The sequence below is a fragment of the Microbacterium neimengense genome (assembly GCF_054782995.1).
The window spans coordinates 56,772-111,521 of the sequence record NZ_BAAGRK010000015.1; the positions used below are offsets into that span (position 1 = coordinate 56,772).

Here is a 54,750-nt window from a genome sequence, read left to right on the forward strand (position 1 = left end):
CAGGGAGCTTCGCCGCCTCGTTCCTGGACGCTCTCGCGGGTCTCGACGCCGTCACGCTGCGCACGCGGGCGGTGATCGCGTGAACGCGGACCTCTCGCTCTATCTCGTGACGGATGCCGGCATCGCTGCGGCAGCGGGTCACGACATCGTCGAGGTCGTGCGACAGGCGACCGTGAACGGCGCGACCGCGGTGCAGCTGCGTGAGAAGGAGTCCTCCGCTCGCCAGTTCCTCGATACCGCGATGCGTGTCTCGGAGGTGCTCCCGGACGACGTCGTGCTGGTGGTCAACGATCGCGTCGACGTCTTCCTCGCGGCCCGCCAGGCGGGCGCTCGCGTGTCGGGGGTGCACGTCGGGCAGAGCGACCTGCCGCCGCGCGTCGTCCGGTCGCTGGTCGGCGACGACGCGATCCTCGGTCTCAGCGCATCGACGCCGGAGGAGCTGGCGGCGGCAGCCGAGAGCGGCGTCGTGGACTACGTCGGCATCGGCGCGCTCCACACGACCACGACGAAACGAGATGCCCCGCCGCCGCTGGGTCACGCGTTCTTCGCGCGGCTGGTCGCGGAGAGCGTGCTGCCCGCGGTCGCGATCGGCGGTGTGACCGCCGCCGATATCGGGCCGCTTCGGCGCGCCGGCGCCGCGGGTGCGGCCGTCGTCTCCGCCATCTGCGGTGCGAGCGATCCCGGCGGCGCCACTCGTATGCTGCGTGCGGAATGGGATGCGGCATGAGCGCCGGACGCGCCGTTCCGCGGGTGCTGAGCATCGCCGGCACTGACCCGACAGGAGGCGCGGGCATCCAGGCCGACCTCAAGAGCATCGCCGCGAACGGCGGCTATGGGATGGCCGTTGTCACCGCCCTCGTTGCGCAGAACACGCACGGCGTGCGCTCGGTGCACGTGCCGCCGGTCGCTTTCCTCTCCGAGCAGCTGGACGCGGTCTCCGACGACGTGAGCATCGATGCGGTGAAGATCGGCATGCTCGCCACCATGGAGGTGATCGAGACGGTAGCCGCCTGGCTCGGCCGGGTCCGACCGCCGATCGTGGTGCTGGACCCGGTGATGGTCGCGACGAGCGGCGATCGCTTGCTGGATGCGGATGCGGAAGAGGCGTTGCGACGGCTTCTGCCCGATGTCGACCTCGTGACCCCCAACATTCCCGAGCTCGCCATCCTCGCGGGCTCGCCCGCGGCCACGACCTGGGAGGAGGTGCTCGCCCAGGCCGCTCACGTCGCCCGCGCGCACGGCGTACGCGTGCTCGCCAAGGGCGGCCACCTGTCGGGTGAGCGACTTCCAGACGCTCTCGTGGAGATCGTCGACGACGCGGTTGTCGCCACCGAGTTCCCCGGCCTCCGTATCCCGACGCCCAACACGCACGGCACCGGGTGCTCACTATCCTCAGCCGTCGCGACCCGCGCCGCCGCGACGAACGAATGGGCACGCGCGACGGCGGAGTCCAAACGGTGGCTCAGCGAGAGCATCCGTCACGGCGCCGAGCTTCGCGTCGGGTCCGGCAACGGACCGATCAGCCACTTCGCGGGACTCTGGGAGCGTGGTGGTCTCGACACCCGGCCGACCGTGCCGGAGGTGGAGACCGCGTGGTGGGAGGACATCGCCGGCATCCGCGCAGAGATCGACGACCTGCCCTTCGTGCGCGGCCTCGGTGACGGCACGCTCGGCAGGGAGGCGTTCCTCGGCTATCTCGCCCAGGACGCGCTGTACCTGCGCGACTACGCCCGCGTGCTCGCTGACGCCGCCCGTCTCGCCCCGGATTCGGCGGAGCAGGCGTTCTGGGCCGGAAGCGCGCAGAGCGCGATCGTGGGCGAGCTGCAGCTGCACGAGCACTGGCTCGCTGGTGAGCCCGGGCTCGGTGAGCGCCCCGACGCGGTGACGACGGCCTACCTCGATCACCTGCTGGCGGCTGCGGCCCGCGGCGACTATCGCGTCCTCATCGCAGCCCTGCTGCCCTGTTACTGGATCTACCAGGATGTGGGGGAGCGGCTGCACGCGCGCTCGCACCAGGGGCACGCGTATCGCTCCTGGCTCGACACCTACGCAGACCCGGTCTTTGCCCAGTCCACGCGCCGCGCGATCGACATCGTGGCCCGGGCCGCGGCGACGGCGGATGCGGCGACCCGAGCCGCGATGCGCGACGCATTCCTGGCATCCGCTCGTCACGAGCTCGCCTTCTTCGCCGCTTCGCGGTGACGGGCCGCTGCTACTCGTATCTCAGAGACGTCACCGGGTCTGCTCGTGCGGCTCGCGCCGCCGGCAGGGTGCCCGCAAGGAAGGCGATGGCCATCACAACGAGGATGATGGTGACGATGGAGAGCGGATCGAAGGCGATGAGCTGGAGCCCGGCCAGATCGGCGAAGAGTCCCCTGGACAGTGCACCGCTGATCACCGTTCCCGCGATCATGCCGATGCCGGCGCCGATGGCGCTGCCGAGGAACCCGATGAACGCCGCCTCGATGCTGAACAGGGTGAACACGCGTCCGGAGCCCATGCCCATCGCCTTCATCAGCCCGATCTCTCGTGTACGTTCCTGAACGGACATCAGCAGGGTGTTGACGATCCCGAAGCTCGCGGCGAGCAGGGCGATGACCGCGAAGGCGTTCAGCACGAGCACGATGGCGTCGATCACGGTCTTGAAGGTTCCCAGCTGGTCCGCGACGGTCGTGCCGGTATACCCCGCGTCGGAGAGCGCCTGCTTCAGTTCGTCGATCTGCTCCGATGACGCGTGCGCGGCGAATCGCACGCTGGCGCTGGCATAGCGGTCCTGCTGATCGGCGGGCAGACCGGTGTTCTGCAGTGCGAACAGCTCGTCCGACAGAGCCGCGTTCGGCGTGATGCTCGATCCGGTGCCGACGAGGGTCTCCTCGGTCACGCCGGTGATCGTCGCCTCCACCGTGTACTGCCTGCGTGCGGAGTCGGCGACGGCGACGGTGACCGACTCGCCGATCGCGTCGGCCGCGTCCGAGAAGCCGAGGGCATCCACCAGCGAGTCCGGCACGGTGACCTCGTCGTCGGTCGCGGCGTCGTCGGGAGCACGGCCTTCAGCGAGCTGGAGGGCCTGCCCGGGGATCAGCGACCCTACGCTGACGACCCATTTCTTGCCATCGGCGTGCTGGATGTACTCCGCGTCGATCGACTTGTTCGCCGACACGTCCTCGACGCCGCTGATTCCGCGAAGCACGGTGATGTCCTCATCCGTCAGCGCGGTGACCGTCGCGCCGGGCCCTGCGGCGCTCGCGGCGATCGCGTCAGGATCGTACTCGGTCGGGCCCGTTGACAGCCCGCTCCCGCTCGTGGAGCTCTTCGTGACGCTCATCACGTCATTCGCGCCGATGGATGCCACGGTGTCGTCGATGTAGCGGTTGATGCCGGTGCCGAGCCCGCTCGTGACGGTGAGAGTGAAGGCGCCGACGAAGATCGCGAGGATCGTCAACACGGTCCGCGTCTTCGAGCGGAACGTGTTCGAGATCGCCGAGGTGATCAGATCCGCGGTTCTCATGCGGGCACCTCCTCGGCCACGATCTGGCCGTCCTTGATGTGGATGCGGCGGTCGCACCGTGCGGCGAGATCCTCGTCATGGGTGACCACGATCACGGTGATGCCGTGCTCGCGGTTGAGAGCGAACAGGATGTCCTCGACGACGGAGCCGGTCGTCGAATCGAGGTTGCCGGTCGGTTCGTCGGCGAAGATCACTCGGGGGTTGTTCACCAGCGCGCGCGCGATGACGACGCGCTGCTTCTGACCGCCGGACAGATTCGTCGCCTTGTTCTTCGCCTTGTCGGCCAGATCCAGCTGCGCAAGCGCCGCCATGCCGCGTCGCTTGCGCTCCGCGCGACCGATCCCGGCGATCTTCATCGGGAGGATGACGTTCTCGAGGACGGAGGCGTTCGGGGTGAGGAAGAACTGCTGGAAGACGAACCCGAACGTGCGATTGCGCGTTCTGTTCAACGCGCGTCCGTGCAGCCGACGGGTGTCCGCTCCCTCGAGCGTGATTCGGCCCGCCGTGGGCTCGTCCAGCAGTGCGAGCAGATGCATGAGGGTGGACTTGCCCGATCCGCTCTTGCCGACGATCGCGACGGACTCGCCGGCTCGGATGTCGAGAGTCACCCCTCGCAGCGCATCGAAGCGGTTCTGGTTGCGACCGTAGGTCTTCGTGACGTTGTCCACCGACAGCAGGGGCGCGCTCATCGTGCGCCCTCCGCGACCTCGTCCATCAGAGCGGCTGTCGCCGTCGTCACGGTGTCGTCGTGCTCGTCGCGCGACTCGTCGCGAGTAGCTCGGAAGGGCACTTCCTTGATGAACAGCAGCGCGATGAAGCCTGCACCGATCATCGGCAGGAGAAGAAGGAAGACGGGGGTCAGGGCGTCGTTGTAGGCGCCCACGATGATGTCGTGCAGCCCAACGGGCAGCGCATTGACCGCGGCGGGGGTGAGCGAGTTCGTGGAGCCGGCGATCGTGCCGGCATCCGCTCCCGCCAGCCGCTCGGTGAGCAGCTGGGTCAGCCGGCTCGCGAACACCGAGCCGACGATCGCGCTGCCCAGCGAGGCTCCGATCTCGCGGAAGAAGTTGTTGGATGCGGTCGCCGTGCCCACTTCGGAGTCGTGGAACGCGTTCTGCACGATCAGCACGAGGATCTGCATGCCCAGACCGATTCCCGCGCCCAGAGCGAAGAGGTAGGTCATCATGAGCCAGAGCGGGGTGTCGACGGTGAGGGTCGACATCAGCAACAGTGCGCCCGCGACGACGACCATGCTCGCGAGCGGCATCCACTTGTAGCGTCCGGTACGCGAGGCGATCTGCCCCGTGCTGATGGTCGTCAGCATCAGACCGACCACCATCGGGATCATCATGAACCCGGAGACCGTCGCGTTGACGCCGGTGACCATCTGGAGGTAGGTCGGGAGGTACGCGAGCGTACCGAACATCGCGACCCCGATGAACAAACCGGCGACGGTGGCCAGGACGAAGTTGCGGTTGCGGAAGAGCTTCAACGGGATCAGCGGGTCCGATGCCTTGTACTCGGCGAGCACGAACAGCGCCGCAGAGACGGTGGCCATCACGATCAGCCAGAAGATCTGGGGTGAGTCCCATGCGTAGGTGTTGCCGCCCCACGACGTGGTCAGGATGATCGAGGTCACAGCGATCGCCATCGTCACGGTGCCCCACAGATCGAATCGGAAGGAGCTGCGGCTGCGAGGGGTGCGCAGGAAGACCCAGGCGCAGGCGATGGCGACGAGACCGAGCGGGATGTTGATCCAGAACGCCCACCGCCAGCCGACGCTCTCCGTGAACCAGCCGCCCAGGAGCGGGCCGATGACGCTGGACAGACCGAAGACGGCACCCATGACGCCCATGTATTTGGCGCGCTCACGCACGGGGACGACATCCGCGATGATGGCCTGCGACAGGATCATGAGTCCTCCTCCGCCTAAGCCCTGCACAGCCCGGCCGACGATGAGCCCCGTCATGTCGGTGGCGAGTCCGCCGATCGTCGAACCGACGAGGAAGAGGGCGAGGCCGCCGATGAACAGCCACTTGCGTCCGATGAGGTCGCCGAGCTTGCCATAGATCGGCATCATGATGGTCGCCGCGACCATGTAGGCGGTCGTCACCCACAACATGTGGTCGACCCCGTCGAGCTCGCCGACGATCGTCGGAAGAGCCGTCGAGAAGATCGTCTGATCTAGCGACGCAAGCAGCATCGCAACGAGAAGTCCGGCGAACACGAGCAGGACGGATCGCCGCGCGGTCGGCGTCGTCGCTGCGACGGGGGCAGCGGATGCGGGAGAAGTCATGCTCTCAGCCTCGTCGGGGAGGCCCGACGGCGCGTCCCCCGGACGAGGACACCTGCCCTACCTCTCAGGGGGTACGCGACTCAGTTACCGGGAACGAGCAGTCCGCTCTCGTACGCCCAGATGACAAGCTGCGCACGATCGTGGGCGTGCAGTTTGGTCATGATGCGCTTCGCGTGGGTCTTCGCGGTGTGCGGGGAGATGAACAGATCCGCCGCGATCTCGTCGTTGGATCGTCCGCGCGCAATGAGCACGAGAACCTCGAGCTCACGGCCGGTCAGGTTCGCGAGGTCGCCGGAGACGACCGTGTTTGGTTCTCGGGGCAGGACGTAGCGCGTGATGAGGGTCCGTGTCGCCGTCGGCGAGAGGAGGGATTCTCCGGCATGGACCGCTTTGACGGCACGGACGATCTCCTCCGGCTCGGCGCCCTTGCCGATGAACCCGCTCGCCCCCGCGCGCAGTGCGCTGACGAGGTACTCGTCCTCTTCGAAGGTGGTGAGAATCAGGACCCGCGTGAGCATCATCGACGACTCCGCGCAGATCGCCGCTGTGGCCGCGATTCCATCCATCCCGGGCATCCGGATGTCCATGAGCACCACATCCGGGTGTCGCTCGCTCGCCAGCGCGACGGCTTCGTGTCCGTCTGCCGCCTCTCCGACCACGTCGATTCCGGGATCCGCATCCAGGAGATCCCGAACCGCGGCGCGGATCAGTGCCTGATCGTCCACGACGAGGACGGTCGTCACGACGCAGATCCGTAGGGCAGGGGGAGTGTGGCGGCGAGGCGGAAACCACCCGGTGTCCACCCGGAGGTGAGGGCGCCGCGCGCGGAGGTGACACGCTCATGGAGGCCGATCAAACCGAATCCTGCGCGCTGATTCGTGTCATCGGGAGAGATCGCAGGATTCGTCACGACCACGCGGAGCTCTTCGGCGCCGCCCTCGATGAGGACGTGCGCGCGACGCTGTGACCCGTGTTTCAACGCGTTGGTGAGACCTTCCTGCACCACACGATAGGCGACGCGCGAGACGGCTGAGGGAACAGGGGCAGGGACACTGTCGTCACGCACCCCGACCTCGAGGCCGTTCTTGACGAACGAGGCGACCAGGCGATCAAGGTCCGAGAGATCGGGCTGCGGGGCGAGTGCCTGGTGATCCTCATCGTCCGTGCGGAGCATCGCGAGCAGCCCGCCGATCTCGCTCAGCACTGTCCGAGACGCCGTCCGGATCGTCGCCAGCGCCTCACGCGTCTTGTCCGGCCGTGTCTCGAGGCTCGCCGAGGCGACCCCGGCGTTGAGGCTGATCACCGAGATCTGGTGAGCGACGGCATCGTGGAGGTCGCGCGCGATCCGCAGGCGTTCCTCGCTCACCCGTCGGCGCGCCTCCACCTCCCTTGTCTCCTCCGCCCGGATCGCTCGTTCCGTCATGGCCTGGAGATACTCGCGGCGGAACTTCGTCGCATCTCCCACCGCTCCGGCGAAGGCGATCACCAGGGCGACCTGCACGGTGCGAGGGTCGAATGTTGACCCGAGAGAGGCGATGATGCTCGAGCCGATGACGGCGAGCTCGGCCGCGAGCACGGCGATGAACGTGCTGCGGCGTGACGTTCGGTTCGCGGCGCCGAACATCGCGATTCCGACGCCCAGTGCCGCGCCTCCGGAGACCACGCCCAGAAGCAGCAGCGTGCAATAGATCAGCGTGCTGGCCGCGAGCGTGGGGAGCGGCCATCGGCGTCGCGCAGGAAGGAGTACCGCGGGGAGGAAGACGAGTACCCAGGTCAATGGCGTCGATGCGCGGAACTCTCCACCGGGGAACGGAGCGAGTGCGAACGCCGCGATGAGTGTGGCCGCCACGAGGTCTCGGACCCACGCGGGCGGCGGCGGGATCAGACGCGGGAGCGGCGGTTCGACGACGTGCACCATACGGCCAGTCTGACGCTCGGCCCTTCTCGGGGCATCCCCCGTCCGTGGTAGAAGACGTCGGGGGATTGAGGTGACGATCACCCCCTCGGTGTGCCGAGCCGCGCGCGGAGTGTTGTCTCGGCGCGGGCGCGGGCGCCGGCGCACGTCCGGTCCGCGGCGCGGGCCACCGCCTGCAGGGTGGCCACGAGTCTGGAGCGATCGCGTCCCGCGACCCACGCCGGCCCGTCCGGGCCGCGGTACTCGACGAGGGTGATCGCTTCGGCATCCGCTCCCGACGTGAGCGAGCTCTGGTGGAGCGAGAGGATCTCCAGCTCGATCCCGCACGCGCCCAGCGCGCGCACGGCCGCCTCGACGGGTCCGAGGCCGATGTGCGTGGAGCGGTGCGGGCGGTCGTCGAGGTGCAGGATGACCTCCGTCGTGCCGGTCGCTTCATCCATGTGCACCATCGACAGTGCGATGCTCGTGCGCAGGTCGTGCAGATAGACGTCGCTGAACAGCGACCAGATCTCGTCGGCCGTCACCTCTTCTCCCGTGCTGTCGGTGTGCTGCTGAACGTGCCGCGAGAAGTCGATCTGAAGGCGACGGGGGAGCACGACGCCGTACTCGGTCTCCACCAGATAGGCGATGCCGCCCTTGCCGGACTGCGAGTTGACGCGGATGACCGCGTCGTAGCTGCGTCCGATGTCGGCGGGATCGATGGGCAGGTAGGGCACCCGCCAGGCGATATCGCGCTCGTCGCGCCCCTCGGCCTGCGCGCGGGCTCGATGCTCGGCGAAGCCCTTCTTGATCGCATCCTGGTGCGTTCCGCTGAACGCGGTGTGCACGAGGTCGCCGACATACGGATGGCGCGGATGCACGTCGATGCGGTTGCAGTACTCGACCGTGCGGCGGATCTCATCGATGTCGGAGAAGTCGATCATGGGGTCGACGCCTTGCGCGTGGAGGTTCAGGGCGAGAGTCGCGATGTCGACGTTTCCCGTGCGCTCGCCGTTGCCGAAGATGCACCCCTCGACGCGCTGGGCACCGGCGAGGACGGCCAACTCGGCGCAGGCGATGCCGGTGCCGCGATCGTTGTGCGGGTGCACCGAGAGGATCACCCCGTCACGGCGGGCGAGGTGCGTGTGCATGTACTCGATCTGGTCGGCGTAGACGTTGGGGGTGGCGATCTCGACGGTGGCGGGCAGGTTCAGGATGACGGGGCGCTCCGGGCTCGCCTGCCACAGCTCGGTGATCGCGTCGCACACCTCGATGACGTAGTCGGGTTCCGTGAGGTTGAACACCTCGGGCGAGAACTCGAAACGGACATTCGGCAGGTGGCCCGCGAGCTCCCACACATCCCTGCCGCCGGCGAGGATCAGCTCGCGCAGCTCGGCACGGTCCTTGTCGAGCACGGTCGTACGCCAGACCGGCGCCGTCGCGGTGTACATGTGGATGACGACCTCGTTGCGGATGCCGCGGATCGATGCCACGGTCCGCTCGATCAGATCGCGTCGCGCCGGAGTGAACACGACGATCGTGACGTCGTCGGGCGCGATGTCGGAGTCGGCGATGAGGCGCACGAAGTCGTATTCGGTCTGGGACGCGGACGGGTAGCCGACTTCGATCTCCGTGTAGCCCATGCGCACCATGAGCTCGAAGAACTGGCGCTTGCGCGCGGGATCCATCGGCTCGGAGAGTGCCTGATTCCCGTCGCGCAGATCGACGGGGACCCACAGCGGGGCAGCGATGATCCGCCGGTTCGGCCAGCGGCGCTCCGCGTCGGTGAGAGGTACCTCGACGCCCGAGTAGGCGTCGCGGTAGCGGTGCGACGGCATGCCGGAAGGGCGCTGTCGGTTCCAGGCGGGAGTGGGGGTGGTGGTCATGATCGGGCATCCTCAGGTCTGGGGTGATGCAGACCGGCGCAGGTTCGGCTCCACGACGGGGAGCCGGTCTGGCTACGCCCCGCCGTGGCGGCGAAGAAGAAGGAATCCGAGGATGGACATGTCGAGGACGCTACCATAGTCCTCAGACAAGTGGAGGAGTTTAGATGGCTCAGGTCTTGCGCACGCCGCTGGCCGACCAGGCGGCGGATTTGCTTCTGACGCGCGTGCGTGCGGGGGAGTGGGCTCTCGGGGCCAAGCTCCCCGGCGAGACGACCCTCGCGGCCCAACTGGGCGTCGGCCGCTCCACCGTGCGCGAGGCCATCCGACGACTCGCCGGGAGCGGGATCCTCGACTCACGGCAGGGGTCGGGTGTCTACGTCATAGCCCTCGACGTTCCCGACGAGTGGAGTGACGTCCTCCGGCGTGCCGACATCGTGACCGTGATCGAGGCGCGTACGGCGATCGAGGTCGAGGCCGCGATGCTGGCAGCCCGGCGTCGCACGCCCGCAGACCTGCGCACCATCCGGCGTGCGCTCGACGCGCGGACGGCGCCCGGCCAGAGCATGGAGGAGCATGTGGATGCAGATATGGCCCTCCACCGGGCGATGGTCGTGGCATCGCACAACGAGGTGCTGGTCGAACTCTTCGACGGCTTCGTGCCTCGCGTCCGGCGCACCATGATCGAGATGCTCCGCATCCGGCCGACGGCCTCGGAGCGGGAGGATCAGGACGCGCACGTCGCCGTCGTCGGGGCGATCGCGGAGCGGAAGCCGGATGCGGCGGTGCGCGCGAGTCACGCGCACCTCGATGCGCTGAAGGCGGCTCTCTCCTGAGGGCAGGCCCTCAGGGTGCGTCTGCCACCCCGCATCGAGGGCGATGGCGAGGTGCTGCCGTTCGGCCGTCACGCTGCGCCGCCCCTAAGCTCGTCCGGTGGGCATCGGAGAGTGGGTCGCGCCGAGACGACTCGGGCAGGACTTCCGGTGGTTGCTCGCCTCGTCGTGGACGAGCAACGTCGGCGACGGCATTGCGCTGGCCGCGGCCCCGCTGCTCATCGCCTCGATGACCGATTCACCGGTGCTGGTCGCCTCCGGCGCCATCATGCAGTTCTTGCCCTGGCTCCTTTTCGGGCTGCACGCGGGCGCGATCGCCGATCGCGTCGATCGCCGGCTCCTCATCATGGTCGCCAACGGTGTGCGCGCCCTCGTGCTGATCGGACTCTGTGTCTTCCTCCTGACGGGCTTCGCGACCATCTGGATCGTGCTCGTCGTGGCTTTCGTCTACGGCTGCGCCGAGGTCTTCGTCGACACCACCAGCAGCACGCTCCTGCCGATGATGGTGGACAAGGCCGACCTCGGCGTCGGGAATGCCCGCTTGCAGGCGGGCTTCCTCGTCGCCAATCAGTTCGGCGGCCCGCCCTTGGGTGCGTTCCTGTTCGCGCTGGGGTCGTTCTGGCCCTTCGCCGTCCAGGCCATCTGTGTGGCGCTCGCCATCGTCCTGATCGCGCGGATCGCCGCTTCCCGTGCCGCCGGGACGACCGCGGAGCGTGCGCCCACGAAGGTCCACGCCGACATCGGCGAGGGGATGAGGTGGTTGTGGCGAAACCCGCCGGTGCGCACGCTCGTACTCATCATCCTGGTGTTCAACCTCACGTGGGCGGCGCCGTGGGGTGTTCTCGTGTTGTACGCGACCGAGCATCTCGGAATGGGGCCCGTCGGCTACGGGGCTCTCACGACGGCATCGGCGGTCGGGGGTCTGGTCGCGACCTTCTGCTTCGGCTTCCTCGAGCGTCGCTTCTCCTTCGCCGTGCTGATGCGCGTGTGCCTGAGCGCAGAGGTGCTCATGCACCTCGCCTTCGCGCTGACCACCTCGGCTCCCGTCGCGTTCGTGATCATATTCTGCTTCGGCGCCTACGCCTTCGTGTGGGGGACCATCTCGACGACCGTTCGCCAGCGTCTCGTCCCCCATGAGCTTCAGGGGCGAATCGCGTCGGTGAACATGGTCGGCGTCTTCGGCGGGCTCGTGATCGGGCAGGCGCTGGGCGGAGTCATCGCCCAGCTGTGGGGGCTGACGGCGCCGTGGTGGTTCGCGTTCGTCGGTTCGCTGGTGACACTGCTGGTGGTCTGGCGTCAAGTCGGGCATGTCGCTGCCGTCCGCGCCTCCGAGTGATCGTGGCGCCGGCGCTGGCCCCGCCGCGTACCCGGCCCTGAGCGATCACTCACCGGTGGGCGCCGGGTAGCGGTCGTGCGCTTAGGCGTCGCGCACGCGAAGCGTCGTCACGGCCGCCGCCGTCATCCAGACGGTGAACACCGCCATCACCGCCAGACCGAGAAGCGGCGGTACGCCGGAGCCGCTCACCGTGTAGGACGCCTGGCCCGCGGTCGTCGGCCAGAAGGTTCCGGCGAACTGACCCACGATCCCCGGAAGACCCGGTGCGAGCGCGGGTACCAGGAGGGCGACGGACACGACGATGGCCAGTGCACCCGACGAACTGCGGGTGAGAGTGCCGAACGCCAGGCCCAGCACGGCAGACAGCATCAGGTAAGCGGCGGCGCACACGATGGCGCGCACGGTTTCGCCATCGTCTGGACTCGCGGTCGGCAGGCCGGCGACGGCGAGCGCCGCCTGGCCGGCGGCGAAGCTCGCCGCGACGGTGACGACCGCGGCGACCGCGGCGACGGAGACGGTGACGAGCGCCTTCGCGGCGAAGAGCCGAGCGCGCCGAGGCGCGATGGCGAGGGTGCTGATGATCTGCCCCGAGGCGTACTCGCTGGTCACGGCTTGCGCTCCGAGCATCGCCATGAGCAGCTGTCCGACGAGGATCCCCTTGAAACTGACGCCGACCGGATCGAAGTCGCCCGGCAGCTCGGCCTGCCACTGCGCGCTCAGGCCGCTGATGCCCAGCAGACTGACCAGGGCGGTGACGACGACGGTGGATGCGGCGAGCAGCCACGTGCTCCGCACGCTCCGCGTCTTGATCCACTCCGATGCGAACAGGTTCATCTCAGGCCGCCTTGCGGTCGAGGGCGGTCATGCGCAGGAAGGCGTCTTCGAGGGAATCCCTCACGAGCGTGAGCTCCGACACCTCGACACCTTCCGCGGCGGCGAGGTGGCCGACCTGATCGGTGGACGCGTGCGGCACCTGGAGCGCGTCGGCGTGCACGGGATCCGGGGTCGTCGACAGCCCTGCGCCCGTCAGTATCCCGGCGAGGCCGGCGAGGCCGGCGGGGTCCGGTGTGCGGACGCGGACCGAGGACGTCGTCCGGGTGTCGATGAACGACGCCAGCGGTTCGTCGGCGAGCAGCGTCCCGCGATGGATGACGATCAGATGGTCCGCGGTCAGCTCCATCTCGCCCATGAGGTGGCTCGAGAAGAGCACGGTCCGTCCCTCGGCGGCGAGCTCGCGCATGAGCGCGCGTGCCCAGCGGATGCCCTCGGGATCGAGTCCGTTGAGCGGTTCGTCGAAGATCACGATTCCGGGGTCGCCGATCAGGGCGGTCGCGATTCCCAGGCGCTGTTTCATGCCGAGGGAGAAGGCTCCGGCCGGTCGGCCGCCGGCGTCGGCGAGCCCGACCATCTCGAGGGTCTCGTCGACGCGCGAGCGACGGATGCCGGCGGCGCGGGCCGTCGCCCAGAGGTGTTCGCCGGCGGAACGTCGCGGGTGGACGGAGCGCGCGTCGAGCATCGCGCCCACCACGCGCGCGGGGTGCGGCAGCTCGGCCGCGCGGAGGCCGCCGATGGTCGCTGCTCCCGATGATGGTCGGTCGAGACCGAGGAACATGCGCAGGGTGGTGGACTTGCCGGCGCCGTTCGGCCCGAGGAATCCGGTCACGACGCCGGGTCTGACCTCGAACGACAGGCCGTCGACGGCGGTCACGGCGCCGTAGCGCTTGACGAGGGCGTGTGCCTGGAGCGAGAGGGGGGAGCTGAGAGCCATGGCAGCACACTACACCGTGTGGTGTAGCTGCTACACCGGTCGGTGTAGAGTTGACGGCGCAGTCACAGGGAGGAGACGCGGATGCCCGATGCGCAGATCAAGCCGGTCCGAGAGGGCCAGGCCCACAAGCGCTCGGCGATCCTGGTCGCCGCACGCGAACTGTTCGTGGGCTACGGCGTGGAGCGCACGAGCATGGACGCGGTGGCGGCGCGTGCGGGCGTGTCCAAACGCACCGTGTACGACTATTACGGCGACAAGCGACGACTTCTGCTCGGCGTCGTGGAGCAGGCGGGGGAGGCGGCGCTCGTCACCCTGCGCCGGCTCATCGAGCGTCATCTTCCACCGGTGCTCGCCGACGCGGACCGCGCCGAGGTCGAGCGCGCGCTCATCGCCTTCGCGCTCGACCTCGGACGCTCCCAGCTCGCCGCCTCCGATTACGCGGCCGCCGTGCGGCTCATCACCGAGAACGAGACGCTGCTTCCGGAACTCGACGATCACCCGCTTGAGGCTGCGCACAACAGCGCGCTCGCCGAACGCCTCGACCTGCTGTCGCGAGCACGCCTCATCGACGCTCCGGACCCCGCGCTCGCCGCCGATCACTTCCACGCCCTGACGACCCTGCGAGTGCTGAACGAGCCCGGACGGCGACGCGCCGACCTCGATCGCGTGGACCGGATCATGACCGACGGTGCGAGCGCCTTCCTGCGCGCCTACGCGTCGAACGGGGACCGGACGTGACGGACGAGCGCGACGACGACGCTCAGACGCGCATCCGGCGCGCCTCGTCTCTCAAGGAACGGATCTACGTCGCCTTCACCGCCCTCGCGGTGATCATTGCGCTGCGCGCCCACGATGCGCATCCGGATGCGGGGCTCGCGCTCGGAACGCTCGCAATCACTGTTGCTGCGACGGTCTGCGCGGTCTATGTCGCCGACCTCCTCAGCCACATGGTGGTGCACTCGCGTGTCCCGGGGCGTGCTGAGCATCGGCACATGGTGGCCAGCACCCTGGGGGCGGCCACCGTCGCGCTCCCGCCTCTCGTGTGCATCGGACTCTCGGCGTTCGGGCTCTACGACGCCTCGACGGGTCTGCTGACTGCGATGCTCGTCACGACCGCGACCCTCGTCGCGATCGGTCTGCTCGCCGTGCGCCGACTCGCCGTCCCCCGGATGCAGCGCATCGTGATCCTCGCGGGGGAAGCCGTGCTCGCGATCGGGGTCATCGCGTTGGAGCTGCTTTCGCACGGCTAAAGGCGGCGCGGGCGAGGAGCGGGCGACCTCCCTCCTAGGATGGATCGGATGACCGGGTGGACGTGGCAGGCGTGGTTCGGCCTCGTCGGGGGCTCCCTGATCTTCTTCGCCGTCCTCGGCCCGATGCTGCTGATTCAGATCCGCCGCTACGGCCGGCTCTCGTTCCCCCGGCTCCTGGGCGCCGCGGCGACGAGCGTCTACGCGGTGGCACTCGTCGCCTACACGCTCCTACCGCTGCCCGACGTCGCGGCGAACTGCGGCGTGAGCAGCGCCGGCATCGAGCTCGTCCCCGGGCACTCCGTGGGCGACATCCTGCGAGAGACGCAGGGGCTTTCGGTCGTCTCGGCCTTGACGAGTCGTGCCACGCTTCAGGTCGCGTTGAACGTCGCCCTCTTCATTCCGTTCGGCATCATCGCGCGTCGCTACTGGAACCGCGGATCCCTGGTGTCGATCGTCCTCGGTGCCGCGCTGTCGCTGCTGATCGAGACGACGCAGTTGACCGGGATCTGGGGACTCTACGACTGCGCATATCGCGTCGCCGACGTCGATGACCTGATCGCGAACACTGCCGGCGCCGCCGTCGGCGTGCTCCTCGCCCCACTCCTGCTGTCCTGGATGCCGAGCTCCGGAGCCCTGCGCCGGGACCGTTCTCTGCCGCGGCCCGTCACCGTCTGGCGACGGTGGTTCGGGATGATCCTCGACGCTGTCGCGGTCAACGTGGTGAGCGGGCTGCTCTCGCTGATCCTCGTGGTGCCGCAGTTGGCGCTCAACGGCGGGCGTGAGCCGGAGGATGCGGTCGCGATCGCGAGCGTCGTCGTCGTCGGCGTCGGCACCGTCGCGCTGGTCGTGGTCCTGCCCGCGGTCCTGGGTGCGGGAGCCTCCATCGGACAGCGGCTCGTGTGGTTGACGCCGGCGTGGTCGCCGGATCGCTCCGGACGGTGGTGGCGACTGCATCGCGCATCGGTCGTGGCGCTGCCCTACACGATCGCCACCGTTCTGAATCAGCTGCCGCACGCCGACGCAGGAGCTCTACAGACCGTGGTGGGCGTCATCGGCATCGTCAGCGGACTCATCGTTCTCATCGACGTGGTGTCCGTCCCCGTCAGTCGGGGAAGACGGGGCCTGTCGTTCGTCCTTTCGGGCGCAGAGGTGCGTGACGCGCGAGCGTGATCGTCGCCGCGTGACGCGCTGTCTTGGGAGCGCTACCGGCGACTACGTTTGAACGGCCCATCGTCACCACGGGAGATACAACGATCCCGGACGGTGCCGCGCTGTGCCGTCGAGTGGACAACTCACCATCGGCCCACCCCGAGGAGAGCAGCACCGAATGACCGACTTCATCGTCGTGCTCGTCGCACGGTCGCTGGTGTGGGTGCAGGCACTGGTCCTGACGGGCGTCGTCGCCGTCGCCCTCGTCTACCACGTCGAGTACGGCGGGGTCGTTTCCCTCCCGGTGTGGATCACCGTCGCGGTCCTCGTCGTCATCGGTTGGGTCGCCGCCGTCGCGAGTCGGCGAGCTCCTCGCGCGGCTCTGGTCGGAGCGACCCTGTGCGTGGATGTCACCGTCTTCGCCGCACTCCGGTACGAGCTGCTGCCGGCGACATCCCTCACCGTCTTCGTCACCGCCGTGCCGGTGCTCGGGATCGCGTTGCTGCCTCGACTGTGGCCCGTTGTGTCGGGCCTGCTTCTGGTCACCTTCGTCTCCGTCCCCTGGGCGACGATGGATCTCTGGCCGCGGAGCATCGTGCAGTGGTTCGACGACCTCGGCACGCTGACCGCGCTGCTGATGGTCCTCATCGTCGCGGCCCTGGGCGCGCAAGCGCTGCGTCGCCACGCCGCCCGGCTCTCGGCCGCCCACCGGGCACGGGAGCAGGCGCTCGCCCGTGTCACAGACGGCAAGATGCTCGTCGACGCCGTCATCGGTGCCGTGCCGACCGCGATCGCCGTCTACGACCCAGAAGGGACGTTGCTGCTCGCCAACCCGCGCGCTCACGAAGTCGCCTGCCATGAGGGTTACGAGCTCGCAAGTCCGGGCGAGCCGATCAACTCCGGCGGCGTCTTCGCTGCCGATCGCACGACCCCCCTGCGACGCGGGGATCGGATGCTCCAGGCCGTGGTCGACGGCACCGAACTCGCACCGACGCTCGCCTGGGTCGGGCCCCCCGGGCATCAGCGCGCCTACATCCGCTCTTCGTCGAAGGTCGCGCGCTCCGACGGCTCTGCGCTGGGCACCCTCGTCGTCGCGGAGGACGTCACCGAGGTGCTGCATTCCGAGCAGATGCGGGACGACTTCCTGCACACCGTGTCGCACGAGTTGCGCACGCCCATGACACCGCTCATCGGTCACCTTGACTTGCTGAGCGAGCGGGTCGCGGCGACCGACCCCGGGGCCCAGGACCGGATCGACATCATCATGCGCAGCGTCGATCGGATCATGACCCGCGTGTCGGAACTGCTGACCGCCGCCGACATCCGCATGGAGCTGCAGCTCAAGCCGACGAATGTCGCCGGTCTCGTCGGCGAGTGCGTGCGCGTCGCGCGTCCCGCCGCGGCGAAGCGCGACCTGACGATCCGCGCCGACGTTGCCGACGCCGCGGTCGCCATGGCGGATGCGGGCCGCATCCGGCAGGTCGTCTCAGAACTGCTCGCGAACGCGGCGAAGTTCGCCGTCGAAGGCACCGAGGTGCTCGCGCAGTGCGATCGAGTCGGTGACGAGATCCGGATCCGCGTCAGCGACGAGGGCCCCGGCATGAGCGAGGCCGAACAGCACCGGGCGTTCGACCGCTTCTATCGGGCACCCATGGCGCATCGAGAGGCCGTGCAGGGATTCGGTCTGGGGCTATCCGTCGTGCACAACATCGTGACCGCGCACGCGGGGGTGGCCTCGCTCGCACGAAGCGCAGCCGGCGGAACGGAAGTCACGATCCGCATCCCGGCCGTCTGACCGGCATCGCGCCGTCGCGGACGCTAGCGTGAGAGGGCCGTGCGTGTCGCAGACGCCGGCTGCTCCTCCCGAAAGGCCCGACGCCGTGACACCGATGTCGCTCACTCCCGCGCAGCTCGCCGCCGTTCTCGTCCCGCTCGGCGAGATGGCGCACAGTACGCCGCTGACCGGCGGGATGTTCGCCACCACGTCGGCGGTGACGCTGACCGACGGCACCCGCGTCATCGTGAAGTCGACCCCGACGGACGCGCGGCGGCTGTGCCGCTACGAGTTCGGGATCGCCGCATCCGAGGCGCTCGTCTACGGGATGCTCGCCGGACGCGCGCCGGTGCCAGAGGTGCTGTTGACCGACTTCACCCGGTCGGTCGTCGACGCCGACATCGTCGTCACGCGTCATCTGCGCGGACGCGTCTGGAACGATCTCGAACTCGACGCTTCCCAGACCGCGCGCGTGCGGCGCGGTCTGGGCGCCCTCATGGCCGAGCTGCACCGCGTGCCCGCCCCGGTCTTCGGATACCCCGCGGCGGAGGCGGGTATGCGCCGCGATGACTGGCGCTCCGCGCTCACCGCGATGTTCGACGGAATCCTCCGCGACGCGGTCGAGTCGGGGACGACTCTGCCCGAGGCGAGGGTGCGCGCCGTTCTGAGTCGGCACGGGCACGTCCTGGATGCGGTCACGTCACCGGTCGTCGTGCACAACGACCTGTGGCCGGCGAACATCTTCCTCGACGACGACCTGCAGATCGTCGGACTGATCGACACCGAACGCACGGTGTGGGGTGACCCGCTCTTCGATCTGGTCGGGGCCAATCAGCTGGCCGAGGAGGGCGCCGAGGAGCCGATCATCGAGGGCAACACGGATGCCGGGGGAGTGCTCGCCGCGGAGCTCGCCTCGCCGAACGGGTCGATCCGCCTGGCTCTGTACCAGCTCTATTACCGCCTCATCCTTGCGACCGAGATCGACATTCGAGGGTTCGAGGGCGAGTGGCTGCCGGAGTACCGGGCTTCGGTTGCTCGTCTGCTCGATGCCGCCCTGCGCCGCCTGGAGGCCCACCCGCCGGCGGACGGGTGATGAATCGCTCATGCGTCCGCCGCCTCGGGAATCCACGGACGAGCGCGGCGCTTGGCACGTAGTGAGGATGTCGCGGACGAAGCCGCGGCATCGCCCAGGAAGTGCGGCCGAGGGCCGGCCCCGACGAAACGGAAGAGATCGATGTCAAGAATCACAGTTCTCGGTGGGAGCGGCTACGCGGGTGCGGCGGTCGTCGCCGAAGCGCAACGCCGCGGACACACGGTTACGTCGCTCAGTCGGACGTTGCCCACGGATCCCGTGAACGGCGTCGAATACGTGCAGGGCTCGATCCTCGATGAAGGCGTGCGCGAGGACGTCGTGACGGACCGCGACGTCGTGGTGGTGGCGCTGTCTCCTCGCGGCGACATGGCAGGAAAGGTCGAGGGCGTCGTGTCGTCGCTCATCGGACGTCTCGCCGGCACCTCCACCCGTCTCGGCTACATCGGCGGCGCGTCGTCGCTGCTCGTCGAGGAGAACGGTCCGCGCCTGTGGGACGTCACCCACGAGCACATGCCGGCCGAGGTGAAGCCGGAGGTGCAGACCGGGCTCAACGCGCTCGAGCTGCTCACCTCGAGCCCGGCGGGGCTCGATTGGTTCTATGTCAGCCCGCCCGAGGAGTTCGGTTCCTGGCTCGGGACGGCCTCGACGGGGCGGTACACGCTCGGCGGCGACGTGCTCCTGCGTGACGCGGACGGCACGTCCACCATCTCCGCCGCCGATCTCGCGCTGGCCATCCTCGACGAGATCGAGGACCCCGCCCACCGCCGGGCGCGTTTCACGGCGATCGGCTGAGACGGACGGTCGGTCTCATCCGCTGGCGGAGAGACCGACCTCCTCGAGTACGCGGCGGATCTCTGCGACGATGAGGCCCGGTTGATCGAAGAGCACGTTGTGCCCCGACCGGTGTGCCGACACGAGGCGTGCTCCGAGTCGTCGCGCCGTCGTGCCGTGCGCCCGGTTGATCTCCCGCCGTCGGGCACGTTCGCCAAATCCGGCCCGCGTACCGGAGATGACGCTCGTGCGGATGCCCTGGAGGGCATCGGCATGCGCCGCATCCTCCCGCAGGGCGGACAGCGAGGGCAGGAACTGCGCCAGTTCGGGCACCATCGTCCGCTGCAGGGCGGCGAGATCACGTCGCAGCAGCGTCCTGACCTCCATCGGCTGCGCATGCAACGCCCGCCGTCGAAGCAGCGCGATGCCCAGGCGTGCGCTGAGCGAGGAGAAGCGGGGCGGTCGGGACGCCATCCGTGCGGCGAGCGCGGGGTCGAAGTAGGAGTCGATGTGCTCGTCGGTCTGATCGACGAGCACGAGGGCTCGCACATCCAGGCTCTGCCGCGCCGCGAGGGTGCGCACGATCGGCCCGCCCCAGCTGTGTCCGACCAGAATGAGCGGTGTCGGTAGGGGCGTCAGCAAGGCCCCGAGGTCGTCGGCGAGCCGCTCGAGCGTGCGCGGAGCCGCATCCGCCTCGCTTGCGCCGATGCCGGCTCGGTCGTAGCAGATCGTCCTTGCCGCGCGGGAGACGGCGGGAAGCACGCGGCCCCACGCGGCGCTCGAGAAGCCCATCCCGGATTCGAAGACCACGGTCGATGGACCCGAGCCCGCGCGACGGAGGCTGAGCGACCGGCCATCGGGCAGGCGGAGCACATCCGGATCTCCGAGCGGATGCGTGCCGCTCATGCGTCGGGAGCGGGACGGCGGATGCGGGGAGCCGGGGGCGGCGGCACGGGCTTGGCGGCGACGATGTCGATGCGGCGGATGCGCACCACGCCGCGTTTGCCGTCGACGACGACCGTCTCCTCGTCGGCGCTGAGCAGTTCGCCCAGCGCATCCGTCGCCTGCCCGGTCGGGAGGAGATAACGCACGACGACGCGCCCGCCGGGCTCGGGGAGTGTCACCATGCGCCGGGGGCGTAGTCCTTAAGGAACACGCCGAAGAGGTCTTCGCCGGCTTCGCCGCGCACGATCGGGTCGTACACGCGCGCCGCTCCGTCGACGAGATCCAGCGGCGCGTGGAATCCCTCCTCGGCGAGGCGCACCTTGGTGGGGTGCGGCCGCTCGTCCGTGATCCACCCGGTATCGACGCTCGTCATGAGGATGCCGTCGCTCTCGAACATCTCCCGCGCGCTCGTGCGGGTCAGCATGTTGACGGCCGCCTTGGCCATGTTCGTGTGGGGGTGGCCGGGGCCCTTGTACCCGCGGTTGAAGACACCCTCCATGGCGCTCACGTTCACGATGTAGGTGCGACGCGCGCTGCTGGCCGCCAGTGACGGCCGGAGCTTCGAGATGAGCAGGAACGGAGCGGTGGTGTTCGCCAACTGCACCTCGAGCATCTCCAGCGGATCGACGTCCTCCACCCGCTGCGTCCAGGAGTTGACGTGGTCGAGGTCCGGGATGAGTCCTCCCGCATCGATCGCCGTGCCCGCCGCCAAGCGCTCGAGCGAGCTGGACCCGGCCGCCATCGCCTGCTCCGTCAGTTCCTCCGCGCGGGCCGCGGCGGCCGCGAGGATGGGATGTGCGCTCACCGAGCGTTCCAGAGCCTGCGGGTGCTGGTCGTTCGTGTGTCCGAAGGTGACCAGTTCCGGAAGTGGACCGTCGGGCAGCGGCGCGAGCTCCGCGTCGACGAGCGGCTGATAGGCGCCGGGGGAGCGCCGCACGGTCTGGGTCGCGTTGTTGATGAGGATGTCCAGCGTTCCTGCCGCCGCCACGTCGTCTGCGAGCCCGATCACCTGGGCGGGGTCGCGCAGGTCGATGCCCACGATCTTCAGCCGGTCGATCCAGTCCGCCGCATCCGGAAGGCTGCTGAAGCGGCGCACGGCGTCACGGGGGAAGCGTGTGGTGATCGTGGTGTGCGCGCCGTCTCGCAGCAGCCGCAGCGCGATGTACATCCCGATCTTCGCGCGCCCGCCGGTGAGGAGGGCGCGCTTGCCGGTGAGGTCGGTGCGCGCGTCGCGCTTCGCGTGGCTCATCGCGGCGCATTCGGGGCAGAGCTGGTGGTAGAACGCGTCGACCACCGTGTACGGCTTCTTGCAGATGTAGCAGCCGCGTGCCTTGAGCAGGGTTCCCGCGGTCGGGGTCGTGGTCGAGGTGCTGATCGGGATGCCACGCGTCTCGTCGTCGATGCGATCGGGTGCTCCTGTCGCCGTCGCGTGCACCACCGCGCGGTCCGCGGCGGCGATGGCATCGCGGATCTCGCGGCGCCGCACCTTCTTGGTGGCCTTGAACATCGCAGCCGTCGCGCGCCTCACCGTGACGTAGTCCGGGTGGGTCTGGTCCACCTGCGCGAGTTCCTCCAGCACACGCAGGGTGGTGGCGAGATCGTCGGGATCGATGCCGCTGGGCTGCGGATCGGTGTGGGCAGGAGTTGCGTCGGGCACACGAGATTCTACGTCGATCGCCTGCGCGGGGCTGTTAGCGTGCCAGGGTGACCCTCGCAGAGCCTCGCCGCATCCACGTGTCCGCCGCGGTGATCCGCGACGCCGACGGGAGGCTCCTGCTCGTGCGCAAGAGCGGGACGACCGCGTTCATGCAGCCCGGCGGCAAGCCGGAGGTCGGCGAGGATGCGGCCACGACGCTCGTCCGTGAGATCCGGGAAGAGCTGGGGCTCAGGCTGGATGCCGCGGACCTCGTGCCGCTGGGTTCGTTCGCGGCGTCCGCCGCCAACGAACCGGGGTTCGAGGTCGTCGCGGAGGTGTTCACCGCCGACATCCGCGACCAAACGCCGGTCGCGGCGGCCGAGATCGCCGAACTGCGCTGGGTCGGCTCCGACGAGATCGATCAGCTGGAGATCGCGCCCCTCGCGCGCGAGTACTTCCTGAGCTGAGCCTCGTCGGTCACCCGCCGCGAGCGGGCGACCGACGAGGAGCTCTCACGCCTGCGCGCTGTCGGCCTTCTGGCCGCCGGCCTCCAGCACGTCACCGGCGGGCAGCTCCTGGTGGCCGCCGAACTGCAGGCGCATCGCGGAGAGCACCTGGTTGGCGAAGTGGTCCTCGCCGCGCGAGGCGAAGCGTTCGAAGAGGGATGCGGCGAGCACCGGCGCGGGGACTCCGGTGTCGACGGCGGCCTTGACCGTCCAGCGACCCTCGCCCGAGTCGGACACGCGGCCGGCGAGGCCGTCGAGCGTCGGGTTCGCCTCGAGTGCCGCCGCCGTCAGGTCCAGCAGCCACGACGAGATCACCGATCCGCGACGCCAGAGCTCGGACACCTTCGCGGTGTCGATGTCGAACTGGTAGAACTCGGGCTCCTCCAGCGGGGCGACCTCGGCGGAGTGGCTGGCCTCGCGTGTTCCCGCATCCGCGTTGTGGAGGATGTTCAAACCTTCGGCGAGCGCGGCCATGATGCCGTACTCGATGCCGTTGTGCACCATCTTCACGAAGTGGCCGGCACCTGAGGGGCCGCAGTGGAGATACCCGCGCTCCTCGGGGGCCAGGTCGCCGGAGCGTCCGGGGGTGCGCTCGACGTCGCCGACGCCGGGCGCGATCGTCTTCAGGATCGGCTCGATGTGGGTGAACGCCTCATCGGGTCCGCCGACCATGAGGCAGTAGCCGCGCTCGAGGCCGAACACGCCGCCGCTCGTGCCCACGTCGACGTAGTGGATGCCGGTGTCCTTGAGGGCCGCGGCGCGGCGGACGTCGTCGCGGTAGTTCGAGTTGCCGCCGTCGATGATGATGTCCCCGGGCTCGAGCACCTCGGCGAGCTGGTCGACGACGCCGCCCGTGAGGCCCGCGGGGATCATGAGCCAGACCGTGCGCGGGGTCTGGAGCTGGGAGGCAAGTTCCGCGAGCGAACCCGCGCCCGTTGCGCCCTCGGATTCGAGGCCGGCGACCGCATCCTGGTTGACGTCGTAGACGACGCAGTCGTGGCCGTCCTTCATGAGTCGGCGCACGATGTTCGCGCCCATCCGACCCAGTCCGATCATCGCGAGCTGCATGGTGTTCCTCGTTCTCTTCCGGCGAGCGCGCCGGCGACGGCCGGCCCTATCGAGAGTCTAGGGACGCGGACGACGGCGGGCGCCGATCGAGCGTCGAATGCCCGTCAGTCGTTCGCCGAATCGAGTGCCGCGTCGATGTCGCGCAGGATCTCGGCGCAGCGCGCGACATCCTCGGGGGTTCCGGAGAGCTCGAACTCGAACAGGACGGGGCGCCCGCTGATCTCGGCGAGCTCCCGCGCCGCCGCCTGGTAGTAGGCGCCGAAGTTGCGGTTGCCCGACCCGATGATGCCGACGAGGCGACGTCGGTTGACCGCGGAGCGCAGGAAGGCGCGGACGGGGGCGGGCAGAGTGACTTCGTCAGCGTTGCCCGCCTTGTAGGAGGGGGTCAGCAGAACCCAACGCCCCGGAGCCTCGCTGCGTCGCACCTCCGGGTCGGCCAGATCTCTCACGTCGCGTCCGTCGCGAGCGGCCAGGTGCTCCGCGAAGCGCCGTGTGAGGTTGGACACCGAGGAGTAGTAGTAGACCGGGAGCTGGGCCATCTCTCCAGTGTCGCGCGCGACGCGGATGCGGCTTTCTCACGGCGCCGGGAATACTCCGTCGAGCACCCGGCTTGTGCACCATATGGTTGAGAATTCACACATCTCCGTGGCGCAGGTTCCCGCGGCGGAGATCAGGGTGCAGGTGCAGGTGCCGCTCCGATTCTCGGACGGCTACACGACCGGTGCCGACGTGCTCACGTTCGACGGCCTCGTCGACGGGAAGGAGCATCTGCTGCTGGGCCTCGGCGACTGGCGGGGTGCGCTCGAGCGCAGCGCGCTCGGCGGCGACGCACCGCTCGTGCGCCCGCACAGCGAGTGCCTAACGGGAGATGTCTTCGGCTCCGAGCGCTGCGACTGCGGCCCCCAGCTGCGTGAGGCGGTGGAGCGGATCGCCGCAGACGGCGGCTTCCTGCTCTACCTCCGCCAGGAGGGTCGTGGCATCGGCCTGTACGCGAAGCTCGACGCCTATGCACTGCAGGATGCGGGACTGGACACCTACGAGGCGAACCTGGCGTTGGGGCGGGGCGAGGACGAACGTGATTACACCGCCGCCGCACAGATGCTCCATGCCGTCGGCGTTGACCGCATCCGACTCCTCAGCAACAACCCCGACAAGGCTGCGCAGCTCGAGGATCTGGGGATCGGGGTGACCGAACGCGTGCGCACCGCTGTGCACCTGTCCGCGTCGAATGCGCGCTACCTGGCGGCCAAGCGCGATCACACCGCCCACGCCATCGACCTGCCCGCGGCGTGATGGATACGGCGGCCCACTCTGACGTGCCACGGCCGACGCGGTCGCTGACGGACGACGAGATGGCGACCTGGCTGCCGCTGATCCGTCTCGTGCAGTTGCTGCCGCAGGCCCTCGATCGCCGACTGCGGGATGAAGGGGGAATCAACCATGCGCACTACGCTATTCTCGTGACCCTCGCCGGGCGTGTCGCGCAGCCCGCGACCATGACCGACCTCGCCCGCATCGCCGGTCTCAGCCGCTCGCGGCTCAGTCACGCCATCGACGCCCTCGAACGCCGCGGCTGGGTCGAGCGCATCACGTGCGGCGGAGATGGCCGCACCCAGTCCGCCCGGCTGACCGATACCGGCTGGGATGTCCTGCGCCAGGCGGCCCCGGCTCACGTCGAGCAGATCCGCTCGCTCGTTCTCGACCGGCTCGACGATTCGGAGCGTATTGCTCTCGCCAGGATCGCCGCGAAGCTCGTGCCCGGCGTCGAGGACGCGCTCTAGCCCGGGCGGGCGGCCTCGACACCGCATCTCCACCCGGGCGCCGAGCCGTCGGGCGGTGGATGCTCGTCGATCCCGGCTCGCGTGAGCAGCCAGGCGATCAGGGAGTTCGAGTTCCACATGTCGCCGATCCCGAAGACATCCCGACCCCAGACATGGCGGGGCGCGTTCGCCGCATCCAGGATGATCGCGTCGGTCACGACCTCGCTCGTCTCGTGGATGCGGGGCGGTCTCGGGGCGAACGCGAGGTCCGGAACGGTGCCGTCGCGCCAGCAGCGGATCTCGTATCGGAACCACACGCTCAGCCCCAGCGCCGGTAGCCCGACCGGCCCCGTTCCGACGACCCCGCGTGCTATTCGCGGACCGCTCCACGCCGGTGCCATCTCGATGACGGTCCGCCCCCGACGATCGGTGATCTCGATGGCGGCGTGGAGAAGGGGGCGCGCCGCGCGGCCCTCACGGACCGCCGTCATCCGCTCCCACAACCCGCTCGCACGGCTCACCAGCCATCCGCCCGCGCCGACCGGTATCCACCAGACGGCGAGCGTGCTCACCGCGTGCTCCGGCATGCTCTCGCCACCGCGAGCGAGACCGGGATGTGGCCGAGCGCGAGGGCGCCGCTCGCGACGGCGAGCCAGGGTGCACGGAGCCACACGGCCGTCAGGGCGAAGACCAGTACGGGGACGACGGCCATCGGAACCGGAATCACACCCCACGGCGCGTACAGCTCGCGCTTATCGGCGCCGCGGGTGACGAGCACCACCCATCGTCCGACGTAGAGCGAGACCAGGAGAGCCACGAGGACTGCCCACGGCCAGCTTCGCGTGCCGGAGCCCGGAGCGAGGACTGCGGCCCCGAGGCAGCCGACCTGCCCGAGCCGCTCGAGGACGGTCGACACGCGGAGAGCGAGGCGACGCGGCGGATCCGGGAGTGTGCCGGGCAGTCGCAGTAGGAGGAGGTTCGGCAGCAGGACGAGCGCCGCGACGACGGTTCCGGCCACCGACACACTCATGGCCGCACCGTATCGGCGTTTCCGCACGCGGTGGGGCGCCGGCAGCCGGGAATTGTCACCGCCGCCCGGCGTAGCCTGGAAGGATGCGTGAGTGGATGCGGGAGGCGGGTGCCCGCTTCATGAAGGTGGCGCCGCACCAGGGCGAGCATCGTGTCGCCGCGCGGGTCGCCGTCTCCGTGGCGGTCCCGCTGCTGGTGCTCTGGTCGATCGGCCGGCTCGACCTGAGCGTCTATGCGAGCTTCGGCGCCTTCGCGTCGCTCTACGGCCGGCTCGACGGATACCGCGACCGCATCCTCATGCAGCTCGCTGCGGGCGCCGTCCAAGTGACGGCCATGGTTCTCGGAACGACGCTCTCCGTCATCGACGCACCGGATGCGGTGCGCGTGGTGGTCGTCGCGGCGCTCGCCGCCGGCGTCACGCTGATCGCGCACGCGTACCGGTGGCATCCGCCGGGCGCGTTGTTCGCGGTGTTCGCCGCCGGAGCGTGCGCGACGCTCCCGGCGAGCGGGCGGACGCTCGCCGAAGGCGCGGTGGTCGGTGCCGGCGGCGCCGCATTCGCGGTGGCGGTGACGGTACTGATCGCGTTCTTCCGCCGCGGCCTCCCGTGGGCGTCCGCGGCGAAGCCGGAGGCCCGGCGAAGTGTCGCCGCCGAGATGGCGGTGACGGTCGGTGTGGGTTCGCTCCTCGCCGGGATCGTCGGGCTCGCGCTGGTGGGAACCCACTGGTACTGGGCGATGGTCGCCGCCGTCGCCGCGCTCGGGGGAGCGAGCACGACCGCCCGGATCGTACGAGGCGCCCAGCGGTTGATCGGCACCTGTGTCGGCATCCTCCTGGCGGCGGCTCTTCTCATGCTGCCTCTGCCGCCGTTGGCGGTCCTCGCGATCGCCATCGCGCTCCAGGTGTGCGCGGAGCTCTTCGTGGGCCGCAACTACGGACTCGCGATGGTGTTCATCACCCCGCTCGCCTTGCTCATGATCGAGCTCGCCGTGCCGGTCGATCCGGGCCTGCTGCTGCGCGACCGACTGGTGGACACGCTGCTCGGCGTGGCCGTGGGGACGGCTGTCGCGGTCGTCTCGGCGGCGGTTCGTCGACGGCGGGCGCGGGCCTAGGCTGGAGCGCATGCAGCAGCGTCCGCTTGGCAACACCGGTAGGTCCGTCTCCGCTCTGGGGCTCGGGACGTGGCAACTGGGAGCGGACTGGGGCGAGGTCGACGAAGCCGACGCGCTGGCCGTGCTCACCACGGCGGCGGATGCCGGCGTCACCCTGTTCGACACCGCCGACGTCTACGGCGACGGACGTTCCGAGCAGCTGATCGGCCGGTTCCTCCGCGAGCGGGGCGAGCATGAGATCACGGTCGCGACAAAGATGGGGCGGCGGCTGCCGCAGGAGAAGGCGAACTACTCGCCCGAGAACTTCCGCGCGTGGACCGACCGCTCCCGCCGCAACCTCGGGGTCGACACGCTGGATCTGGTGCAGCTGCACTGCCCGCCCTCGAGCGTGATCGACGACGCGTCGACCTACGACGAGTTGGACCGGCTGGTCGTCGACGGTGCCATCGCCGCGTACGGCGTCTCCGTGGAGACGAGCGCCCAGGCACTCAGTGCCATCTCCCGCCCCGGGGTGACGAACGTGCAGATCATCCTCAACCCCTTCCGGCTGAAGCCGCTCGACGAGGTGCTGCCCGCGGCCGCGGATGCGGGCGTCGCGATCTTCGCGCGTGTGCCGCTGGCATCCGGTCTGCTCAGCGGTCGCTACACGAGCCAGACGCGATTCGCAGCCGACGATCACCGCAGTTACAACCGCCAGGGTGAGGCGTTCGACCGGGGCGAGACGTTCTCGGGCGTCGACTATGAGGAGGGGCTCGCTGCGGCGGACGAGCTCGCCCGGGCATTGGGGGAGGGTGTTTCTCTCCCTGCGGCCGTCCTCGCCTGGATCGCGGCGCTGCCGGGAGTCACGAGCGTGATCCCCGGCGCGCGCACGAGAGCGCAGGCGCAGGCCAACGCGGACGCCGCCGCGCTCCTCGACGGCGGGTTCGACCTCGACGAGTTCGACGCCGTCATCCGCGACGTGTACGACCGGCGCCTGCGGGCCGACATCCACCCTCACTGGTGAGCGCCGGCCGTCGCCGCATCATCGGGGGCATCGCCGCGGCGGCCACGGTCGCGGCCGGACTCGGTGTGCACCGCTTCGCACCGGACGCTGCGCCGAGCGACATCGCGGGCGACGCGCTGTACGCGCTGCTCGTGTATCTGCTCGCCGTCGTGGTGGTCCCGCGCGGCGCCGTCTGGATGCCTGCGCTCATCGCCTGGGTGTGGTGCACGACGATCGAGCTGTTCCAGCTCACCGGTCTGCCCCTCGCATGGGGCGAGGGGTTCCCGCCGATCATGCTCGTGCTCGGCACCGTGTTCGACGCCCGGGATCTGGTCGTCTACACGGTGACCGTGCTCGCCGCAGCCATGGCCGACCGACTCCTAGGCGCGGCGCTCGGTCGAGCGCGCGCCGGGCGCGGAGCATGAGGGGTATGGGGATGCGGATCGCTGTGGTCATCCCGTGCCGCGACGACGCCGAGATGCTCGCGGCGTGTCTGCGTGCCCTCGCCGTGCAGCAGCGCCCGGCCGACCGGATCATCGTCGTCGACAACGCGAGCAGCGACGACTCCGCGGCGGTGGCGCGCGCCGCGGGAGCCGAGGTCATCGTCGAGAGCCTCGTCGGCATCTGGCCGGCCGCCGCCGCCGGGTACGACGCCGCATCCGCGGATGCCGACGTGATCGCGAGGCTGGATGCGGACTCGCGCCCTCACCCGGACTGGCTTCTGCACATCGACCGCGCCTTCGCCGCCGAGCCCGGTCTCGGTGTGCTCACCGGCGGCGCCGAGTTCTACGGTTCCACCCGCCTCGTGCACTACCTCGGCGAGCACTGGTACATCGGAGGGGGACGCTTCTGGATCAACCTCTGGCTCGGTATCCCCCTGGTGTTCGGATCGAACTTCGCCATGCGCACCGGTGTCTGGGCGCGCGTGCGAGATCAGGTGCGTCGCGATGATGCGCGCGTGCACGACGACCTTGATCTCACCATCCACCTCCGCCGTGACGACGGCGTGCGGTGGGACCGACAGCTGCGCATGCCCGTCTCGTCGCGCCCCCTCGTGCACCCGCGGGGGCTGGCAGAGCGACTGGGCAAGGTCCTCACCACCTTCACCGCGAGCTGGCCGCGCGGTCGGTTCCGCGCCGCGGTCCGTCCGCCGGTGCGTTCGCGGCGCCTGGGGAAAGGCTCCGACGCGAAGGGCTCTGGTCCTACGCTGGCCTGATGCACTTCACGTTCCGGGCGCCGCTGTTCCGCTGGGAGGCACGCCGGGATGCCGATTGGTTCTTCGTCGCGCTGCCGCAGGACCAAAGCGAGATGATCCGAGAGGTGCCGCGTCCGCCGAGCGGGTTCGGGGCGGTGCGGGTGGCGGTGGAGGTCGCCGGCGTCTCCTGGCGCACGTCGATCTTCCCGGATGCAGGCAGCGGCACCTATCACCTCCCGGTCAAGCGCGCCGTGCGTGAGGCGGCCGCGGCCGGCGAGGGCGACGAGATCGCGGTCGAGTTGACGGTCCTGGACGCGTGAGATGGACCCGGCGGGTCTCGCGCTGCTCTTCGCCTACGGCGGCCTCGCCGTCCTGAGCGTCGTGCTCGCGTTCGTCGACCTTCGCCGTCATCGGCTCCCGAACGCCCTCGTTCTGCCCGCGTACCCCTTCCTGCTGGCGGCGCTCGCGCTCGCCTCCCTCGGCAGAGCAGACCCGGGCGCGCTCGTGCGCGCGATCGCGGGTGGTGCGATCGCCTTCGTCTTCTACCTGCTGCTGCGTCTCGCGCAGCCGCGGGGGATGGGTGGCGGCGACGTCAAGCTGGCAGGCCTGCTCGGGGTCGCGCTCGGCTACCTCGGGTGGGACGCGCTGCTCCTTGGCCTGTTCGCCGGCTTCCTGTTCGGCGGCATCTTCAGCGTCGGGCTGCTGCTGACGCGTCGCGCGCGCCGTCGGACCCGCATCCCGTTCGGTCCGTGGATGCTGCTCGGCGCCTGGATCGTCATCGGCCTCATCTCCCTGACCTAAGCATGCGCGCGACCCCTGTCAACCGAGCGGCACAGAGCTGCGCGGACGCTAGCCTGGCGCGATGAGCAGCCCCTCCGTCTCCCCGCAGCCGCTCGTCGCCCGCGTGATCGCATGGGCGCTGCGTCGAACCCTCGTGCGCGCTTTCCTGCGCTACAGCGAACGTCGCGGCCCTCAGCTCGCCGACAGCGTCACCTATCGCGCGTTGTTCAGCATCTTCGCCGCCGTCCTGCTCGGCTTCTCCATCGCGGCGATCTGGCTGGCGGGCAACCCGGCCGCGGTGAGCTCCCTCGCGGATGCGGTCAACTCCGCCGTTCCGGGGCTCGTCGGAACCGACGGCCGCGGACTCATCGATCTGTCGGAGATCAAGGCGCCCGCCGGCCTCACGATCGCGGGCGTCGTCTCCCTCGTCGGTCTCGTGGGAGCTGCGATCGGTTCCATCGGCTCGCTGCGCATGGCGGTGCGCACGATCGCCGACACCTCGGGCGAGGACGTGTTCTTCCTCTGGGTGCTGCTGCGCAATCTCGGCCTCGCCGTCGCGATCGCCGTCCTGCTCGTGCTCTCGGCCGCTGCGACCTTCGTCGGTTCGGTCTCTGTGACGACAGTGCTGTCGTGGCTCGGGGTCGCGGAGGATTCTGCCGCGGCGCAGATCGGTACCCGCGCCGTCGGGGTGTTGGTCGTCTTCGTCCTCGATGCGCTCGTGGTGTTGCTGATGTTCTGGACGATGTCGGGCGTCAAGGCGCCGCGTCGCGCGCTTCTGGCGGGGGCGGCCGTGGGCGGTGCCGGCCTGACCGTGCTGCAGGAGCTGTCGGGCCTGTTCGTCGGGGGAGCGAGCTCGAACCCCCTGCTGACGTCGTTCGCGTCGATCGTGGCGTTGCTGCTCTGGGTGAACCTGTCCGCGCAGGTGCTGCTGATCTCCGCCTCGGTCATCGTCACGATCGCGCGCGAGGCCGACGACCGGATGCGGGAGCGCTTCGGAGCATCCACTTTCGCCGAACGTCGGCGTCAGCGAGCCGAGGACGCGGCGCGCATCGCCGCCGACGAACTCCACCGCGCCCAGGCCTCCGTCCAAGCCGAGCAGGACAAGGCGCTCGAGAGGGCTCAGCGCGCGTAACGCTCGACGAACGTCCTCAGCATGCGCGCGGGGTGCGTGACAGGGGCTCGGCGCACGGCGGCGAGCGTGGCATCGAGCTCGCCGTCGGCGAAGTAGCCGTAACCCGCATAGGCGCGGATGCGGGTCGAGATGCCCGCCACATCGAGCTCGGGATGGAACTGTGTCGCGTAGACGTTGGCCCCGACGCGGAAGGCCTGCACGGGACACGTGGGCGAGCCGGCGAGCAGTGTCACATGCTCGGGCAACTGACGCACGGCCTCCATGTGGCCGACGAACGCCTCGAACGTGTCGGGCATCCCCGCGAAGAGCGGATCGTCGCGGCCTTCGGCGGTGAGGGAGACGGGGACGACGGAGATCGGCTCGGAGTACGTGCGATCGATCGTCGCGCCCTGGTGCACGCCGAGGGTCCCCACCCCGTAGCAGGCGCCGAGGAACGGCATGTCACGCGCGACGACATCGTCGAGCAGTGCCGACATCTCCCGTTCCACCCGCACCTGCACGGACGACTTCCGCGCCGCCGGATCCGAGGCATTGAAAGGGCCGCCGCCGACGATGATGCCCGAGAGCTCGTCCAGGTCCAGGCGGGGCATCGGTTCCGCCTCGAGCCGCACCCGCCGAAGCGCGGCGGGTGCCAGACCCGTGTGGCGGACCATGAGGGCGTACTCCTCATCGGCGGGGCCGTCCTCGGCCCGGGTCGCGAGCAGCACGAAGGGTTTCACGTCGGGATTCTAGGTCACCGTGCGCGCCGGGTGGGCGGCGTCGTCCCGAGGTCTAGGCTGGGCCGCATGGCTATCGCACGACTGACCGGAGGCCCCCTCGACGGGCAGGTCATCCCTTTGGAAAAAGGCGTCGACGACGCGCTCATCGTTCCCTACGGCGAGGGGCAGCTGGTCTACCAGCGCCAGGCGGCGGACGCCGACGCCGACGGGCCTCAGCAGGAGGTCTTCGCCTTCGTCGAGACGACCGAACCGGTCAATCCCGACGAAGAAGACCGCAACGAGTGAGCGCACCCCAGGAACCGACCCGCTCGATCGAGATCGAGCGCACCTACGATGCCGACGCCGACACGCCGCTACCCGACTGGTCGAGCCTGCCGGACGTCGTGAGCATCGACCCGGCGCAGCCGCGTGACCTCGACGCCCGGTATTTCGATACGCCGGGCCTCGACCTCGCGCGCGCGAAAGTGGCGATCCGCCGCCGCACGGGCGGTCACGACGCCGGTTGGCACGTGAAGTCGAGCGCCGCCGAAGGTCGTCACGAATGGGGATGGCCGATCGTCGACGACGAGCTGACGGTGCCGGATGCGGTCGCCGCAGCCGTCGGGAACTGGGCCTCCGGGCCCTTCGTGCAGATCGCGCGCATCCGCAACAGTCGCACGGCCTACCTGCTCCGTGACACCGATGGCGGTGTCGTCGCGGAGGTCGTAGACGATCGCGTGCGCGCGAGCGAGGCCGCGACGGGCGCCGAGAGGATGTGGCGGGAATGGGAGGTCGAGCTCGGCCCGGCCGCTCCCGCCGACCCGGCCTGGCGAGCGACGTTCTTCGCCGCAGCCGATGCGCTGGTCACCGCTGCCGGCGGCACGGTGTCCGCATCCGACTCCAAGCTGGGTCGCGCCCTCGGGCGCTGACCCCGACAACGCAGAAGGCGCCCTCCGCGAGGAGGGCGCCTTCTGCGTTCGATCCGACGATCAGAAGTTGATCATGTGACCCGCGAGACCGTGGAAGGCCTCCTGCAGGGCCTCGGACAGCGTCGGGTGCGTGTGCACGTTGCGCGCCAGCTCGAGGGCGGTGAGGTCCCACTTCTGGGCCAGCGTCAGCTCGGGCAGCAGCTCGGACACGTCCGGTCCGATCATGTGGCCGCCGAGCAGCTCGAGGTGCTCCGCGTCCGCGATCAGCTTCACGAAGCCGACGGGCTCGCCGAGTCCGTGGGCCTTGCCGTTGGCCATGAACGGGAAGGTCGCGACCTTGATCTCGCGACCGGTCTCGCGCGCCTGCGCCTCGGTGAGGCCGAACGAGGCGACCTGCGGCGAGCAGAACGTCGCGCGAGGCATCATCCGGTAGTCGCCCAGCGCCATGGTCTCCGCCTTGCCGATCGTCTCGGCCGCCACGACGCCCTGCGCCTCGGCGACGTGGGCGAGCTGCAGCTTGGCGGTGACGTCGCCGATCGCGTAGATGTGCGGCACGTTCGTGCGCATGTAGTCGTCGATCGCGATGGCGCCGCGGTCGGTGAGAGCGACGCCGGTCCTCTCCAGACCGAAGCCCTCGACGCGCGGCGCGAAGCCGATCGACATGAGCACCTTGTCGGCCTCGATCGAGCTCTGCGCACCGCTCTTGTTGTCGGTGTAGGTCACGGTGACCTTGTCGCCGGAGTCGACCACCGACTCGACCTTCGTCGAGGTCAGGATGTCGATGCCGTAGTTGCGGTACTGCTTCTGGATCTCCTTCGACACGTCGGCGTCCTCGTTGGGAAGCGCGCGGTCGAGGAACTCGATGATCGTGACCTTCACGCCGTAGTTCGACATGACGTACGCGAACTCCATGCCGATCGCGCCGGCACCGACGATGACGATCGAGGACGGGAGCTCGCGCGAGAGGATCTGCTCCTCGTACGTCACGACGTTCTCGCTCAGGGTCACACCCGGAAGCAGTCGCACGGTGGAGCCCGTGGCGATGATGACGTTGTCGAAGGTGACGCGCTCGGTCGAGCCATCGCTCTTCGCGACGTCGATGGAGTGGTCGTCGACGAAGGTTCCGCGGCCGTCGTACTCGGTGACCTTGTTCTTCTTCATCAGGTAGTGGATGCCCTTGACGCGGCCGTCCGCCACCTCACGGCTGCGGTCGAACGCCACGCCGTAGTCGAAGGTCACCTCGCCGGTGATGCCGAACAGCTTGGCCTTGTGGGCGAAGGTGTGGGCGAGCTCCGCGTTCTTGAGAAGCGCCTTGGAGGGGATGCAGCCGACGTTGAGGCACACACCGCCCCAGTACTTCTCTTCGATGATTGCGGTGGAGAGGCCGAGCTGTGCGCTGCGCACGGCCGCGACGTACCCGCCGGGGCCCGCGCCGAGGATGACGACGTCGTAATGAGGCATGCGTCCAGCCTATCGCTCGGTGGAGTTGGAACGGCCTGCTGTCCGCTCGCTCGCCGACTGCTTCTGCTGACGCGCCCGCGCCCCCAGAAGCCACACCACGAGGGCGATCGCGATGAGCACGACGACGGCGCCGACGATCCACGGCCAGACCGGCGCCGACTCCTCCGAAGCGGGCGCCTGTTCGGTGAAGGCGGTCATCTCCGGCTCCGGCGCGGCAGAGGCCGCGGGCGTCGCTTCGGGAGTCTCGGTCGGGGTCGGCGTGGCGATCGGGGCGGCGTTCGAGGTGAAGGCGAACTCGCCGGAGATCGGGTGCCCGTCGCTGGAGACCACACGCCACGCGACGGCGATCTGTCCGCTCGCAGAACCGGTCAGAGCCTGGGTGACGACGTTGCCGCTGACGCTGGGAGCGCCGTCGGCGAGCGATGCGCCGGCGGCGTCCGTGACCTGGATGACGGTCGTCGACGCGTCGGAGAGCAGATCGCCGCTGAAGGTGAGGGTGAGCGCCGCAGGCAAGGTCTCCACGGTGGAGCCGGATGCCGGGTCCGAGGAGACGAGCTCATCGTGGGCGAAGGCGGGCGCTGCGCCCAGCGCGACCCCGCCGGCGGCGAGCAGAAGCGTGGCGAGGGTGGCGACGAGCGCGCGCACGGGACGACGGCGAGAGGTCTGGGAAGTCACGGCGACGAGCCTAACGCCGCGTGCTTTCGGTCGGCTGTGCGTGGCGGCGCCGCGCGGCCGGGACGATGCATGCCGCACGCAGAATCCGCTCCCGAGAGCGATGTCGGGCAGCGGGTGCGATCGGTTAGGCTGGTTGAGAGGAGGACGACGTGGACGAGCAGTACAGGCCCCGGCCGGACAGCATCCGTCGCGAGAGCGACCGAGCCGTGCCGGCGCACGACACCACGCAGACCTTCGGGCACGACTCGGACCTGTCGTTCGTGCCGTTCGGCAGCGAGCTGAGCGAGCCCGAGCTCGAGGCGATCGAAGCGCTCCCCTCGGGAGCCGCGCTGTTCATCGTGCGATCGGGCCCGACCGCGGGAGCCCGTTATCTGCTGGACACCGACGTCACCACGGTGGGTCGGCACCCCGATGCCGACATCTTCTTCGACGACGTGACCGTGTCGCGTCGTCACGCCGAGATCACTCGTGTGGGGCGCGCGTTCGAGATCGTCGATCAGCGTTCGCTGAACGGGACGTACGTCAACGGTGAGCGCGTCGACCGCGACACGCTCAGCAACGGTGCCGAGGTGCGCATCGGCAAGTTCCGTCTCAACTTCTTCGTATCGCCCGCCGACCTCGCGGCAGCAGAAGGCTGATGGCAGCGGTCTCCGCCCGTGGCCGCAGTGAGGCCACGGGCCTGCTGAGCATCGGGCAGGTGCTCGCGCGACTGACCCCCGAGTTCCCGGCGCTGACCTCGAGCAAGCTGCGTTTTCTCGAGGTGCAGGGCATCGTCAGCCCCCGGCGCACCGAGACCGGCTATCGCAAGTTCACGCCGAAGGACCTCGAACGGCTGCGCCTGGCCCTCACGCTGCAAAGGGACCACTACCTCCCGCTCGTCGTCATCCGCGAGTACCTGGATGATCTGGATGCGGGCCGCGACCCCGCCGCCCCCGCGGGCGGCGTGCCGCGCTCCATCGTCCCCGCAGCCCGGCGCTATCGCCGCGATGAACTGCTGCGCACCGCCGGTGCGGGCACGCAGCTGCTCAACGACGCGCTCAGCACGGGCCTGATCGTGGGCGGCGAGACCTACGACGAGCAGGCGCTGACGATGCTGCGTGCACTCGTAGCCCTCGACCGTCACGGCATCGAACCGCGGCACCTGCGCGCCGTGAAGCAGAGCGCTGATCGCGACGTCTCCCTCGTGGAGTCCGCGCTCGCTCCGCTGCGCCGACGCACGGATGCGACCTCGCGCGGCCGCGCTGCGGAGACCGCGCCCGAGCTTGCTCGGCGCATCGCCGACGTCCGCGAGGCGCTCGTGCGCGCCTCGCTGGAACGGCTCGACGGATGATCGCGCGACACGCCGATTCTCCGACGCGGATGTCATTGCCGCGGGGGGTGGCCTCCTCTAGCGTGGAGGTAACCCGCGACACGAAGGAGGCGCCCGCATGATTGCCGGCGAACCGTTCGACGAGACCCCTCTCGCCGCCGACCTCCTCTTCACCGACGGCCTACCGCAGATGGACGACGAAGTCGGCTATCGCGGCGCGGTCGCCGCGCGCGCGGCGGGTATCACCTACCGCCAGCTCGACTACTGGGCCCGCACCGAGCTCGTCGAGCCCACGGTTCGCGGCGCGTCGGGGTCGGGTTCGCAGCGCCTGTACGGCTTCCGCGACATCCTGGTGCTCAAGCTCGTCAAACGACTTCTCGACACCGGCATCTCCCTCCAGCAGATCCGCACGGCTGTCGAGCAGCTGCGCGTCGCCGGCATCCGCGACCTCACCGGCACGACGCTCATGAGCGACGGCGCGTCGGTGTACCTGTGCACATCCAACGACGAGGTCATCGACCTCGTCAGCCGTGGCCAGGGCGTCTTCGGCATCGCGGTCGGCAAGGTCCTGCGCGAGGTCGAGTCCACGCTCGTCTCGTTCGATGCGCAGGCGCCCGATCCCACCGACGAGCTCGCCGCTCGCCGCACGCGCCGCACGGCCTGAGCGTTCCGCGCGCTTGCGCGGGGTTCGCTCGAGGCGGGCCGGCTGCGTGTACGCGCACGGCATCCGGATGCGTGAAGCGCCGCCGACCCTTCGGTCGACGGCGCTTCAGGCGGTGGTCACTGCGCCGGTGCGTCCTCGGGGGTCGCGATGCGACCCGTGCGCATGATCCGATCCAGCAGAGCATCGAAGTCGGCCGCGAGTTCCTGGGCCGAATCGCCGGGCCAGATGTGTAGGGGCTTCGCCGCGCCCTGCGCCTGCTGCAGCGAGGTGCGCTCGGGCAGTTGGGGAGAGAGCACGAGCGGACCGAACATGTCGCGCAGCTCCTTGATGCGGAACTGGTGCTCGATCGACTGGGGCCGGACGCGGTTGACGACGATGCCCAGAGGTTGGAGGCGCGGGGAGAGACCGCGGCGGATCTCCTCGATGGCGCGGAGGGCGCGGTCGGCGGCGGCGACGGAGAACAGCCCTGGCTCCGTGATCACGACGACGCGGTCGCTGGCGGCCCAGGCCGTGCGCGTGAGCGCGTTCAACGACGGCGCGCAGTCGATCAGCACGAGGTCGTAGTCCGCCTCGACGGTGGCGAGGGCTTCTTCGAGCTTCCACACGTCGCGCACGCTCGGATGCGGTCCGTCGAAGTTGATGGCGGACGGGCTGCCGATCATCACGTCGATCGTGCCCGGGTGCACCTTGGTCCAGCCGCTGGAGGTGATCGCCTGCTTGACGACCTTGTCCTTGGGATTGGCGAGGACATCGGCCACGTTCAGGCGGCCGGCGACCTGGATATCCATGCCGGTGGAAACGTCGGACTGTGGGTCGAGGTCCACCACGAGGGTCCGCACGCCGCGCGCGAAGGCCGCCGAGGCGAGACCGAGTGTCACGGTCGTCTTGCCGACGCCGCCTTTGAGGGAACTGACGGAAAGGACGTGCACGCTTCCCTACGTTACCGTCCCCTAGGCTGTGAGCACACTCAACGATGTGTGAGGCGGCGTACCCGGCCGCCGGACACCCCCGCCTCACGACGGATGCGAGGTCCCGATGTTCCGGAAGATCCTGGTCGCCAACCGCGGCGAGATCGCCATCCGCGCCTTCCGCGCGGCATTCGAGGTCGGGGCCCGCACGGTCGCCATCTATCCCTATGAGGACAGGTTCTCCCTTCACCGGCTGAAGGCCGACGAGGCCTACCAGATCGGCACCAAGGGTGCCCCGGTGCGGGCGTACCTCGACGTCGAGGAGATCATCCGCGTCGCCGTCGAGTCCGGCGCCGACGCCATCTACCCCGGCTACGGCTTCCTCTCCGAGAACCCGGAGCTCGCGGCTCGCGCGGACGAGGAGGGGATCGCCTTCATCGGTCCGCCGGCCCGCGTGCTCGCGATGGCAGGCAACAAGGTGACCGCCAAGCAGCACGCACGGGATGCCGGTGTTCCGGTGCTCCGCTCGACGGATGCCTCCGACGACGTCGATGCGCTCCTCGCTGCGGCGGAGGGGATCGGGTTCCCGCTGTTCGCGAAGGCCGTCGCCGGCGGCGGGGGACGCGGGATGCGACGCGTCGAGACCGCGGCGGAGCTCGGCCCGGCGTTGGCGGAGGCGATGCGCGAGGCGCAGAGCGCGTTCGGCGACCCCCGGATGTTCCTCGAGCAGGCGGTGCAGCGTCCGCGGCACATCGAGGTGCAGGTTCTCGCCGATGGGGCGGGGGAGACCGTCCACCTCTACGAGCGCGACTGCTCGGTCCAGCGGCGCCACCAGAAGGTCATCGAGATCGCCCCGGCTCCGAATCTCGACGACGCCGTGCGCGCCGACCTCCATCGCTACGCCGTCGCCTTCGCCCGCTCGATCGGCTACCAGAACGCCGGCACGGTCGAGTTCCTGCTGGAGACGGCAGGCCCTCGCGCCGGCGAGGTCGTCTTCATCGAGATGAACCCCCGCATCCAGGTCGAGCACACCGTCACCGAGGAAGTCACGGACGTCGACCTGGTACAGGCGCAGATGCGGATCGCCGCGGGGGCGACGCTGGCCGAGCTCGGGCTCACGCAGCCCGAGATCCCGCTCCGCGGCGCCGCGCTGCAGTGCCGGTTGACGACCGAGGACCCGACACAGGGCTTCCGCCCCGACACCGGCAAGATCACGACGTACCGCTCGCCGGGTGGTGCGGGCATCCGCCTCGACGGCGGAACGACGGCGGCGGGCTCGCAGATCAGTCCGCACTTCGACTCGATGCTCGCCAAGCTGACGTGCCGCGGCAGGGACTTTCCGGCGGCCGTGGCCAGGGCGCGCCGGGCGCTGGCGGAGTTCCGCATCCGCGGCGTCTCGACCAACATCCCGTTCCTGCAGGCGGTGCTGGACGACCCGGCCTTCGCGGCAGGGGACATCAGCACCTCCTTCATCGACGAGCGCCCCGAACTGCTGCGCGGACGGGAGTCGAAGGACCGCGGTTCGAAGATCCTGAACTGGCTGGTCGACGTGACGGTCAACCAACCGCACGGGACGAGGCCGGCGACGGCGTCACCGACGGCGAAGCTCCCGCACCTCGACCTGCGCGAGCCCGCGCCTGCCGGGTCGCGTCAGCGCCTCCAGGAGCTCGGCCCCGCCGGGTTCGCCGCGGAATTGCGCGCCCAGACGCGACTCGCGGTCACCGACACGACGTTCCGCGACGCCCACCAGTCGCTGCTCGCCACGCGGGTGCGCACGAAGGACCTCGTCACCGTCGCCCCCTACGTCGCCCGTCTGACCCCGCAGCTGCTTTCCGTGGAGGCCTGGGGCGGCGCCACATACGACGTCGCGCTGCGCTTCCTCGGAGAGGACCCGTGGGAACGCCTCGACGCGCTGCGCGGAGCTCTGCCCAACATCGCGATCCAGATGCTGCTGCGCGGGCGCAACACGGTCGGCTACACCCCGTACCCGACGGCGGTCACCGATGCCTTCGTCGCGGAGGCGGCCGCATCCGGCGTCGACATCTTCCGCATCTTCGATGCTCTCAACGACGTGACGCAGATGCGTCCGGCCATCGATGCCGTCCTCGCCACGGGCACGGCCGTCGCCGAAGCGGCGCTCTGCTACACCGGCGACATGCTCGATCCCGCCGAGGATCTGTACACGCTCGACTACTACCTGCGCCTCGCGGACGAGATGGTCTCCGCCGGAGCGCACGTCATCGGCATCAAGGACATGGCGGGTCTGCTGCGCCCGGCTGCCGGGGCGCGCCTGGTCAGCGCCCTGCGCGAGCGTTTCGACGTGCCGGTCCACGTACACACCCATGACACGGCCGGCGGCCAGCTGGCCACGCTGCTGGCCGTCAGCGCGGCAGGAGCCGATGCGGTGGATGCCGCCGCCGCCCCGATGTCGGGCACCACGAGCCAGCCGTCGCTCTCGGCGCTCGTCGCCGCCCTCGCGCACACCGAGCGAGACACCGGCATCCCGCTCGCCGCGGTCGCAGATCTCGAGCCCTACTGGGAGGCCGTGCGCCACCTGTACCGTCCCTTCGAGTCGGGTCTTCCAGGCCCCACGGGGCGTGTGTACCGGCACGAGATCCCCGGTGGGCAGTTGTCCAACCTGCGCCAGCAGGCGATCGCCCTCGGGCTGGCGGAGGACTTCGAGCTGATCGAGGACATGTACGCTGCGGCGAACGACATCCTCGGGCGCGTTCCGAAGGTGACTCCGTCGTCGAAGGTCGTCGGCGACCTCGCGCTGCACCTCGCCGCGGTCCGCGCCGACCCCGCCGATTTCGCCGAGAACCCGCAGAACTACGACATCCCGGACTCTGTCGTCTCGTTCATGGCGGGCCAGCTGGGCGATCTGCCGGGCGGATGGCCCGAGCCCTTCCGCAGCAAGGTGCTTGCCGGCCGCACGATCGCGGAAGACGCGGGGGCGCTCGACGAGGCGGATGCGGCGGCGCTGACCGAGCCGGGGACGAACCGGCGCGCGACTCTCAACCGGCTGCTGTTTCCCGGACCCACGCGCACCTTCCACGAGGCGCGGGACGCCTATGGCGATCTGGCCGTGCTCGACACGGCGGATTACCTGTACGGGTTGACGTCCGGGGGCGAGCACGTCGTCGAGATCGAGCGGGGCGTGCAGCTGTGGGTGGGTCTCGAGGCCATCGGCGAACCCGATGACAAGGGCATGCGTACCGTCATGACCACGCTCAACGGTCAGCTGCGGCCCGTCTTCGTGCGCGACCGGTCCATCGCCGTCGATGCGGCTCCGGCGGAGAAGGCCGACACCTCCAAGGCCGGTCAGATCGCCGCGCCGTTCTCCGGAGTGGTGACGCTGAAGGCGGTGCAAGGAGCGAGGGTGCGGGCGGGAGAGGCGGTCGCCTCGATCGAGGCCATGAAGATGGAGGCGGCCATCACGAGCCCCATCGACGGCGTCGTCGAGAGGGTCGCGATCGGGTCGACCCAGCAGGTCGAAGCGGGCGACCTTTTGGTCGTGGTCAAAGGCGCGCATTAGCCTGAGGTGGGCGCCGGAGATCCGGCGGCCCGTTGGGAGTACCTAAGCCATGCCTGATCGTGACGATCAGATGACCGGCCACGACGACGACATCCTGGACCAGCCGGTCCGCGTCGACGCGGCCGGCATCGACATTCTCGGAACCCAGACCGCGCAGGTCGCGGTGACATTGCCGGTCGCCGACGACGACGGGATCGACGACGATGTCGTCGCCGACGAGGCGGTCCCCGTGGCCGAGCCCGTGGTCATCGCGACCCTGGAAGACACGGGCGAGTTCACGCCCGTGCGCACGTCCGACCTCGACATCCAGGACGCGGAGATCGAGCCTCCCGCGGCCGGGGAGCCTCAGGCCCCTGCGGCGCGTGCGCCGGAGCCCGTTGCGCCTCCGACCACGCGGGTGCGCGTTCCGGTGACCGCCACCGACGGCGTGGCACCGCTCGCTCCCGCCGCGACAGCGGCACCTGCGGCCGCGACGCGATCCGAGTCGGCATCCATCGCACCCGTGGATGCTGCGCCGGCACCCGTCACGCTGGCTGCGCGACGCGTCGATCAGGAGGAGTCCCGGCGCGAGAGCGCGGATCTGCTGACGGCCGATCGGCTGCTGGAGACCGATCGTCTGCCCAAGCGCGAACCCGAGGGTGCGTGGCCGAGCCTGGTCTACACGCTCAGCGGAGGTCGGGTGCGCCTGGGTGACAGCCGCCGCTCCCGCCAGCGGCGCGAGCTCGACCAGCGCATCGCCGCGCCCCTCGATGGCGGCGCGCGCTTTGTGGCCGTCCTCTCGCGTAAGGGCGGCGTCGGCAAGACGACGGTCACCGCTCTGCTCGGAATGGCGCTGGCCGACGCGCGCGACGACCGGGTCATCGCGCTGGATGCGAACCCCGACCGCGGCACGCTCGCCGAGCGGGTGGGTCGCCCCAGCGGCAAGACCGTGCGCGATCTCGCCACCCACGCGGCACCGATCCACGGCTTCAACGAGATCTCGGCTGTCGTCGCCCGCGATGACACGCGCCTGGATGTGCTCGCCTCCGACACCGATCCGCACGTGTCCGAGGCGTTCGACGACGCTGACTATCGCGAGGTCGCCGCTCTCGCCGCGCATTACTACTCCATCGTTCTGACCGACACCGGCACCGGCATCGTGCACTCGGTGATGGATGCGACGCTGGAGGCCGCCGATGCGCTCGTCATCGTTTCCGGGCTCAGCGTCGACGAGGCGCGGCTGGCGTCCGAGACGCTCACGTGGCTCGAGACGAACGGCTACACGGATCTGGCGCGCTCGGCCGTCGTGGTTCTGAACGCGTCGCGCCCGGGGGCGCCGCTGGTGCGCCTGGACGAGCTGGAGCAGCACTTCCGCTCGCGCGTGCGGCAGGTCGTGCGCGTGCCCTACGACGCGCGCATCGCCACGGGCAGTGCGATCTCGTTCCGCGACCTCCAGCCCGCCACGCGTGCCGCGGCGCGCCAGCTCGCCGCCGTCGCCGTCGAGGGTCTGCGCGTGGCGGCCGCATCATGACGGTACGAGCCATCCGACTGTTCGGCGACCCTGTGCTCAAGAGCCGGGCGAGCGAGATCGTCGACATCGATGAGGGTGTGCACGCGCTCGTGCGCGACCTCGTCGAGACCGTCGAGCTGCCGGGCCGCGCCGGGGTCGCCGCGCCGCAGATCGGCGTCGGGCTGCGGGCGTTCAGCTACAACGTCGACGGCGAGATCGGGTACATCCTCAACCCGGTGCTCGTCGAGGTCTCCGGCGAGCCGGAGTTGACCGGCGAGGGATGCCTCTCGGTGCCCGGCCTCTGGCACGACGTGATGCGATACCCGCATGCGAAGGTCGCAGGCATCGACCTCGACGGCAACGAGCTCGTGCTGGAGGGCGACGGCCTCATGGCGCAAGCGCTGCAGCACGAGACCGATCACCTCGACGGGATGCTGTACCTCGACCGGCTCGACAAGGAGCGCCGGCGGGTCGCGTTGCGGGAGGTGCGCGAGAGCGACTGGTTCTGAGTCATGAAGAAGGCGGGCCCGCATCCGAGATCGGATGCGGGCCCGCCTTCTCGTTCGCTCAGGGGAGCGGGACGTTCTGCGTCGTCTCCTCGGGCGCCCGGTAGAGCTGCTCGACGTCGTCGGCGAAGTCCGCGAGGATCACGTTGCGCTTGATCGACAGCTTCGGGGTGAGGTGGCCGCTGGCCTCCGTCCACTCCGTGGGCAGGATCACGAACTTGCGGATCGACTCGGCGCGGGAGACGCCGGCGTTCGCCTTGTCGATGGCCTGCTGCACCTCGGAGCGGACCGCGGGGTCGTGCGCGGCCTGGGCGAGAGTGAGGTCCTTGGAGCGGCCGTTGTTCTCCAGCCACGTCGGCAGCATCTCGGGATCCAGCGTGACCAGCGCCGAGATGAAGGGCTTCTGATCGCCCACGACCACGACCTGTCCGATGATCGGGTTGGCGCGGATCGGGTCCTCGAGCGCGGCCGGTGCGACGTTCTTGCCGCCCGCGGTGACGATGATCTCCTTCTTGCGGCCGGTGATCGTCAGGTAGCCGTCTTCGTCGAGCGAACCGAGGTCTCCGGTCTTGAACCAGTCACCGTCGAACGCCGCCGCCGTCGCCTCCGGGTTCTGCCAGTACTCCTTGAACACGTTCACACCGCGCACCTGGATCTCGCCGTCCTCCGCGAGTCGGATGCCGACACCCGGGATCGCGGGCCCGACGGTGCCGATCTTGGACCGCGTGGCGAGATTCACCGTCGCGGGCGCGGTGGTCTCCGTCAGGCCGTAGCCCTCGAGGATGTGCACGCCGAGACTGTGGAAGAAGTGTCCGAGCCGCGGACCGAGGGGCGCGGAGCCGGAGACGGCGTAGCGCACCTGACCTCCCATGGCCTCACGCAGTTTGCTGTAGACGAGTCTGTCGAAGAGGGCGAACTTGATCTTCATCCCGAGGGGGATGCGCCGGCCGTCCTGCAGATAGGCGGAGTGATCGATCGCGACCTGCGCGGCCGCACGGAAGATCTTGCCCTTGCCGCCGGCTTCCGCCTTCTGCTCCGCCGAGTTGTAGACCTTCTCGAACACGCGCGGGACGGCCAGCAGGAAGGTCGGCTTGAAGGAGCCGAGAGCGGCCAGCAGCTGCTTCGTGTCGGGCTGGTGACCCGTCTTCACACCCGCGTGGATGTTGAGGATCGAGATGAAGCGCGCGAACACGTGTGCGGTCGTGATGAACAGGACGGTGGAGGCGCCGGGCGTGTTGACGACCTCCTTCAACGAGGTGGCGGAGTTGCGCGCGAGCTCCACGAAGTTGCCGTGCGTCAGCACGCATCCCTTCGGCCTCCCGGTCGACCCCGAGGTGTAGATGAGCGTGGCGATGTCGGAGGATTCGGCGAGCGCGCGTCGACGCTGGATCTCCTCGTCGGGTACGGCGGAGCCGGCGGTGATCATCGTGTCGAGGTCGCCGGCGAACATCTGCCACGAGGAGCGCACGAGGGGGAGCCTGTCGCGCACCTCGGCGAGCCGAGACGCGTGCTCGGCGGTCTCGACGAGGCAGGCGACGGCACCGGAGTCGGAGAGGATCCACTCGATCTGGCTGGGGGAGCTCGTCTCGTAGATCGGCACCATCACGGCGCCCGCGTAGAAGAGGGCGAAGTCGACCAGTGTCCAGTCGTAGGTCGTGCGGGCCAGGAAACCCACCTTGTCGCCGGGGGCGACACCCGCCGAGACGAAGCCCTTCGCGAGCGCGACGACCTGGCGCTCGAACTCCCGTGCGGTGATGTCGCGCCAGCCGTCACCGTCGGGGACGGCGAACAGGGCACGGTCGGGAGTCGCGCGCACGCGCTCCACGAGCAGGTCGCTCACGTTGGCGTGCGGGTCGGCGGGGACGATCGCGGGCACTTCGAACACTGTTGCGCTCATGTCGGCAGCTCCTTCGGTACCGGACGGGTTGCTATGAGACGCAAGTCTACGCATGCGTGGAACTCAGTCCCACCGCTTGCGGCAGTCGAGATGACTTGTTCCGGCCCTGCGGAAGGCGGTCTGTCCTGCGCCGACTAAGCTTCTGGAGGCCTTACCGGACGAAGGGACGACAGTGTTCGCAGTGGGAATCGACATCGGCGGAACGAAGATCGCCGGTGGCGTGGTCGACGAGCACGGCACGATCGTCCGCAGGGCCCGTGTCGCAACCCCCACGGATGTGGCGGGCATCGAGGTCGCCGTCGGCCAGATGATCACCGAGCTGTCTGCGGGCGAGCAGCTCGTGGCCGGCGTGGCCGCGGCGGGCTTCATCGACCGGGAGCGGTCGACCGTCTACTTCGCCCCGAATATCGCCTGGCGCGACGAACCGCTGCGAGAGCGCATCGAGCGGCGCACCGGCGTGCGTGTGCATATCGAGAACGACGCGAACGCGGCCGGCTGGGCGGAATACCGCTTCGGTGCCGGCGAGGATCTGCGCGACGTCGTCATGCTCACCCTGGGAACGGGTGTCGGCGGTGCCGTCGTCGTGGACGGCAATCTGCTCTCGGGCGGTCACGGCGTGGCCGCGGAGCTCGGCCACATGCGTCTGGTTCCCGAGGGGCGCACGTGCGGATGCGGCCAGCGCGGCTGCCTCGAGGTGTACGGATCGGGTCGTGCCCTCCAGCTCGAGGCGCGTGAGATCGCCGTGGACGCGGAGTTCGGCATCGGGGCGCGCCTGGCCGCGGCGTCCCGTGAGCAGGGCGGGCTGACCGGTGCCGCCATCTCGCGCCTCGTCCAGGACGGCGACCCCGGCGCGCTCGAGGCGCTGCGGCGCATCGCGGTGGCCGTCGGAACGGCCTGCGGCGGGCTCGCCGCCATCCTCGACCCGGAGCGTTTCGTCATCGGCGGGGGAGTGTCCCAGCTCGGCGACGTGCTGTTGGAGCCGATGCGGGAGGCTTTCGCCGCCGCGATGCCCGCGTATGGTTATCGTCCGGTCGCCGATTTCCAGGTGGCCCGTCTCACGAACGACGCCGGCGTCATCGGCGTCGCGGATCTGGCCCGACGTCGGGCGGTCGCAGGGGGCTGACAATGTTCTACTGGCTGATGAAGTACATCGTGATCGGACCGATCGTGAAGGCGATCTTCCGGCCGTGGATCGTGGGTCGGCGCAACATCCCCGCCGACGGCGCAGCCATCCTCGCCAGCAACCATCTCTCCTTCGCCGATTCCATCTTCCTGCCGCTCATGATCGATCGGCCGATGACCTTCCTCGCCAAGAGCGACTACTTCACCGGCCGCGGCCTCAAGGGCTGGGCGACGCGCGTGTTCTTCAAGGCGACCGGACAGATCCCGATCGACCGGTCGGGCGGCAAGGCATCGGAGGGCTCGCTCAACACCGGTTTGCAGGTGCTCGGGCGCGGTGATCTGCTGGGCATCTACCCGGAGGGCACGCGCAGCCCCGACGGGCGGCTGTACCGCGGTCGCACGGGAATCGCCCGCATGGCGCTCGAGGCGCGTGTTCCCGTCATCCCGGTCGTCATGGTGGACACCGATACGGTCATGCCGATCGGCCAGCGACTCCCGCGCATCGGACGCGTGGGCATCGTGATCGGCGAGCCGCTCGACTTCTCCCGGTTCGCGGGCATGGAGGGCGACCGTTACGTCCTGCGCTCGGTCACCGACGAGATCATGGTCGCGTTGCAGCGCCTCGGCGCGCAGCGTTACGACGACGTCTACGCCTCCACGGTCAAGGACCGGCTGGCGACGTCGTCGACGCACGGGATCGACACGCCCGCGGCGTCGCTAGACTGAGCGAATGCCCCACAGCTTGGACCCGCTCGATCACTGGCGCTCACTGCCGATCAAGCAGCAGCCCTCCTGGCCCGACGCGGACGCTGTCGCGGCCGTCTCGGCCGAACTCGCCACCCTCCCGCCTCTCGTGTTCGCGGGAGAGGTCGACCGCCTTCGCGACCGCCTCGCAACGGCGGCATCCGGGCGCGCCTTCCTTCTGCAGGGCGGCGACTGCGCCGAGACGTTCGCCGGTGCCACCGCCGAGCAGATCCGCAACCGCATCAAGACGCTGCTGCAGATGGCGGTGGTGCTGACGTACGGCGCGTCCATGCCGGTCGTGAAGATGGGACGCATGGCGGGGCAGTTCGCCAAGCCGCGCTCGAGCGACACCGAGACGCGCGGCGATGTCACGCTGCCGGCGTACCGCGGCGACATCGTGAACGGCTACGACTTCACGGAGGGCTCGCGCACCGCCGATCCTCGACGGCTCGAGAAGGCCTACCACACGGCGGCTTCGACGCTGAATCTCATCCGGGCGTTCACCCAGGGCGGGTTCGCGGATCTGCGCGAGGTTCACAGCTGGAACCGCGGCTTCGCCGAGAACCCGGCCAACCAGCGCTACGAGGGCCTGGCGGCGGAGATCGACCGCGCCATCAAGTTCATGGAGGCCGCCGGAGCCGACTTCGACGAGCTGCGACACGTCGAGTTCTACACGGGCCACGAAGGTCTGCTCATGGACTACGAGCGACCCTTGACCCGCATCGACTCCCGCACGGGCACGCCGTACAACACGTCGGCTCACTTCCTGTGGATCGGGGAGCGCACGCGCGATCTCGACGGCGCGCACGTCGACTACTTCTCGAAGATCCGCAACCCGATCGGTGTGAAGCTCGGTCCTTCGACGACGCCCGAGACCGCGCTGGCACTCATCGACAAGCTCGACCCCGAGCGGGAGCCCGGCCGCCTCACCTTCATCACGCGAATGGGCGCGGGAAAGATCCGCGACGCACTGCCGCCGCTGCTGGAGGCCGTGAAGGATGCCGGTGCGACGCCGCTGTGGGTCACCGACCCGATGCACGGCAACGGCATCACGACACCGACCGGTTACAAGACGCGTCGCTTCGACGACGTGGTCGACGAGGTGCGCGGGTTCTTCGAGGCGCACCGCGCCACGGGCACGCACCCGGGCGGCATCCACGTCGAGCTCACCGGCGATGACGTGACCGAGTGCCTGGGCGGCTCGGAGATGATCGACGAGGCCACGCTGGCGACCCGCTACGAGAGCCTGTGCGATCCTCGCCTGAACCACATGCAGAGCCTGGAGCTCGCCTTCCTGGTGGCGGAGGAGCTCGAGAAGCGCTGAGCCCACAACGCCGAGAGCCGCCCCGCATCCGTGCCGGGCGGCTCTCGGCGTTTCGTGCGAAGGCAGTCTGTGCGACTCAGCCGGTCAGGCTGAGGACGAGGCTCACGTTGGCGTTCTTGCGGATCTTCTCCTCGTCGGTCGGATCCTGCGACACGACCTTCGCCACGTTCGGGGCCGCATCCCAGTAACCCGCGTACTTCGCCTTGAATCCGGCCGCCTCGAGCGTCTTCTTCGCCTCGCTCAACGTCATCCCCACCACGTTGGGCACGGCGAACAGAGGCGGGCCCTCCGAGATGATCAGCTGCACCGTGTCATTCGGACGCCAGTCGCCGCCGCCGTCACGGCCGGAGATCCCGATCACGCGACCCTCGTCGATCGTCTCGCTCGTCTGAGACGCGCTGTCGCTGGACACGGACAGCCCGACGGCCGTGAGGGTCTTGGTCGCGTCCGACACGCTCATCCCCGCGACATCCGGAACGGGGCCGCGCGAGACCGTGAAGCTCGCCCCATCGCCCTCGTGCAGGGTGCAGCCGTTCGAGCAGTCGATCGCGTCGCCGCCGGCGGCGGGGGAGACGGACGCGGCGACGACGGTGCCGTCGGCGGCGTCGGTGAACACGTACTGCGGGTCGCCCACGGTGACGCGCACCTGCTGCATCGCGGCGGTCGCCGCATCCAACGTCATCCCGGCCAACGCGCCGACCTCGTGCGGTTGCGGGCCCTGCGACATCACTACTCGCACGAGCGAGTCCTTCTCGACGCGTTCCCCGCTTCCGGGCTCGGTGCGGATGACTGTGCCCGCCTCGACGTCGAAGCTGTACTCGTCCGCCCGTTCGACGCGCAGACCGCGGTCGACGATCTCTGCTTGGGCGGATTCGAACGTCTGCCCCTCCAGCGCGGGGACGGCTACGAGCGAGCCCGGCCCGGAGCCGAACCACCAACCGATCCCGCCGGCGAGCGCAGCCAGCAGCACGACCAGTGTCAACAGCCACGCGCCCTTCGCCGATCGTCGGCGTGCGCGCTGCCGCAGAAGTGTGGCGTTGTCGACGTCCTCCGCGACGGCTGTGGGACCGGTGCCGCCGAGCGGAAGCGCCTTCGTCAGCTCTCCGGAGTCCAGGCGGTCATCGATCACGGCCGTGCCGACCGCGAGCGTGCGTGCGACCTGCGGGGCGATGCCCAGCTCGCGCTCGATCTCGCGCAGGCGCTGCAGCATCTGATCCGCGTCGACGGGGCGAGCGTCGGGGGAGCGTTCCGTCGCCCACAGCACCAGTTCGTCGAGCTGCTCCGGGACGGCCGGGTTCTTCACGCTCGGGCGGGGGACCGAATCGGTGGCGTGCTGGTAGGCGATCTGCATGGGCTGCTCGCCCTTGTACGGCTGTTCGCCGGTGAGCATCTCATAGAGAAGGATGCCGAGCGCGTAGATGTCGCTGCGGGCATCGGCGCTGCCGCGGGTGACGAGCTCGGGCGCGAGATACGCGATCGTCCCGAGCAGCATCTGACCGCTCGCTGTGTTCGCCGTGGTGGCGCGGGCGAGACCGAAGTCGCCGATCTTGATGCGGCCGTCCTCGGCCAGAAGCACGTTCTCGGGCTTGACGTCGCGGTGCACGATGCCGGCGCGGTGCGCCGCGGCCAGACCCGAGAGCACCGCATCCATGATGGTGATGGTCTGCGGAACCGGGATGCGGCGCTGCTCCTTCATGAGCTCTCGCAGCGTGATGCCCGGCAGGTACTCCATGACGAGGTACGCCATGTCGCTGTCTTGACCCTGGTCGAACACATTGACCACGTGGGGGTCGGCGAGGCGTGCGGCCGCACGCGCCTCCTGGATGAACCGACTCTGGAACACGGTGTCGTCGCTGAGGTGCCCGTGCATGACCTTGAGAGCCACGCGCCGTTCCAGGCGCAGATCGGTTGCGACGTACACGGTGGCCATGCCGCCGCGGGCGATGCGCGAGCGCACGCGGTACCGGCCGTCGACGAGACGGCCGATCAGCGGGTCGGTGCGCTGGCTCGTGCTCACGGTGAGAGTCTACGGAGCGGTCGCTGTGAGCTCCGGCAGCGGCTCACCGCTGATCCCACCGTCGTGCGCTACCCGAGGGCGGCCAGCCAGGCGAGAGAAGGCTGCTCCCACCGGGCATAACGATCCGGATACGCCGAGATCTGCACCGCCTGTGCGGCGTCCGCGTAGGTCATCGACTCCCAGCCGGGGATGTCCAGGAGGCCACGGGTGCGGGTGCCGTTGGGGTCGGCGGGGCCGCCGAAGAACGCGCGGGCGGCACGCTCCGCATCCCGGACCTCCTCCACCGTGCCCCACCCGGTGGAGGGACGCTGCTGGAACAGACCCTGCGAGTCGCGGTCGCCCCAGTCGAGGTTGCGCAGCCACGACTCCTGCATGGCCGTGCCCAGCGCGATGGCGATCCCGCGCTCGGGAACACCCAGCTCGCGGCCGATACGGATGATGGTGCGCGCATTTTCGGACTGCTCGGCGTCCAGTTCCAGGCCGGGCCCTGCCGCGGCGGCCGGTGCCGGTGCAGGCGCGGCCGCGGATGCTGCGGGGGCCGGCACGGTGATCGTCTGGCCCGGGTAGATGATCGAGTCCCAGGTGAGGCCATTGGCGGCCAGGACTTCTCCTGCCGTGGAGCCGTGGCGCCCGGCGATCCCGCTGATCGTGTCGCCGGCGACGACCGTGTGAGACGCTCCCACGGCAGGTGCGGGCGCGGCAGCGGGGGCGGGTGCGGTCGGCGCGACGAGGGTCAGCACCTGACCGGGGCGGATCAGCGAGTTCTCCCACGACAGGCCGTTCCACGAGAGCACGTCGGCCGTGGCCAGTCCGTAGCGCGCGGCGATCGCCGCGACGGACTCTCCGGCCGCGACGGTGTGCGTGCTCGCCGGCGGCGTCTGGGCGGGGCGCGGCACGCCCAGACGCGCCGGCTCCGTCGTGGACGCGTGCGCGGGTGCGGCGATCAGGGTGAGCGCGACCGTGCTCACGAGGGCGGAGGCGCCGATGACGGCGCGCGGGTGGTGGGAGACGTCCACGAGCATGGTCGTCCTCTCTTTCACATCCGGGGTCCCGCCACCCTGACACGCGTGTGTACCGAGGTCAACGGAAGTGACGGGTGTGACAGATGAGATCTCTCCCATCTTTCGGCGCACGCCCCGCACGGCGCGCTGCGTGCGGATGAGAACATGGACGGGTGAGTTCTGAGACCCCTGTCCCCACCGAATGGCTTGCACTGCCCGAGCTGGTCGAACTGACCGGTGAATCGCTGAGCCGTGTCCGGCGTCTGCTCGACGACGGCTACCTCATCGGGTCGCGTCGTGAAGGCTCCTTCCGTGTGCCGAGCGTCTTCCTCATCGACGGTGCGCCGTTGTCGTCGCTGCGCGGCACGATCTTCGCGCTGCGGGACGCAGGACTGACCGACGACGAGGCCATCGACTGGCTCCTCGCGTACGAGGAGTCGATCGGGCAGGCCCCGATCACGTCGCTGCTGCAGGGGCGCAAGAGCGAAGTGCGACGCGTCGCGCGCGCCCTCGCCTGACGCGAGCCTCGCTCAGGAGCGACGCTCGGTGGCGGCTCGCGCGAGATCGCGCAGTTCGCCGACCGTCGCGTTCGCCAAGGGGGCGGCGGACAGGGCCCGGTCCGCCTCGCGCACATAGGCCGTAATGAGCTGCTCGACGCGGTCGACGGCGCCGCTGTCGATGATCGTGCGCTGCAACGCCGCGATCTGCTGCTCGTCGAGGTCGGGATCACCCAAGAGCTCGTCGAGGGTGCGTCGCGCGCCCGTCCCGAGCGAGTCGCGGGCGTAGGCGATGAGAACGGTGCGCTTGCCTTCGCGCAGGTCGTCGCCGGAGGGTTTCCCGGTCTCGGCGGCGTCGCCGAAGACTCCGAGCACGTCGTCGCGTAACTGGAACGCCATTCCGACCGGATGCCCGAACGCGCTCAACGCGTCGAGCTGCGTCCGATCGGCGCCGGCTAGTGAAGCTCCGATGCGCAGCGGCTGTTCCACGCTGTAGCGGGCGGACTTGAGCGAGGCCACGCGCAGCGCGCGGTCGGCGTGCGTCGCGTCGTCGGCGACCGCGAAGGCGGACTCTTCGGCGATGTCGAGGTACTGCCCGATGGTGACGTCGCGCCGCATCCGCGCGTACTCGGCACGGGCCGCGGCCGCATGGTCCGTGAGCGCCAGCCCCTCCTCGAGGAGGTCGTCGCTGAAGGCCACCAGCAGATCGCCGCCGAGGAGGGCAGCTGAACGACCGAAGGCGGCGGCGTCGCCCGCCCACAACCGGGCGATGTGCTGCGCCTGGAGGGCGCGATGCAGGGAGGGTCGTCCGCGGCGGGTGTCCGAGTTGTCGATCAGGTCGTCGTGCACGAGGGCGGCGGCCTGGAAGACCTCCAGCGCCGCAGCCGTCGCGACGACGGCTGCGGGCGGTGTGGCGCCGGGGTCGACGCGCTCCGCGACGGCGCGCCATCCCGTCACACAGAACCGCGCGCGCAGGCGCTTTCCACCGGTCACGGTGTCGCGCACGTCTTCGACGAAGGCGAGGGCGTCGGGGCCCATCGCCCGCGCGGCCTGCTCCTGCGATCCGAAGAACGTATCCAGTCGCTGGGAAACCGCTTCGATCGCGTCTGTGGTCCTCGACACGGGCCTAGCCTAGTTCGACAGGCGGCGCGTAGAATCCAAGCATCGCCGTGACCCTAGGGGGACGAATGCCTCTCTCCGAACAAGAGCAGCGCCTGCTCGACGAGATGGAACGCCATCTCATGAGCAATGACGCCGACGTCGTCAGCGCGCCGCAGGGCGGCCGTGCGCTCAGCTACCGCAACATCGTGTACGGCACGATCCTCGTGCTCGTCGGGCTGGGCGGACTGATCGTCGGACTCTCCACGCAACTGATCGTGGTGGGCGTCATCGGCTTCATCGTCATGCTCGGAGGCGTGATCTTCGCGCTCACTCCCTCCAAGACCGCCCGTCCCAGCGCCGCGCCGCGAACCGGCGGCTCCGCATCCAGGCCCTCCGCCGGATTCATGGACCGCATGAACGATCGATGGGACCGCCGCCAAGAAGGCCGCTGACCCTCCGCTTCTCACAAGCGCCGACCCTTCGGGGTCGGCGCTTTTTCGTGTGTGGGGAGCGTCCGCCCAGATCCACTCCCGAATGTGTAGTGAAGTGGAGGGAAGTGGAGTAAAGTGGCGATCACCTCACACGTGGGCCGGACGAAGGAGGGGGGATGCGCGAATGCTGCTCGGCACGCACACCCCCAAGCTCGACGACAAAGGGCGCGTCATCCTCCCGGCCAAGTTCCGCGACGACCTCGGCGGCGGCGTCGTGATCACCCGTGGACAGGACCGCTGCCTCTACGTCTTCGCGACTGAGGAGTTCGAGAAGGTGCACGAGCGCATCCGCGAGGCGCCCCTGACCAACAAGCAGGCACGCGACTTCTTGCGGATGTTCCTCTCGGGTGCGAGTGCCGAGAAGCCCGACGGTCAGAACCGCATCACGATCCCGCCGGCGCTGCGCACGTATGCCGGCCTCGAGCGCGAGCTCGTCGTGACCGGTGTCGGCGCCCATGCGGAGATCTGGGACGCCGAGGCGTGGAACTCCTACGCCGAGAGCAATGAAGAGACGTACTCCGAGATGGAGCAGGAGGTGATCCCGGGCCTGTTCTGAGCCCTCGACCCTGATTCCCAGCCGCTCGAGCCCTGACGCACTTCCCCGGTGTCAGGTCGGAGCGGATGGGGATCAGGACCGAGGGACCCGGCCCCCGCATCATGGACTTCCGCGACATCCACACCCCG

At 69.6% G+C, this 54,750-nt stretch carries 59 protein-coding genes (2 of these 59 running past the window's edge); 36 read left to right on the forward strand and 23 right to left on the reverse strand.

All coding sequences use genetic code 11. The features are described 5' to 3' along the window. The 3 genes in view from thiM to ACYVJS_RS10780 are tightly spaced (each overlapping or abutting the next) and all read left to right on the forward strand, a layout consistent with a single transcriptional unit that may run on beyond the window. Positions 1 to 83: the final stretch of a hydroxyethylthiazole kinase gene (thiM, locus tag ACYVJS_RS10770; RefSeq protein ID WP_460739943.1), read on the forward strand. It extends 727 nt beyond the left edge of the window; 83 of the gene's 810 nt are visible here — the last part of the coding sequence; its start codon lies beyond the left edge, outside the window; its stop codon occupies positions 81 to 83. Next, positions 80 to 727: a thiamine phosphate synthase gene (gene thiE / locus ACYVJS_RS10775; protein WP_460739944.1), complete on the forward strand. Its 648-nt coding sequence runs from the start codon at positions 80 to 82 to the stop codon at positions 725 to 727. Before thiM ends, thiE begins: the two co-directional genes overlap by 4 nt. Beyond that, positions 724 to 2,202, forward strand: coding sequence for a bifunctional hydroxymethylpyrimidine kinase/phosphomethylpyrimidine kinase (locus ACYVJS_RS10780; RefSeq protein WP_460739945.1), 1,479 nt, complete (start codon positions 724 to 726; stop codon positions 2,200 to 2,202). The genes thiE and ACYVJS_RS10780 overlap by 4 nt, the downstream gene beginning before the upstream one ends. A gap of 10 nt (positions 2,203 to 2,212) precedes the next feature. Here the strand turns inward: ACYVJS_RS10780 and ACYVJS_RS10785 are convergent, their stop codons facing one another. From ACYVJS_RS10785 to ACYVJS_RS10810, 6 genes are all read right to left on the reverse strand, one after another. Beyond that, a complete protein-coding gene (locus tag ACYVJS_RS10785; protein WP_460739946.1) occupies positions 2,213 to 3,508 on the reverse strand; it encodes an ABC transporter permease in 1,296 nt (431 codons plus the stop codon). After that, positions 3,505 to 4,197, reverse strand: a complete 693-nt coding sequence (locus ACYVJS_RS10790; RefSeq protein WP_460739947.1) for an ABC transporter ATP-binding protein — start codon at positions 4,195 to 4,197, stop codon at positions 3,505 to 3,507. Before ACYVJS_RS10790 ends, ACYVJS_RS10785 begins: the two co-directional genes overlap by 4 nt. Next, on the reverse strand, positions 4,194 to 5,804 hold the full coding sequence (locus ACYVJS_RS10795; RefSeq protein ID WP_460739948.1) for an MDR family MFS transporter: 1,611 nt from the start codon (positions 5,802 to 5,804) through the stop codon (positions 4,194 to 4,196). Before ACYVJS_RS10795 ends, ACYVJS_RS10790 begins: the two co-directional genes overlap by 4 nt. Positions 5,805 to 5,884: 80 nt before the next feature. Continuing rightward, positions 5,885 to 6,547: a response regulator gene (locus tag ACYVJS_RS10800; RefSeq protein ID WP_460739949.1), complete on the reverse strand. Its 663-nt coding sequence runs from the start codon at positions 6,545 to 6,547 to the stop codon at positions 5,885 to 5,887. Next, positions 6,544 to 7,722 (reverse strand): sensor histidine kinase, encoded by a 1,179-nt coding sequence (locus tag ACYVJS_RS10805; protein WP_460739950.1) that lies wholly within the window; start codon positions 7,720 to 7,722, stop codon positions 6,544 to 6,546. Before ACYVJS_RS10805 ends, ACYVJS_RS10800 begins: the two co-directional genes overlap by 4 nt. A gap of 77 nt (positions 7,723 to 7,799) precedes the next feature. Continuing rightward, positions 7,800 to 9,584 carry a 2-isopropylmalate synthase gene (locus ACYVJS_RS10810; protein ID WP_460739951.1) on the reverse strand — a complete coding sequence of 595 codons (1,785 nt, stop codon included), beginning with the start codon at positions 9,582 to 9,584 and terminating at the stop codon, positions 7,800 to 7,802. Between the two features lie 164 nt (positions 9,585 to 9,748). Between ACYVJS_RS10810 and ACYVJS_RS10815 the strand changes: the two genes are divergently transcribed. Next, positions 9,749 to 10,417, forward strand: a complete 669-nt coding sequence (locus tag ACYVJS_RS10815) for a FadR/GntR family transcriptional regulator (RefSeq protein WP_460739952.1) — start codon at positions 9,749 to 9,751, stop codon at positions 10,415 to 10,417. A gap of 97 nt (positions 10,418 to 10,514) precedes the next feature. Further along, a complete protein-coding gene (locus ACYVJS_RS10820) occupies positions 10,515 to 11,750 on the forward strand; it encodes an MFS transporter (RefSeq protein ID WP_460739953.1) in 1,236 nt (411 codons plus the stop codon). Positions 11,751 to 11,831: 81 nt separating this feature from the next. On the opposite strand, the gene ACYVJS_RS10825 is transcribed toward ACYVJS_RS10820, so the two are convergent. Together ACYVJS_RS10825 and ACYVJS_RS10830 are read right to left on the reverse strand one after the other, a co-directional pair. Continuing rightward, the gene (locus ACYVJS_RS10825; protein ID WP_460739954.1) at positions 11,832 to 12,584 is read right to left on the reverse strand and encodes an ABC transporter permease; all 753 of its coding nucleotides are present in this window, start codon (positions 12,582 to 12,584) and stop codon (positions 11,832 to 11,834) included. Between the two features lies 1 nt (position 12,585). After that, the gene (locus tag ACYVJS_RS10830) at positions 12,586 to 13,518 is read right to left on the reverse strand and encodes an ABC transporter ATP-binding protein (RefSeq protein WP_460739955.1); all 933 of its coding nucleotides are present in this window, start codon (positions 13,516 to 13,518) and stop codon (positions 12,586 to 12,588) included. A gap of 81 nt (positions 13,519 to 13,599) precedes the next feature. Here ACYVJS_RS10830 and ACYVJS_RS10835 point away from each other — a divergent pair, with 81 nt between their 5' ends. The 6 genes from ACYVJS_RS10835 (at position 13,600) to ACYVJS_RS10860 (ending at position 19,576) form a co-directional block, all read left to right on the forward strand. Further along, on the forward strand, positions 13,600 to 14,256 hold the full coding sequence (locus ACYVJS_RS10835) for a TetR/AcrR family transcriptional regulator (protein ID WP_460739956.1): 657 nt from the start codon (positions 13,600 to 13,602) through the stop codon (positions 14,254 to 14,256). Next, positions 14,253 to 14,768: a hypothetical protein gene (locus tag ACYVJS_RS10840; RefSeq protein ID WP_460739957.1), complete on the forward strand. Its 516-nt coding sequence runs from the start codon at positions 14,253 to 14,255 to the stop codon at positions 14,766 to 14,768. The genes ACYVJS_RS10835 and ACYVJS_RS10840 overlap by 4 nt, the downstream gene beginning before the upstream one ends. Positions 14,769 to 14,816: 48 nt before the next feature. Beyond that, complete coding sequence (locus ACYVJS_RS10845; RefSeq protein WP_460739958.1) at positions 14,817 to 15,938, forward strand: VanZ family protein; 1,122 nt, start codon at positions 14,817 to 14,819, stop codon at positions 15,936 to 15,938. A 157-nt stretch (positions 15,939 to 16,095) separates the two neighbouring features. Further along, positions 16,096 to 17,712, forward strand: coding sequence for a sensor histidine kinase (locus tag ACYVJS_RS10850; protein ID WP_460739959.1), 1,617 nt, complete (start codon positions 16,096 to 16,098; stop codon positions 17,710 to 17,712). Between the two features lie 43 nt (positions 17,713 to 17,755). Further along, entirely contained in the window at positions 17,756 to 18,784 is a 1,029-nt protein-coding gene (locus ACYVJS_RS10855) for a phosphotransferase family protein (protein WP_460739960.1), read from the forward strand. A gap of 141 nt (positions 18,785 to 18,925) precedes the next feature. Further along, a complete protein-coding gene (locus ACYVJS_RS10860) occupies positions 18,926 to 19,576 on the forward strand; it encodes an NAD(P)-dependent oxidoreductase (protein WP_460739961.1) in 651 nt (216 codons plus the stop codon). Between the two features lie 15 nt (positions 19,577 to 19,591). Here the strand turns inward: ACYVJS_RS10860 and ACYVJS_RS10865 are convergent, their stop codons facing one another. From ACYVJS_RS10865 to ACYVJS_RS10875, 3 genes are read right to left on the reverse strand one after another with little or no spacing between them, the layout of a single operon-like run. Next, the gene (locus ACYVJS_RS10865) at positions 19,592 to 20,461 is read right to left on the reverse strand and encodes an alpha/beta fold hydrolase (protein WP_460739962.1); all 870 of its coding nucleotides are present in this window, start codon (positions 20,459 to 20,461) and stop codon (positions 19,592 to 19,594) included. Further along, positions 20,458 to 20,682, reverse strand: coding sequence for a putative acetyltransferase (locus tag ACYVJS_RS10870; protein ID WP_460739963.1), 225 nt, complete (start codon positions 20,680 to 20,682; stop codon positions 20,458 to 20,460). The genes ACYVJS_RS10865 and ACYVJS_RS10870 overlap by 4 nt, the downstream gene beginning before the upstream one ends. After that, positions 20,676 to 22,157 carry an SDR family NAD(P)-dependent oxidoreductase gene (locus ACYVJS_RS10875; RefSeq protein WP_460739964.1) on the reverse strand — a complete coding sequence of 494 codons (1,482 nt, stop codon included), beginning with the start codon at positions 22,155 to 22,157 and terminating at the stop codon, positions 20,676 to 20,678. The genes ACYVJS_RS10870 and ACYVJS_RS10875 overlap by 7 nt, the downstream gene beginning before the upstream one ends. 47 nt (positions 22,158 to 22,204) lie before the next feature. Here ACYVJS_RS10875 and ACYVJS_RS10880 point away from each other — a divergent pair, with 47 nt between their 5' ends. Then, entirely contained in the window at positions 22,205 to 22,603 is a 399-nt protein-coding gene (locus ACYVJS_RS10880; protein WP_460739965.1) for an NUDIX hydrolase, read from the forward strand. Positions 22,604 to 22,648: 45 nt separating this feature from the next. On the opposite strand, the gene gnd is transcribed toward ACYVJS_RS10880, so the two are convergent. Next, positions 22,649 to 23,710 carry a phosphogluconate dehydrogenase (NAD(+)-dependent, decarboxylating) gene (gnd, locus tag ACYVJS_RS10885; protein WP_460739966.1) on the reverse strand — a complete coding sequence of 354 codons (1,062 nt, stop codon included), beginning with the start codon at positions 23,708 to 23,710 and terminating at the stop codon, positions 22,649 to 22,651. A 104-nt stretch (positions 23,711 to 23,814) separates the two neighbouring features. Next, positions 23,815 to 24,249, reverse strand: coding sequence for a class Ib ribonucleoside-diphosphate reductase assembly flavoprotein NrdI (gene nrdI / locus ACYVJS_RS10890; RefSeq protein ID WP_460739967.1), 435 nt, complete (start codon positions 24,247 to 24,249; stop codon positions 23,815 to 23,817). Between the two features lie 82 nt (positions 24,250 to 24,331). Between nrdI and ACYVJS_RS10895 the strand changes: the two genes are divergently transcribed. Together ACYVJS_RS10895 and ACYVJS_RS10900 are read left to right on the forward strand one after the other, a co-directional pair. Then, positions 24,332 to 25,003, forward strand: coding sequence for a GTP cyclohydrolase II (locus ACYVJS_RS10895; protein WP_460739968.1), 672 nt, complete (start codon positions 24,332 to 24,334; stop codon positions 25,001 to 25,003). 23 nt (positions 25,004 to 25,026) lie between these two features. Then, positions 25,027 to 25,491 carry a MarR family winged helix-turn-helix transcriptional regulator gene (locus tag ACYVJS_RS10900; RefSeq protein ID WP_460739969.1) on the forward strand — a complete coding sequence of 155 codons (465 nt, stop codon included), beginning with the start codon at positions 25,027 to 25,029 and terminating at the stop codon, positions 25,489 to 25,491. Here the strand turns inward: ACYVJS_RS10900 and ACYVJS_RS10905 are convergent. Both ACYVJS_RS10905 and ACYVJS_RS10910 read right to left on the reverse strand, forming a co-directional pair. Further along, entirely contained in the window at positions 25,488 to 26,042 is a 555-nt protein-coding gene (locus ACYVJS_RS10905) for a hypothetical protein (protein WP_460739970.1), read from the reverse strand. The genes ACYVJS_RS10900 and ACYVJS_RS10905 overlap by 4 nt on opposite strands. Next, complete coding sequence (locus tag ACYVJS_RS10910) at positions 26,039 to 26,500, reverse strand: hypothetical protein (protein WP_460739971.1); 462 nt, start codon at positions 26,498 to 26,500, stop codon at positions 26,039 to 26,041. Before ACYVJS_RS10910 ends, ACYVJS_RS10905 begins: the two co-directional genes overlap by 4 nt. A gap of 83 nt (positions 26,501 to 26,583) precedes the next feature. Between ACYVJS_RS10910 and ACYVJS_RS10915 the strand changes: the two genes are divergently transcribed. From ACYVJS_RS10915 to ACYVJS_RS10945, 7 genes are all read left to right on the forward strand, one after another. Then, the gene (locus ACYVJS_RS10915) at positions 26,584 to 27,609 is read left to right on the forward strand and encodes an FUSC family protein (RefSeq protein ID WP_460739972.1); all 1,026 of its coding nucleotides are present in this window, start codon (positions 26,584 to 26,586) and stop codon (positions 27,607 to 27,609) included. A gap of 10 nt (positions 27,610 to 27,619) precedes the next feature. Further along, the gene (locus tag ACYVJS_RS10920; protein WP_460739973.1) at positions 27,620 to 28,612 is read left to right on the forward strand and encodes an aldo/keto reductase; all 993 of its coding nucleotides are present in this window, start codon (positions 27,620 to 27,622) and stop codon (positions 28,610 to 28,612) included. Further along, positions 28,609 to 29,016: a DUF2809 domain-containing protein gene (locus ACYVJS_RS10925; protein WP_460739974.1), complete on the forward strand. Its 408-nt coding sequence runs from the start codon at positions 28,609 to 28,611 to the stop codon at positions 29,014 to 29,016. The genes ACYVJS_RS10920 and ACYVJS_RS10925 overlap by 4 nt, the downstream gene beginning before the upstream one ends. 11 nt (positions 29,017 to 29,027) lie before the next feature. Beyond that, positions 29,028 to 29,807: a glycosyltransferase family A protein gene (locus tag ACYVJS_RS10930; protein ID WP_460739975.1), complete on the forward strand. Its 780-nt coding sequence runs from the start codon at positions 29,028 to 29,030 to the stop codon at positions 29,805 to 29,807. Next, positions 29,807 to 30,106: a DUF1905 domain-containing protein gene (locus ACYVJS_RS10935; protein WP_460739977.1), complete on the forward strand. Its 300-nt coding sequence runs from the start codon at positions 29,807 to 29,809 to the stop codon at positions 30,104 to 30,106. Before ACYVJS_RS10930 ends, ACYVJS_RS10935 begins: the two co-directional genes overlap by 1 nt. A gap of 1 nt (position 30,107) precedes the next feature. Beyond that, positions 30,108 to 30,587 carry a prepilin peptidase gene (locus tag ACYVJS_RS10940; protein ID WP_460739978.1) on the forward strand — a complete coding sequence of 160 codons (480 nt, stop codon included), beginning with the start codon at positions 30,108 to 30,110 and terminating at the stop codon, positions 30,585 to 30,587. Positions 30,588 to 30,648: 61 nt separating this feature from the next. Then, positions 30,649 to 31,698 carry a YihY/virulence factor BrkB family protein gene (locus ACYVJS_RS10945; RefSeq protein WP_460739979.1) on the forward strand — a complete coding sequence of 350 codons (1,050 nt, stop codon included), beginning with the start codon at positions 30,649 to 30,651 and terminating at the stop codon, positions 31,696 to 31,698. On the opposite strand, the gene ACYVJS_RS10950 is transcribed toward ACYVJS_RS10945, so the two are convergent. Beyond that, positions 31,686 to 32,417, reverse strand: a complete 732-nt coding sequence (locus tag ACYVJS_RS10950) for a glutamine amidotransferase (RefSeq protein ID WP_460739980.1) — start codon at positions 32,415 to 32,417, stop codon at positions 31,686 to 31,688. The two genes, ACYVJS_RS10945 and ACYVJS_RS10950, sit on opposite strands and share 13 nt — an antisense overlap. Positions 32,418 to 32,483: 66 nt before the next feature. On the opposite strand from ACYVJS_RS10950, the gene ACYVJS_RS10955 reads away from it, so the two are divergent. Further along, on the forward strand, positions 32,484 to 32,702 hold the full coding sequence (locus tag ACYVJS_RS10955; protein WP_460739981.1) for a response regulator: 219 nt from the start codon (positions 32,484 to 32,486) through the stop codon (positions 32,700 to 32,702). After that, positions 32,699 to 33,325, forward strand: a complete 627-nt coding sequence (locus ACYVJS_RS10960; protein WP_460739982.1) for a CYTH domain-containing protein — start codon at positions 32,699 to 32,701, stop codon at positions 33,323 to 33,325. Before ACYVJS_RS10955 ends, ACYVJS_RS10960 begins: the two co-directional genes overlap by 4 nt. Before the next feature lie 60 nt (positions 33,326 to 33,385). Here the strand turns inward: ACYVJS_RS10960 and lpdA are convergent, their stop codons facing one another. Together lpdA and ACYVJS_RS10970 are read right to left on the reverse strand one after the other, a co-directional pair. Next, a complete protein-coding gene (lpdA, locus tag ACYVJS_RS10965) occupies positions 33,386 to 34,786 on the reverse strand; it encodes a dihydrolipoyl dehydrogenase (protein ID WP_460739983.1) in 1,401 nt (466 codons plus the stop codon). Positions 34,787 to 34,795: 9 nt separating this feature from the next. Continuing rightward, positions 34,796 to 35,461: a copper resistance protein CopC gene (locus tag ACYVJS_RS10970; protein WP_460739984.1), complete on the reverse strand. Its 666-nt coding sequence runs from the start codon at positions 35,459 to 35,461 to the stop codon at positions 34,796 to 34,798. A 149-nt stretch (positions 35,462 to 35,610) separates the two neighbouring features. On the opposite strand from ACYVJS_RS10970, the gene ACYVJS_RS10975 reads away from it, so the two are divergent. The 3 genes from ACYVJS_RS10975 (at position 35,611) to ACYVJS_RS10985 (ending at position 37,434) form a co-directional block, all read left to right on the forward strand. Next, the gene (locus tag ACYVJS_RS10975; RefSeq protein ID WP_460739985.1) at positions 35,611 to 36,099 is read left to right on the forward strand and encodes an FHA domain-containing protein; all 489 of its coding nucleotides are present in this window, start codon (positions 35,611 to 35,613) and stop codon (positions 36,097 to 36,099) included. Then, complete coding sequence (gene ftsR / locus ACYVJS_RS10980; protein ID WP_460739986.1) at positions 36,099 to 36,791, forward strand: transcriptional regulator FtsR; 693 nt, start codon at positions 36,099 to 36,101, stop codon at positions 36,789 to 36,791. Before ACYVJS_RS10975 ends, ftsR begins: the two co-directional genes overlap by 1 nt. A gap of 97 nt (positions 36,792 to 36,888) precedes the next feature. Next, complete coding sequence (locus ACYVJS_RS10985) at positions 36,889 to 37,434, forward strand: MerR family transcriptional regulator (protein WP_460739987.1); 546 nt, start codon at positions 36,889 to 36,891, stop codon at positions 37,432 to 37,434. Positions 37,435 to 37,550: 116 nt separating this feature from the next. On the opposite strand, the gene ACYVJS_RS10990 is transcribed toward ACYVJS_RS10985, so the two are convergent. Next, complete coding sequence (locus ACYVJS_RS10990; RefSeq protein WP_137416710.1) at positions 37,551 to 38,363, reverse strand: ParA family protein; 813 nt, start codon at positions 38,361 to 38,363, stop codon at positions 37,551 to 37,553. Between the two features lie 106 nt (positions 38,364 to 38,469). Here ACYVJS_RS10990 and ACYVJS_RS10995 point away from each other — a divergent pair, with 106 nt between their 5' ends. Genes ACYVJS_RS10995 through def form a run of 3 tightly spaced genes read left to right on the forward strand, consistent with a single transcriptional unit; the run spans position 38,470 to position 43,875 of the window. Beyond that, positions 38,470 to 41,877: a pyruvate carboxylase gene (locus ACYVJS_RS10995; protein ID WP_460739988.1), complete on the forward strand. Its 3,408-nt coding sequence runs from the start codon at positions 38,470 to 38,472 to the stop codon at positions 41,875 to 41,877. A 49-nt stretch (positions 41,878 to 41,926) separates the two neighbouring features. Then, positions 41,927 to 43,387, forward strand: a complete 1,461-nt coding sequence (locus tag ACYVJS_RS11000) for a MinD/ParA family ATP-binding protein (protein WP_460739990.1) — start codon at positions 41,927 to 41,929, stop codon at positions 43,385 to 43,387. Next, complete coding sequence (gene def / locus ACYVJS_RS11005) at positions 43,384 to 43,875, forward strand: peptide deformylase (protein ID WP_243228105.1); 492 nt, start codon at positions 43,384 to 43,386, stop codon at positions 43,873 to 43,875. Before ACYVJS_RS11000 ends, def begins: the two co-directional genes overlap by 4 nt. 58 nt (positions 43,876 to 43,933) lie before the next feature. On the opposite strand, the gene ACYVJS_RS11010 is transcribed toward def, so the two are convergent. Beyond that, positions 43,934 to 45,769 (reverse strand): AMP-dependent synthetase/ligase, encoded by a 1,836-nt coding sequence (locus ACYVJS_RS11010; RefSeq protein WP_460739991.1) that lies wholly within the window; start codon positions 45,767 to 45,769, stop codon positions 43,934 to 43,936. 172 nt (positions 45,770 to 45,941) lie between these two features. On the opposite strand from ACYVJS_RS11010, the gene ACYVJS_RS11015 reads away from it, so the two are divergent. The 3 genes from ACYVJS_RS11015 to ACYVJS_RS11025 are packed head-to-tail and all read left to right on the forward strand — an operon-like array spanning position 45,942 to position 48,959. Then, positions 45,942 to 46,892, forward strand: a complete 951-nt coding sequence (locus tag ACYVJS_RS11015) for an ROK family glucokinase (protein ID WP_460739992.1) — start codon at positions 45,942 to 45,944, stop codon at positions 46,890 to 46,892. 2 nt (positions 46,893 to 46,894) lie between these two features. Beyond that, a complete protein-coding gene (locus ACYVJS_RS11020) occupies positions 46,895 to 47,617 on the forward strand; it encodes a lysophospholipid acyltransferase family protein (RefSeq protein ID WP_460739993.1) in 723 nt (240 codons plus the stop codon). A 4-nt stretch (positions 47,618 to 47,621) separates the two neighbouring features. Next, the gene (locus ACYVJS_RS11025) at positions 47,622 to 48,959 is read left to right on the forward strand and encodes a class II 3-deoxy-7-phosphoheptulonate synthase (RefSeq protein ID WP_137416717.1); all 1,338 of its coding nucleotides are present in this window, start codon (positions 47,622 to 47,624) and stop codon (positions 48,957 to 48,959) included. A gap of 76 nt (positions 48,960 to 49,035) precedes the next feature. Here ACYVJS_RS11025 and pknB read toward each other — a convergent pair whose 3' ends face one another. Continuing rightward, positions 49,036 to 50,976 (reverse strand): Stk1 family PASTA domain-containing Ser/Thr kinase, encoded by a 1,941-nt coding sequence (gene pknB, locus ACYVJS_RS11030; protein WP_460739994.1) that lies wholly within the window; start codon positions 50,974 to 50,976, stop codon positions 49,036 to 49,038. Positions 50,977 to 51,044: 68 nt separating this feature from the next. Then, entirely contained in the window at positions 51,045 to 51,998 is a 954-nt protein-coding gene (locus ACYVJS_RS11035; RefSeq protein ID WP_460739995.1) for a LysM peptidoglycan-binding domain-containing protein, read from the reverse strand. A 152-nt stretch (positions 51,999 to 52,150) separates the two neighbouring features. On the opposite strand from ACYVJS_RS11035, the gene ACYVJS_RS11040 reads away from it, so the two are divergent. Further along, positions 52,151 to 52,495, forward strand: a complete 345-nt coding sequence (locus ACYVJS_RS11040; protein ID WP_460739996.1) for an Rv2175c family DNA-binding protein — start codon at positions 52,151 to 52,153, stop codon at positions 52,493 to 52,495. 12 nt (positions 52,496 to 52,507) lie between these two features. Here ACYVJS_RS11040 and ACYVJS_RS11045 read toward each other — a convergent pair whose 3' ends face one another. Further along, positions 52,508 to 53,596 carry a polyprenyl synthetase family protein gene (locus tag ACYVJS_RS11045; RefSeq protein ID WP_460739997.1) on the reverse strand — a complete coding sequence of 363 codons (1,089 nt, stop codon included), beginning with the start codon at positions 53,594 to 53,596 and terminating at the stop codon, positions 52,508 to 52,510. 65 nt (positions 53,597 to 53,661) lie between these two features. Here ACYVJS_RS11045 and ACYVJS_RS11050 point away from each other — a divergent pair, with 65 nt between their 5' ends. The 3 genes from ACYVJS_RS11050 to rsmH form a co-directional block, all read left to right on the forward strand. Continuing rightward, positions 53,662 to 54,027 (forward strand): DUF3040 domain-containing protein, encoded by a 366-nt coding sequence (locus ACYVJS_RS11050; protein ID WP_460739998.1) that lies wholly within the window; start codon positions 53,662 to 53,664, stop codon positions 54,025 to 54,027. 163 nt (positions 54,028 to 54,190) lie between these two features. Then, positions 54,191 to 54,622 (forward strand): division/cell wall cluster transcriptional repressor MraZ, encoded by a 432-nt coding sequence (gene mraZ, locus ACYVJS_RS11055; RefSeq protein ID WP_234073091.1) that lies wholly within the window; start codon positions 54,191 to 54,193, stop codon positions 54,620 to 54,622. Positions 54,623 to 54,687: 65 nt separating this feature from the next. Next, positions 54,688 to 54,750: the start of a 16S rRNA (cytosine(1402)-N(4))-methyltransferase RsmH gene (gene rsmH / locus ACYVJS_RS11060; protein ID WP_460739999.1), read on the forward strand. 927 nt of this gene lie beyond the right edge of the window; only the first 63 of its 990 coding nucleotides appear in the window; the start codon lies at positions 54,688 to 54,690; its stop codon lies off the right edge, out of view.

Bases quoted from the DNA above. Each gene is read 5' to 3' on its own strand.
- ACYVJS_RS10780 (WP_460739945.1), top strand. From the start codon at position 724: ATGAGCGCCGGACGCGCCGTTCCGCGGGTGCTGAGCATCGCCGGCACT.
- ACYVJS_RS10785 (WP_460739946.1), bottom strand. From the start codon at position 3,508: ATGAGAACCGCGGATCTGATCACCTCGGCGATCTCGAACACGTTCCGC.
- ACYVJS_RS10790 (WP_460739947.1), bottom strand. From the start codon at position 4,197: ATGAGCGCGCCCCTGCTGTCGGTGGACAACGTCACGAAGACCTACGGT.
- ACYVJS_RS10795 (WP_460739948.1), bottom strand. From the start codon at position 5,804: ATGACTTCTCCCGCATCCGCTGCCCCCGTCGCAGCGACGACGCCGACC.
- ACYVJS_RS10805 (WP_460739950.1), bottom strand. From the start codon at position 7,722: ATGGTGCACGTCGTCGAACCGCCGCTCCCGCGTCTGATCCCGCCGCCG.
- ACYVJS_RS10810 (WP_460739951.1), bottom strand. From the start codon at position 9,584: ATGACCACCACCCCCACTCCCGCCTGGAACCGACAGCGCCCTTCCGGC.
- ACYVJS_RS10815 (WP_460739952.1), top strand. From the start codon at position 9,749: ATGGCTCAGGTCTTGCGCACGCCGCTGGCCGACCAGGCGGCGGATTTG.
- ACYVJS_RS10825 (WP_460739954.1), bottom strand. From the start codon at position 12,584: ATGAACCTGTTCGCATCGGAGTGGATCAAGACGCGGAGCGTGCGGAGC.
- ACYVJS_RS10830 (WP_460739955.1), bottom strand. From the start codon at position 13,518: ATGGCTCTCAGCTCCCCCCTCTCGCTCCAGGCACACGCCCTCGTCAAG.
- ACYVJS_RS10835 (WP_460739956.1), top strand. From the start codon at position 13,600: ATGCCCGATGCGCAGATCAAGCCGGTCCGAGAGGGCCAGGCCCACAAG.
- ACYVJS_RS10845 (WP_460739958.1), top strand. From the start codon at position 14,817: ATGACCGGGTGGACGTGGCAGGCGTGGTTCGGCCTCGTCGGGGGCTCC.
- ACYVJS_RS10850 (WP_460739959.1), top strand. From the start codon at position 16,096: ATGACCGACTTCATCGTCGTGCTCGTCGCACGGTCGCTGGTGTGGGTG.
- ACYVJS_RS10860 (WP_460739961.1), top strand. From the start codon at position 18,926: ATGTCAAGAATCACAGTTCTCGGTGGGAGCGGCTACGCGGGTGCGGCG.
- ACYVJS_RS10865 (WP_460739962.1), bottom strand. From the start codon at position 20,461: ATGAGCGGCACGCATCCGCTCGGAGATCCGGATGTGCTCCGCCTGCCC.
- ACYVJS_RS10870 (WP_460739963.1), bottom strand. From the start codon at position 20,682: ATGGTGACACTCCCCGAGCCCGGCGGGCGCGTCGTCGTGCGTTATCTC.
- gnd (WP_460739966.1), bottom strand. From the start codon at position 23,710: ATGCAGCTCGCGATGATCGGACTGGGTCGGATGGGCGCGAACATCGTG.
- nrdI (WP_460739967.1), bottom strand. From the start codon at position 24,249: ATGGCCCAGCTCCCGGTCTACTACTACTCCTCGGTGTCCAACCTCACA.
- ACYVJS_RS10895 (WP_460739968.1), top strand. From the start codon at position 24,332: ATGGTTGAGAATTCACACATCTCCGTGGCGCAGGTTCCCGCGGCGGAG.
- ACYVJS_RS10910 (WP_460739971.1), bottom strand. From the start codon at position 26,500: ATGAGTGTGTCGGTGGCCGGAACCGTCGTCGCGGCGCTCGTCCTGCTG.
- ACYVJS_RS10915 (WP_460739972.1), top strand. From the start codon at position 26,584: ATGCGTGAGTGGATGCGGGAGGCGGGTGCCCGCTTCATGAAGGTGGCG.
- ACYVJS_RS10920 (WP_460739973.1), top strand. From the start codon at position 27,620: ATGCAGCAGCGTCCGCTTGGCAACACCGGTAGGTCCGTCTCCGCTCTG.
- ACYVJS_RS10930 (WP_460739975.1), top strand. From the start codon at position 29,028: ATGCGGATCGCTGTGGTCATCCCGTGCCGCGACGACGCCGAGATGCTC.
- ACYVJS_RS10935 (WP_460739977.1), top strand. From the start codon at position 29,807: ATGCACTTCACGTTCCGGGCGCCGCTGTTCCGCTGGGAGGCACGCCGG.
- ACYVJS_RS10940 (WP_460739978.1), top strand. From the start codon at position 30,108: ATGGACCCGGCGGGTCTCGCGCTGCTCTTCGCCTACGGCGGCCTCGCC.
- ACYVJS_RS10945 (WP_460739979.1), top strand. From the start codon at position 30,649: ATGAGCAGCCCCTCCGTCTCCCCGCAGCCGCTCGTCGCCCGCGTGATC.
- ACYVJS_RS10955 (WP_460739981.1), top strand. From the start codon at position 32,484: ATGGCTATCGCACGACTGACCGGAGGCCCCCTCGACGGGCAGGTCATC.
- lpdA (WP_460739983.1), bottom strand. From the start codon at position 34,786: ATGCCTCATTACGACGTCGTCATCCTCGGCGCGGGCCCCGGCGGGTAC.
- ftsR (WP_460739986.1), top strand. From the start codon at position 36,099: ATGGCAGCGGTCTCCGCCCGTGGCCGCAGTGAGGCCACGGGCCTGCTG.
- ACYVJS_RS10985 (WP_460739987.1), top strand. From the start codon at position 36,889: ATGATTGCCGGCGAACCGTTCGACGAGACCCCTCTCGCCGCCGACCTC.
- ACYVJS_RS10995 (WP_460739988.1), top strand. From the start codon at position 38,470: ATGTTCCGGAAGATCCTGGTCGCCAACCGCGGCGAGATCGCCATCCGC.
- ACYVJS_RS11000 (WP_460739990.1), top strand. From the start codon at position 41,927: ATGCCTGATCGTGACGATCAGATGACCGGCCACGACGACGACATCCTG.
- def (WP_243228105.1), top strand. From the start codon at position 43,384: ATGACGGTACGAGCCATCCGACTGTTCGGCGACCCTGTGCTCAAGAGC.
- ACYVJS_RS11010 (WP_460739991.1), bottom strand. From the start codon at position 45,769: ATGAGCGCAACAGTGTTCGAAGTGCCCGCGATCGTCCCCGCCGACCCG.
- ACYVJS_RS11020 (WP_460739993.1), top strand. From the start codon at position 46,895: ATGTTCTACTGGCTGATGAAGTACATCGTGATCGGACCGATCGTGAAG.
- ACYVJS_RS11025 (WP_137416717.1), top strand. From the start codon at position 47,622: ATGCCCCACAGCTTGGACCCGCTCGATCACTGGCGCTCACTGCCGATC.
- ACYVJS_RS11035 (WP_460739995.1), bottom strand. From the start codon at position 51,998: ATGCTCGTGGACGTCTCCCACCACCCGCGCGCCGTCATCGGCGCCTCC.
- ACYVJS_RS11050 (WP_460739998.1), top strand. From the start codon at position 53,662: ATGCCTCTCTCCGAACAAGAGCAGCGCCTGCTCGACGAGATGGAACGC.
- mraZ (WP_234073091.1), top strand. From the start codon at position 54,191: ATGCTGCTCGGCACGCACACCCCCAAGCTCGACGACAAAGGGCGCGTC.